Below are 41,752 nucleotides of genomic sequence, written 5' to 3'. Positions count from 1 at the left end.
GAAGGCGTCGAGCTGCTCGAAAGCCCGGATTCTTCCGGAACATTGGTGATATCTGAGTTCTCGTCACTGCAAGCAGTGAGCGACAACATTGAAAATGCAGCCATTGCCGCGATTGCAAAAACATGATTCCTTTTGAACATAAGCTCATCTCCAGCATAACGCAAAAAATAATTTACAATAAAATTAACCAATTAAACGCGCAAAAACACATTCGAACTTTTTTTGTAAGAAAAAAATTCTTACATGTCGCGACTTCTCATAAAATAAGAATCAACTCCAAACAGTGCAACATTATTTCAAAAACAAAAATGGCGTTTTTGATCAAATTTTGGCAGTTCTAAAATTCATTTAAAATTAATTTCAAAAAATAAAACAAAAACAATTTTCTATAAAACAAAGAAGCCCTGGAAGGGTTCCATCCAGAGCTAAAATTACATATCAGGAGACGGTTCGCTTCAATTATTTTCAGTGTGTGCAACATCCCATACTTGCCATTCCACCCGAAGAACAGGAATAACGATAAACCTTATTATCTACCGTTCTTTCAGCATCTTCACTACCACTACATTCCGTTCCAATCTTAGGCGCATTCAGGATTTCTTCACAAGTGCTAGCGTATGTAGGATCATACCAACGGTCAGAACCCTTATGGGTCCAGCTCTCTTCAGTATAGACATAGCAATACAAATAAATCGGGGCTCCCAACGAAAGATCTTCGACATAATCAATTGAGCAAACATCACCAATCTTCACATCGGATTGTTTGCACTCAATATCGACCTTGCTCTTCATATTCCAGGAACCTTGTTCGCATTTAAAGTATTGATTAGAGCCATACTTTGGAAGCCCTACATACCTTGTTTCAACAGCCCCTTCGCGCTCCGCATTACAAACTGGGAAAGTATAAGTAAAGCCTCCAATATTGATTTGCTCTGTATCACCAGATTCACCCGATGACAAACCAGATTCAACCGAAGGCGAAGTAACATTTTCGTCACCGCAGGCAGTGAGCGATACCATTGATAACGCAGCCATTGCTGCAATCGCAAAAAAAAGAAATTTTATTAAACATTTTTACAAATCCTCTTCCGTTTCAACAGTCCAGGAACCATTCTGACGATACCGATAATAATTTTGAGGCATGCAATAACTAGATTCATCATCATACCAACAGCTTTCTAGAAGTCCTCCAACACGGTCGCCCACCTTTGCATTCTTGGGCAAGTCAAGCACATCAAATTCCTCATCCGTCAAGCCCTCTTTTCGAGAGTCCGTATATTGGCGAGGCACAAGATCCTTTTGCAGCCATTCACCATAATCACACAAATAATATTTATCACCTTTTTTACTGTAAATCCAATTTTTATGATCGAAACTATAATAATGCATCGGGCAGTAGCCCAATTCGGGATCTACTTTTGATTCCGCCCAGAGATCTATGTCTTGAAACTCTGAATGCATAAACAAATAATGTTTTATTCCATTTTCCGACTCAAAAGAGCATGTATCGCCAACAACCGTTTTTTCCGTAGTGCAATGATAATCTTTCTCATAGATTTCAGTCCACTCGCCATTGGAACAGGCATAATATGATGTAATTACATCAGCCCCTTTGCCAACAACGAATTTTTCTTTATCACCCTCATTCTCCGCCGTACATTTCTTGGTCATTTCGAAATAGCCTTGAACATCCTTCCAAACGCCATCACCAGCATATACAAACACATATTCAGGTATTTTGAAATCTGGCATGGATGCCCGGAATGCATTCACCGTTCCAGTTTTGTGGCACAAGTCACCCACAGCCACGCCAGCGGTATCGCAAGTGAGGCTAATGCCGCCACGAACCCACAAACCTTTTTCACACCTACTATAAGTATAGCCTCCATATTTTGCGTTTCCTTCCCATACAACGTTGACTTCACCTTCATTTTTCGCAGTACATTCCACATCAACTGATTTAGAATAGACTTCATTACTTGAATAAGGAGCCCATCCGTTTTCAGTACATTTAAACGCAGAATCTTGAAAAGCCGAACTTCTACTGTCATCAATCAATAATTTTCGCATTCCAAGATTCGAAGCATCGCATTTGCCGAGACCATACTGATTTGTCCAAAATCGATTCACGTAAGTCTCAAATGCCGGAACATCGGCAATTTTCCACGATTCGATATTTTTACGAATTTCCGCAAGCTTTCCCGAACGATTCGCTTTGCAAGCAAAATCTGCAATTTTCATTTTAAGCGACGAATCATTCCAAACGCCATCCGCTGCAAAATCTTGGCCCATCAAGGCAAAACGTTCCATGAAACTAGCATCCGATTCTTCACCAAGTAAAAGAACGTTGATTGCTAGGAGCGCCGCATCGCCTTCGCCATTTCCAAAAATATTCAGGTATTCTACCTTATCATAATCAACATCGGCATAAAAAGCTGCAAAAATTTCACGATCCGCTTGTCGTTTTGTCTCTTCAATGGACATATTATTTTGTTCCATCAGAGTCTGGACTCGTTCATATTCAAGATGCGTAAGCAAGTTTATATTCACTTTCGGCTGTTTACTGACATCAGCGAGAGCCTTCATGAATATTGAACCATTTGACTTTTTCCCGGTAACCTCATTACGGTAATACCCGTTCACTTCAAGCAAAACATACGGATGATCCAAGGCCACATTTTCGATAGAAAAATCGCCTCTGTCATTTACCACTTTTCCTTTAAAGCTTTTGCCTGTTTGCGCAAACGAGTTTTCATCAAGTTCTTGCATCGTAACCGAAGAACCTTCCAAGAAAGGCCCCTTCTGAGAGACACCGTTAATCATTCCATCAAGGGCTTCATTGCCACCAGAAACATTTTCTGACGAGCACGCCCAAAAGAACGTTCCAACGAGAAGAATCAATCTAGATACAATATATTTTTTGCAATACATCATCTTAGCGCTCCTTAATAGTTGTACTAATCCGCATCTTTAACACAACGAACAGAATGTTTTTCCAACTTATCATCCAAAAGCATTCTCACGTCATATCTATCATGCTCTGCAGTATTCATGTTCACCACTTGTCCGGCCGGGACATTCTCACCCAATGAATTTACAAAGACACCCTCAGTACTTGTCCAATAAGTATTTTTTTGTCTTTTCCAAACAATTCGTAATATGGATATTCCCTCCTGTCAACATTATAATACACCACAGTCTGCAAACTATCCTCAGAAGGAACGAAAGAAGGATTATCAATGCGCGACCTGAAAATACTTATCCATTCATAAATGTTAGGCAGTCTCCATCCTTCAGGACAAACATTTTCTATAGCATCGTTCCAAGAATAGAGCGAATCGCCATTATAACGCATATTCTCAACAAGGACATAAATTCGTCGCATTTGAAGATACACCGATTCATTATCGATATATTCAAACGAAACATCAGTATAGTGATACAATTGATCATCTCGTGAATCACTCATAACGTCATATTCTTGTATAGCCGCAAGGCTATCAACATCCAAAACACAGCGAACATAAGCTAATTCAGAGGAATACGGCCTAATTTCTGCTGTAGACGAATCTATCCACAGAACATATTTCGTGCCGCTAGAATCGTCCGAAGAAATCCACATCGCTGTATTTTCGTTCACACCTTCATATTCACCATTCCCCCCTAGCAAGGCTTGAAATCCAAAAACATCACGTTCATAATCATTCATTACAAGCAGAGAATCTGCAGCATTCTTACCCGCGCCACCATAATATTGCAAAAGGCTTTCGACCTCACCATATTTAGGTAAACGGGATCCGTCCGGACACGCTTTCAAAGCAGTTCTATAATCATAGAGCGTTCCATACATTTCGCAATATCTAGGCACATCGCGATAGCATGCGTTTTTAGCATTAACGGTATCATGAAAATCGTATTTTAGATTTTCGGTCGCCCAAAAAACATCCCCAATCTCCATATCAGGAAGATTTTCGCGATTTTCTTCCACATATTTAACCGGATCCTCCGCAAGATACCATCGACATCCGTATCCATCTCCTGTGCATTTATAATAATTCTTGTAGTAGCATACAAATTCTTTATTAAAGTACTTACTATGTGGGTTAGCAACTTTTTTCATATTTCCAGAATGATTTTTATCACACGGCCCAAGTTCATATTCATTTATCCAAAATACATAAAGAAGACTATCTATATTAGGAACATGGAAGTATGACGGATCATAAGGTATATTCCACGACCCCACATTGTCTTCAATTTTTGACAACGTTGTTCTCTCTACATTTTTTGTATGTCCTTCACTTTCAATTTGATAAGCCCAATCCACGACTTCGCCCTTTTCTGGACCGTGCCACTCACCATTTTCCGCAAAAGAACGTGCTGCCAACGCAAGGCGTTCAGAAAAGTCCGCAACAGAACCATTCCCCAGCATCAGCACACTTAAAGCAAACAAAGCTTCAGAACCATCATCTCCTCTAGAAAAAACATTCATATCTTCCGGAGATTGCCAGTTTCTCGCAAAGCCGAATGACGAAAAAATTTCTGACTCAGCTTGTTTTTTAGCATCTGCAAAAGACATGCCCTGTTTCTGAACAAGATTAAGAACACGATCCGTCTCTAGATGCGTAAGAACATTCACATTTACATTGTTACGGTTCGTCAAATCCGTAAGTGCATTTAAAGAAATCATGCCTTCAGAATTTTTTCCGGTAACTTCATTACGAAAATAGCCATTTACTTCAAGCAAAGCATACTGCGAAGCAAGATTCACATTCTTGACAGCAAAATCTCCCAAATTAGTTTTTACGCTAGTCTTGAAGCTTCTACCCGTTTGAATTAAAGTTTTTCCATCGAGTTCCTGAATCGTCACCGAGGACCCCACCAAAAAAGGGCCCTTCTGCGTAACACCAGCAACTTCACGATCCTTAATCGCGACAATGCCTTCGGCTTCTTCGCTCGTGCCGCCCGCCATATTGCTTTCGGAGCAAGCCCAAAACAATGTTGCAAATGCAACTAAATACCAATACTTCATACTCACTCTCACTCGTTTAAATTCAATTTATTTTTGAGCTTCTCTTATAGAAGCACTTTTGCAAATATTTTCCGTCAGCGGGAAAAGTTGCATGTTCAAACGGCAAACTTTTTCCACATTCTTATCCTCAGAGACAATCGACACAATACGTTTACGGCACTGGACAAGCTCTTCAACAACTTTTGCATAACTTTCCGCCGTCACGCCCATGGTAATACCGCTAAAGTTTCGTTCCGAAATAGGCAATTTGTCCAAAGCCTCCAAAGCAAATTCACCCATCTGGCGCAACAACGAATGAACGGCCACCGCAACGACGTTCAAACGCCCCGTCGAGAGCGATTGATTCGCCTGGTGGTAATGTCCCTTGACATCACGCGTCAAAAGTCCAGACTTCACCAAAAAACTTAAACTTTCACTGACATCCGCTGCAGAAATCGGAGGCTTGCACATTTTGGCAATCTCGTTCGGTTTCGCCCCCGGCATCGCTACAGCAAGTTCACGGACAACAGAATGTTTCCAAGTTTCATAAAAAGAGTACATTTCGCTACCGAGAATTTTCACACGGCTAGCTTCACAGAGCGCTTTCATCTCTTCAAAGCATTTTTTCTTTTCAAGATCCGTTTTCGCACGTTCATAGCGCACCATCAGGACAAAATAATCACGTTCAAAATCGGACAAGTTCATAGCTTGCGCGGTTCTTTTCGCCCCATCTTCGCGAAGCCCAGTCTTACCATCGCAAACGAGCTTCAAGTGCGAACCAGAAGCAAACCCCGCCAATTTCGCGAATTCACGCCACGTAAACGCAGAACAGCGCTTCCGTTCGTGGTAATATTCCAACAAATATTCGCGATAATCTTTGTATTCGGTAATAGGCTTCATGATAGTAAAAATAAAAATTTGTACCGAACAACACAATAGCACTTTAAAAACAAAAATGGCGTTTTTAAGCAAATTTCAACAATTTCAAAATTCAATCTAAAAAATTTTAAAAATTTAAAACAAAAATAAGTTTTTATAAAACAAAGAAGCCCTGGAAGGGATCCCCCCATCCAGAGCTAAAATTACAAGTCTGCGCTTTTAGTTTTCACTTATCAATTCTTGCCATTTCTTCCGTTTCAACCTTAGTCCAAATTCCATTGCCCTGATACACAAAAGACACAATCTCACCCGTAGGATTCATGCCGGCCTGGAATACGTTTATCGAATTCTGCTTAACACAAGTGTCACCCACAGCCACGCCAGCGGTATCGCAAGTGAGGCTAATGTCGCCTTTAACCCAAGAGTCTTTTTGACACCTGTAATACGACATACCCCCATACTTGGCATTTCCGGCCCACAGCGATAAAACGCGACCTTCATTCTCCGCATTACAATCTTCTGCATAAACGCCATTGCCAATAATAGGAGACGGTTCGCTGCAAACATCCTTCAATACTTCACCAGATTTTTCCACCAAAAAACGCGTAACAGCACCTTTGGTCTCATAATCACACTTCAATTCAACTTGTACGCTATCACCAGATTCACCCGATGACGATGACAGTTCAATCAAAGGTGCAGAGCTACTTGAAAGTTCCAATTCACTTGATGACGACGGCTGTTCAATCAAAGGCGAAGTTGTATTTTCATCACCGCAAGCAGTGAGCGAAACCATTGACAATGCAGCCATTGCTGCGATTGCAGAAAAAGAAATTCTATTAAACATGTTCATAACCCCATTCTTTAGTCATTTAAACCAACAGATCTTTCTGCAACAACTTCCCATTTACCCAACGATTTTTCAGAATCATATTTGCATTGGTAGTCAAGCAATCGTTTTTGCCAAGGCATATCACCACTAACTATAGGACCAGCATCAACAACAACTTTTTCCCCGTCATTCGATTCATTGCAAGCTTCCGTAGGGCTTGCCAAGGTTGACCTTTTATAGCGAGCATCAACCACAACAGCGCCAGGTTTCCAACTATATTTGCATGTATTTTTATTGCAAAAATCGGTAGTTTGCACATTCTCGCACCTATAAATCAAACCATTTCCTAGTTCATATTCAGAGCCAAGATTTTCTTCGGTACACTCAACTTCCTGGAATCTGCTATCATTTTGTAAATCTTCATCCGTCTCCAAAGTCCAGGTACCATTCGAGCGATATCGGTAATGATTCTCGGCCTCACAGTAAGCAGAGGTTTTTGCGGCACCATAGCCATATACTCCACTACGAAGTATTAAGGTAACGCCATTAACGCAACGTTCCAGCGCACCTTCAGCACGGTCGCCCACCGAGGCATTTTTGGGCAAATCCAAAACATCATATTCTTCATCACTCAAGCCCTCTTTTCGAGGATCCGTAAATTGTTGAGGAACCATAACGGCAAGGAACCATTTACCCCAGACACAGTAATAATAATCCGCACCCGATTTTTTATACAGTTTACTAGAATGATACTCTGTCGGGCACAGACCAAATGTTGAATCAGCGTTAGACTCCCTCCAACCTCCATCAACATACAGATAATCCTTTAAATAGCCGTCATCATTTTTATACGAGCATTCATCACCGTCAACAGGATGAGGCTTAGTAGCACTGCACTTTACATCAGCTTCGGTCAATTCTCTATCAGAAGGATCCTCTTCTGACGACGAAGACGATTCTACCGATGACGAAGATTCAATTGCGGGCGCAGAGCTGCTAGACAGCACCAATTCACTCGAAGACGACTCTGCCTCAACAGAAGGCGTCGAGCTGCTTGAAAGTTCAGATTCTTCCGGAACATTGGTGATATCTGAATTTTCATCACCGCAAGCAGTGAGTGTAAGCATTGAGATTGCAGCCATTGCTGCTATTGCACAAACATGATTCCTTTTGAACATAAGCTCATCTCCAGCATAATGCCAAAAATAATTTATAATAAAAATAACCAATTAAAAACGCAAAAGCACATTCGAACTTTTTTTTGTAAGCAAAAAGTTCTCACATACCGCAACTTCTTATAAAATAAAAACACGCCCCAAACAACGCAACATTATTTTAAAAACAAAAATGGCGTTTTTGATCAAATTTCGGCAATTACAAAATTCAATAAAAAAAAATTCAAAAAAATAAAACAAAAACAAGTTTCTATAAAACAAAGAAGCCCTGGAAGGGTTTCATCCAGAGCTAAAATTACAATTCTGCGCGGTTAGTTTTCACTTAGCAATTCTTGCCATTTCTTCCGTTTCGACTTTAGTCCATACACCATTGCCCTTATATACAAAAGACACTATCTCACCCGTAGGATTCATGCCTGCCTGGAATATGTTTATCGAATTCTGCTTAACACAAGTATCACCCACAGCCACGCCGGCAGTATCGCAAGTGAGGCTAATGTCGCCTTTAATCCAAGAGTCTTTTTGACACTTGTAATACGACATATACCCATACTTGGGATTTCCGCTCCACAGCGACAAGACACGGCCATCATTTTCCGCATTGCAATCTTCTGCATAAACACCATCACCAATAACAGCCAGTGGTTCGCTGCAAGCATTCTTCAATCTATCGCCTTCTTTTTGCACCAAGAAACGCGTAATCGCACCTTCAGTCAAAGGCTCGCACTTCAGATTACTTTCTTCTCCAGATGAAGAAGATACCTCCGCATACGGATCCCCGTGCGCGCGTTCAGAATACGCTACAGGTTCATCTGTATTTGTAAGACTTGACTCGCTGCAAGCCGCGAGAGACACCATCGAAATTGCAGCCATCGCTGCTATTGCAGAAATTTTATTATACGTTTTCATATTTCCTTTATTCAATCCACTTTTCACATCATGTAAACGTGGTTAAAACATTTTACTTTTTTCAGCCCTATGAAAGACATAGCCAGCCAATTTGTTATTTCCAACATCTTCATCGGAATACCAAATGCATCTATAAGCCTCACCGGGTTTGCCCGGTTGTGACGGGACTTCAAAAACTGCGTCCATTCTTTCTTTAGAACATTCAGGTACTTGGAAGCGACTGTCATTTAACTGATCTTCGTCAGTCTCTAATGTCCAGGAACCATTTTCGCGATATCGATAATAATTTCGAGGTTCGCAGTCATCATAACGCTTATGCATCCAGCAGTTACTAATATAAGAATCAGCTTGTTCACTATTGCATAAAAAATAAGAAAACTCTTTGTGATAAACACAATCTTCCAGCAAGCCAGCCGCACGGTCACCCACCGAAGCATTTTGAGGCAATTCCAAGACATCATACTCTTCGTCTGTCAAGTTATCTTTTCTAGGGTCCAAATACTGCTGCGGCATCATCCCCTCAGCCAATACCCATTCTCCTAAATAACACTTATAAACCTTTTCACCCGACTTACTGAAAAGGCGATTAAAGAAATACTCAGTCGGGCACGGGCCTAATTCAGATTTAGGTTCAAACTTTTCCCATACCATTTTCTCCACATCCGTATTTGGATTATATACGCTTAAATAGTTCTGCACCCCTTCAGACGTTTCAAACGAGCATACTTCCCCAACAGGGGCCGCGCTTACAATTTCACTATCAGAATATTTTACCGCACAATAATATTCAGCCTCTTTTATCTGGAACCACTCATAAACCATGGGGTCCTCGTCGGGATGCTTCATCGCCTTGTCTTCGGAAAAACCTCCCAAGCACATATAGTACTCCGATTTTTGGAAAGATTTGTCCCCATAAGTAAGCTTCTGCTTAGAGTTTTCATTTTCAGCATTACATGGTGCTTTATGAGCAATATCATAAAATGTTTCAAAGACTCCATCGCCCATATAAACATACTCATTCTCGATGATGCCATCACCGCACGAAGCCTTGAAGCCACACACAGGATCACGTTCTTTCCTAACACAAACAGAACCAACAGTCAATTCCTTAGCATCACAATCCCGTGGTTTGGAGACTTTCGCCGATGATGACGACAGTTCACTCGAAGACGACGACCCCGGCTCAACCGAAAGCATAGAACTACTTGAAAGTTCGGATTCATCCGGAACATTGGTGATATTTAGACTCTCATCGCTGCAAGCCGCGAGAGACACCATCGAAATTGCAGCCATCGCTGCAATCGCACAAACATGATTCCTATTGAACATAAACACATCTCCAGTGTAATGTCAAAAATTAATTTGCAACAAAATACTTAATCAAGTGCGTAAAAAACATTCGTTTTTTATATGTAATAAAAAAACTCTTACACATTGCACTCATTTCTTTTCGTAATGATTAAAGATATATTCGACAGGTTCGGCATAACCAGAAACGCATTGGTAAACCGCACCGGGTTCATCATTACGCGGCAGCGAATACCTCTTTTCGCCTTCTGTTTCTGCATTACAGCCTAAGTGGTCAGAAGATAAATAGTCCTCAAATTCACTCCGCGTTTCCAAGGTCCAAGAACCATTTTCACGATAGCGGTAATAATTTCGAGACAAGCAATAATCATACACACCCCAACCAGCTATCGTATAAAGCTCTACATCATACCAGCAAGTTTCCAGCAATCCACCTACACGGTCCCCAACTTTTGCTTCTTTGGGCAAATCCAAAACATCGTATTCCATATCCGTTAAGCCTTCTTTTCGAGGATCCGTATATTGATTTGGCACAATGTTCGACTGTTTCCACTGCCCAGCTCTGCAATAGTAATTTACCCAACCGGATTCACGTAATTTGGGCTGATTATATTCGTCAACTTTACAATCAAATTCTGAACCTTCCCCACAAGAGACAAAATAAGTTTTATAAATCACCGGACAAAAACCTAATTCAGGATCATAGCCGGATTTCACCCACCCGCGATTTTCGTATTTATAGTACGCCATTTTTCCATCTATTTCAACCGAGCAAGTTCCGCCAACAGAGGCGGAATCCTCTGCACAGTAAAAAGTAGGTTCATCTATTTCAGTCCACTTATTCTCTGAACATTTGTAATAAACAGCCAAAGTATTATCATCACTACCATAAACGAGTTTTTCCTTATCACCTTCGTTCTCGGCAGTACACTCCTTGGTCATCTTGGCTAGGCCATCAAAGTCCTCCCAGACGCCGTTGCCGGCATAAATAAATACATATGACGAGTATGAATACGCCCCATTAGAATAAAAAAAGCCATTTTTGCGATCTCTTTTACAAATCGCCCCCACAGAGACTCCTGCAGTATCGCAAGTTGCAGAAATGTCCGTTTCATTCCAGGAGCCTTGCTCGCATTTATAGAAGCGATCGTAGCCATACTTGTCACCTCCAAGAAACAACTTTTCAACACGGCCTTCACTTTCAGTATTACATACAGGGAAATCAACCGTCATGACGCCGCCTGCATATGGAATTGCAACAGACACAAGCGAATCCGATTGACTGGACAAAGCTAAGCCATCGCCGGAAGCATCCGTAGGCAACCCGGGTTCTGCCAAAGAACGGGGATTACCCACCGCATCATCGCTGCAAGCAGTGAGCGAAACCAACGACAAGCAGGCAAGCACGAGCCATACACAAGAAAAATCTTTTTTGAACATGTCAGCATTTCCTATAAAAGTTCAAACCGCTATATTATCAAACTATAAAAACCCAAGTAAACTATAAATACTTAGAAAAGCCATGCAAGAATAAAATAAGCATTTAAACACGCAAAATCAGCCCAAACAGGACCACTCATTCATCAGCCGTTCCAGACACGTATTCTGAGGTTACAAAAAAGCAGGGTACAAGCGGTTTTATCCATCCCAAAAGGATAAAAAACGCCAGATTAGGGATATTTCACCCCAAAGACCTAAAGCAAGCATAAAACTTAAGGCATCAGTCCCTCTGTAAACATTTTTTTCTTTTCATTTCACCCTTAATAAAATATTTTTAAGTCGTTGAACCTCCACGTTTTATTATTATTTGACCATGCTTTTAAGAAAATCTTGCTTACTCGCGTCTCTGATCTTGGCCCTTTCCACAGGCACATTCGCTCAAAGTTCCGATGACGACGAATGGGTTTCAGTCGATTCGCCCAGCCCGGCCTCCAGTAGCGATTCCAACGGTTCATACGACGGCTCTAACGATAGCGAATTCGCAAACGACGAAGATTACGCTAGCGCATACGCAAGATACAAGACCCAGACGACATCGCGTTCCGAAATCAGCAAACAGCGAAGCGAAGGTTTTTCGCAGTCTGTTTTCCTCGGAGCTCGTGTGCAGGGCGGTTTCAACACGTTCCTCGGTTCAAACTCTGAAGGCTGGGGCGCAGGCTGGAACGCCGGTGCCGGTCTTATAATCAAGATTTCGATGTTCACAAAGAACTTCAGCCTTGTTCCAGAACTCACATTCAACTACCGCCAGTACAATTACGAAAAGGACATGGGCGTTTACACCAACAAGGGCAAGCTGAACATCATGTTGTTCGAACTCCCGATTATGTTCCGCTACACGTTCGAGCAATACGACCTTTTTGCAGCAGCTGGCTTGCATCTCGGACTTAAACTGATGGGCGATACGGAATTCAGTTCCGAAGCCAACGGCGGCGTATTCACAGGAAACTCCGAAAAAAGCACGAACACATACGTTTCAACAAATATGGAAGTGGGACTCGCCATCGAAGGCGGCTACATGCTTACAAGAAGCGTTCACTTGAACCTTCGCGTTGTGCAGAGTTTCACAAACCTCTTGAATCAGGGATTGACCGTAGAACCGTCCTTCACAAATTCAACGCTTCTGACGTTCTATACGAACGTTGGCATATCATTCCTGTTCTAATGGGTTAGTCATTAGTCCATAGTCATTGGTCAGCAGTTATTAAAAGTTAAAAGGAAGCGCCGAACGCTTCCTTTTGTTTTTATGCATCCAAATGCAACATGAAGACCTTGTCATGCCCACTTGATCCGGCATCACCATTTTATGAATAGAGAAAGCCCGCAACCCCGTCATGTTGAGTCCGCAGGGCGAAACATCCAGTGATGTTTTAAGAATGACTCGGCGCGCCGCAACGAGACGCGTATCGTATGCTCAGGATGACGAGATGCGCCGCGAGCGCGCCCTACTTTCTGCGGATTCTCGGGATTTCCTTCTGGATGAGGAGTTTCTCGATCGGGGCAAATTCTTCGTGCGGCTTGATCGCTTCCTTGTAGAGCACATCGGCGAGCGTCGGGTTATGCGCAAGGAAAGCAATCAGAATTGCGTTGCGCAAGAAGAACTCATCCATCGCAGCGACTTCGTACTTCTCGTAGAAATTCGCGACATATTCTGCAGCGAGTCTGTAATTCTTAGTGCGGGCCGCTTCCATGATGTTGAACTCATCCACAAACGATTCCGGCAACACGCCCGCATTCACGAGCTTGCGAACCTTGACATAAACCTTATTCGTGTCACGAGCTTCCATCGGGATGCCACGCATCCATTCCACATATTCCTCGCGGAACTTTTTCCAAACCGGCGAAGTTTCATCCACCTTGAATTTCGGACGAACAAGGCTATCCACTGCCGTTGCTGAATCGACAGAATTTTCCGATAATGCCGCGGAATCCGAGCCCTTTTCAGAATCATCCGCATTGGAATCGAGCATTGTCGAAATACCTTCGAAAACTTTCTTGCGCTTTTTCACTTCTTTAAGATACGCCAACAGCGCACGTTCGCGATACTTGTCCGTACCCGCCTTGAGCATCGACTGCACCTTTATCGGGCGACGCAGCACATAATCCGCCGAGTCCAAATATTCCGGCCAGCAAATTTCGCAACTATCGAACACCTGCACAATGCGAGCATTCGAATGTACAAAGCGAGCCTCTTCCGCCTTGTTGTCAACAATCGGGATAAACGTACTGTTCGGTTCCACGCCATCCAAGAGCGACTTTACCATCTTCGACGTGAACAAGAAATTCTGTTCGCCAAAGAAATCCGGTTCGCGGTGGATGCGCTTGAATTCCTTCACGAGCGTCGAATCCGTGCTGAAGCGGCCAATCGCACGCTGCATCACCGGTTCGTCACTCGCGACAATGATGATGTCCGGTTCTTCAGGAGCTTTGTACAAACTCACGTATGGGAATGCCACATCAAGTGCTTTCAAGATGTTGAGGAACAGCAAGTCATTGAATTCATACGTCTGGATCCATTGCACCCAAAGTCCGCCCGGCTTCATGTAGCGGCGCATTTTGGTATAGAATTCATGGCTGAACAAGCTTGCGACACCGCTCACCCACGGGTTACTCGGCACGCTAATCATCAAGTCGTACTTGCGACGGTTCGTGAGGAAGAACGTCTGCGCGTCATCAATGAAAATATGGATGCGCGGGTCATCGTAACCGCGAGCGTTCCACGGATAAAATCCGCGAGCGAGATTCATCATTTCTTCTTCAATTTCCACGCAGTCAAAATCGCGCACCAGCGGATCCGAGAGCAAGTAATGCGCACCCATGCCACTGCCAAAACCGACCATTGCGGCATCGTACGGTTTGTCCTTCATCGCCATCGGCATAAATGCAGTCGCCGCCTGCGTAAGCTCATCGCCTTCAATCGGGCGTTCACGATTTTTACTCATGCTCGCATCGGCCTTACCGTTCGTCTTCACGTAATAATGCACGTCGGATTCGTGGAAGCTGATTGTCGCCGTCTTACCGTCACGCACCACAATCTTTTCGTCCGGATGCAAATTCTTGTAAGCGCGGAACGCGCCCGACGTAATCATGTGCGGGTCAAAATTCACGAAGAACGAAGGCAAAATCATCACCGCCGTCATCACGTAAAAGAGTACGCTATAGCGGAACTTTTTGCGATAAATGACGAGCAAGATAAAGCCAATCATAAAGTCAAGCACAGCAGCGAGCACAAGCGAACCCTTGAGCTGCATCAGCGGCAACAGCAAAAGTCCACCGCCTGCCGAACCGAGAATCGAGCCCACCGTATTCCAGCCGTAAACCTTTCCAATCGGAGCTTCGCTCTTGAACGCACGCGTCAAAATCAGCGTAATCAGCGGAAGCGTCATACCCGCAAAGAAGCTCGTCGGCACCATCCACAAAATTGAAAGCGCATACTTGAAAATGCTCCAGCAAACATAACCGTCATTCGTCGTATTGAAAATCTGGTTCGCGACATTCATGCCTTCCCAGAACGGCTTGTAGAAATACAACGTGCAAAGCGCAAAGAATCCCATGAAAATCTGCGCGAGCGAAAGCACCACGAGCGAATCTTTCTTCAAGAGTTTTCCGCTCACGGCACTGCCAATGGCAAGGCCCAAGATAAACGCCGAAAGCATCTGGTCAAAGCTATGGCTCGAAGAGCCCATCAACAGCGAAAGCAAACGGATCCAGACAATTTCATAGACAAACGAAGTAAGTCCCGTAATCCCAGCAATCCAGAACCACATGTTCTTCGGAGGCATCGCAAGTTTGTGTTCAGCCACATAATCTTCGTTAAGCGGTTCCGGACGCGCGACATTCTCGCGAACACTCGCCACATCCCCGCCAGCCGTTGCCAGCGCTCCAGCCCCTTCTTCTTCAAGTTCTTCTTCGTGCGTCGAAGGCGCCGTATAGCCGATATAGCAGAAAATCGCCGCCAGCAAAAAGTTAATCGAAGCCGCGACGCAAAGCGTGATGTGGTTTCCAAGTTCCGGAATCAAGATGTAACTTGTGAACAAAATACCAATCGCACTGCCGAGGCTATTCGTAAAGTAAAGCATCGGGAGCGAGACTTCGGCACCGCTCTTGCGCATGAGTCCCGCCGCAATGAACGGGAACGTCATGCCCACCGCAATCGCAATCGGGAGCGTTGACCCCGTCGCCAGAACCACCTTCAGAATTTCCGCTCCGCGCGAACTCAACCCCGCCACAAAATTCGAATCGTAAAAGTAATCCGTAATCCAAATGTACATCGGATGGTAAATCAACCCGCCAATGCCAATCGCAAGCTCCACCGCCGCATACCCGAGCAGCGGCCTCTTCACGCGCTCCACAAGCTTGCCCGCGACAAAACTACCGATCGCAAGCCCGCCCATGTAAATGCAGAGCGTGAGCACCTGACCATAGCTCGAATGCCCGAGGAAAAGTTTAAGGTACCTGGCCCACGACCCCTCGTAAATGAGACCCGCAAAACCAGAGAGAGCAAAAAGCGCATAAATAACGATATTCATGAGTGCAAATCTATACTAATTAAGTAGTTATAACTTCGCTTGCACCTCATTTCCCTGTAATTTTTTGGAGATGTAGAGTTAAAAACTGGTATGAGCATATTCTGCACTCACCACAAAATATGGAAAAGTGGATAGCCCTCCCTCCATTATTATATATTTCCCTCGTCGTGTCATCCTGAGCGAAGCCCGTAAGAGCGAAGTCGAAGGATCCAGTGCAGTTACTTGCAAAAGGTTTATATGGCAAAAGTTGCAAAGGCGAAGAAATCCGTCCCCGAAAAATCTGTAAAAGCATCTCTCTGGGAGTCTGCGAGCAAGCTGCGCAGTAGCGTGGAACCCGCCAGAGCTTTTGCAAGATGCAGCAAATGAGGAATTGTTAGTGGAATTCAAAACAAGCTCTCACTCTACAATATTAAGAGAATTCCAATTGTCCTTGCCGAAAAAAAAGATATTCATTTTTTAACATTGAGATTTGAATAGGAGTTTACGGTTATGTCTAATGAAAATAAAATTTTTGGAAATAATAAACATATTGCAGATTTTTTAGACGGTTTCTTAAATGTCTCTAATAAACCGGATTATGCCGTATTGATTACTGGTGATTGGGGCTCTGGAAAGACTCATTTTATAAAAAAATATCTTGGTGGTGATAAGAAAATTGTTGAGAATTGGTTGACGGATTGTGAAAAACATATTGTTCTTTACGTCAGTCTCTTTGGAACCAAGTCTAGAGCTGATATGGATAGCAGAGTCCTTGAAAAACTCCATCCGATTTTAATGTCAAAGAAAATAAAAGTATTTACTAGCTCATTTCCTATTATCGGAATGATTGCAGGTGCTAGTTCTCCTGTTCCTGGAGGTGCGGTCGTTGGCGAACGAATCGGCAAAGATTTTCAGTGCTTTACAGAAGCATTTAGGAAATCCTTGCTCAAAGAAAAACAAGAAAAAGATTTCAAAAATCTTGTAGTTGTTTTTGACGATGTGGAACGAGCTGACATGCCATTGCCGGAATTACTCGGTTATTTAAACGAATATGTGGAACATTTACACGTTCCTTGTATTTTGCTTGCCGATGAAAATGTATGGAAAGAAATAAATGAATCTCAAAAAATCCATCAAAAGGAAATTACGGGTATTTGGGGTAAGAATGAGAAGGTGGATCTAATTGTTAAAAAATCTATAAATCAAACTTTGCATAGTCTTTCAAGTACAGAAGAAAAAGTAGTTGGCAAGAAGTTTCAAATTCAGACGTCACCGGAAGAAATCATTGAGTCTTGGTTTCCTGAGAATAAAAATGATGCAACCATATTTGGCGATGAGATTTATGAACTGCTAAAACCTCATAAGGCTTTGCTCAAATCAATTCTTGAAAAATCTCCTAAGCATAACTATCGTGCATTCAAACAGTCTATTGAGGATTTGAAAAATTTCATAGGTCCAAATTTTGAAAACATCCCCAAAAGCTTACTAACAGACAATGAATTAAATTCCTTAATTTTTGCCGATTTCTTATGCTCTGTTTACGGGGCAAAATTAGCCATGCTTCGCAATGATCCATTTGTTGTTGCGGCCCAGAAAATTCAAATGGCAAGGGCTTTTGCTCGTGGAGCGGGAAACATTGTTGATGATGAAGATGATGAAAATGTTAAAGATCCTTTTGATGATGCTTTTGGTAAAATAGAATGCATTAGCCAAATGAGTCATGCTTGTGATACTGAAAAGTGGAATGCCATCTGGGAAAAATGGCTCGAATCATCTATTATTGAAAAAGATGAAGTTACTGCTGCAATAAAAGACACTATTTGGTTTGATAGGAAAAAGCAGTATTGGACAGAACAACTATATCATTGGTATGAATTGAGTGATGCCGAAGGTCGTCTTGCTTTGGATTCGTTTTATGAATCTATTGAGTCAAAAACAATTTTTAATCCAGATACCTTAATTGCTTTGTATTATCGATTGTATTGGTATGCATCAGAAGGCGTCTTGGAGGAGTCTGCTGACGAATTTTCAGAAAGAATGAAACAATATGTCAATGACATTGCAAATGAAATGGAGTATAGCGATTTAAGTCAATGGGACGACAATTATGGCCGAGGCTATGATAGTACTTATCTTGTTTATGAAGAAAAAAATAAAGCCTTTGTAGAACACATAAGGAAAATATTAACTAATCGTAAAACAAAACAAAAAGAGAACGAAATTACGAATATTGAAAAGACTTTCGATCCCCAAAATCCTAAAAATGTTGAGATCTTGTGCGACAAAATCTCTTGTAAATTTTGTGGATTACAGGATTTTGAATTTGAAAAAATTGATCCAGATGTGATTGCTAGAATTTATGTTAGTCTGACGAATGTTGAGGATAGTAGAAAGTTTATTGATGCAATAAAACAAAGATTTCGTAAACAGTCATACAGCTTGATTGAACATGAGAATTTTTTGAAAAAATTAAAAACAAGTGCTGAAGATTTGAAGAATTCATACCCTCGACCATTGACCACAAGGCAGTTTTCCTTGTATTATCTTGCAAAAGTCGCAGAGGATTATCTAAACATCCTTCCTAAGTTAAAAGAAGAGCGGGATAGTCTGAATGCTTGGGAAAAGGATTTGAATAAACCAACCTAATTGTAAAATTTCCTTAAGTACCTTGCCACATCTGGCGATATTAGATACATTAATGCAGCACGTGGTTCTCTGCCAAATGGAGAACCGCGTTTTGCGTTTTTAGAACGCTAACGCATTCGCCTCGGCAATGAAAATAAGCAAGCTTATTTTCGCTGCACTCGGCTTAGTGCGTTTTTTTATTCTGGAATTCTAGGATAAGGGGACGCCTCTAACATCAACCTGTCGCAAAAGCGACTAATGGAGGCTATATGAAGTCTATTAAGACAAATAAGATTTCCGAAAACGACCAAATAATCATTTACCAAACCAGTGACGGCAAAACTCAGATTGACGTCCACATGGAAAACGAGACTGTTTGGCTGAATGCGGAGCAAATGGCCCTGCTTTTTGAAAGAGACAGCAAGACAATTCGTAAGCACATCGACAATGCAATAAGGGAAGAACTGGCAGGCGATGTGGTTGTCGCAAAATTTGCGACAACCACTCAGCACGGTGCAATTAAAGGCAAAACACAGACTAAGGAAGTCAATTATTACAATCTTGATGTCATTATCTCCGTCGGTTACCGCGTAAAAAGCAAACGCGGTGTGCTGTTTCGCCAGTGGGCTAACAAGGTCTTGAAGGACTACCTAGTTAAAGGCTTCGCCATCAACAACAAAGTAGCCTCTTTAAAGTATGACGAACTGTGTAAGCTAGTAAAACTGGTCGGCCGAACCGCTAGGACACAGGAAAAATTGACATCCGATGAGGCGACCTCCTTGGTTCAGGTTGTCTCTGACTATACATACGCCCTTGACACTCTTGATGATTACGATTACCAAAAATTGGGAATCCGCAAAGTAACGAAACACGCTCGTTTCAAAGCTACCTACGAAAACGCAATGGAAGCCATTCGGAGCTTGAAGAAAAAATTTGGAAGCAGCTCACTGTTTGGACACGAAAAGGACCAGTCTTTCAAAAGTAGCATCGGACAAATTTATCAGACCTTTGATGGAACCGATTTATACCCATCTGTGGAAGAAAAAGCCGCAACACTACTTTACCTGGTAATCAAGAACCATTCTTTTAGCGATGGCAACAAGCGCATTGCAGCGACTCTATTCCTTTGGTTTATGGAGAACAACGGAATTCTCTATAACAAGGACGGATCCAAACGCATTGCGGACAATACCCTCGTTGCAATAACATTGATGATAGCCGAAAGCCGACCCGAAGAAAAGGACATGATGGCCAAGGTGGTGGTGAACCTAATTAATAAGGATAATGGTTAGAAAACACGTTCTCTCGTTCACTTTCCTATATTTTCACTAGGAATATGTAATTTAGGGTATTATGGGATCATGGCTCGTGACAGCAATTCTAGCATTTTTTATTTTTATGCATAAAAACAAATATACGCATAAATTCGGATTTTAAACACGGAATTTAAAATGACTCTTCGCGAAGCGTTCGAATCAAAGATGATGCTGCTCGATGGCGGCATGGGTTCTGTTATCCAGACTTACGGGATCAAGGGCGCCAACAACGATATGCTCTCCATCGAAAAGCCCGACATCATTCTCGACATCCAGCGTCGTTACGTGGATGCAGGCGTGGATTGCCTCACCACGAACACGTTCTCGAGCCAGCGCGTGAGCCAGCACGAATACCATCAGGAACATCGCATCGCCGAGATGAACCGCGCTTCCGTGAAAATCGCGAAGCAGGCCGCCGAAGAAGGTTTCAAGAAGTACGGCCGCAAGGTCTACATTTTGGGCGACGTCGGCCCGACAAGCAAGATGCTCTCCATGAGCGAAGACGTGAACGACCCGGCAAGCCGCGCCATCACCTTTGACGAACTCGAAGATGCGTACTTGGAACAAATTTCCGTACTCATGGAAGAAGGCGTTGACGCCATCCTCATTGAAACGATTTTTGATACGCTGAACGCAAAGGCAGCACTCAGTGCTTACAGCAAGGCAAATGATGCTCGCATTGAAGCCGCCAAGGCTGCAGGCACTCCCGAAGCTGAAATCAAGCCGATCGAAGTCATGCTCTCGATGACCGTGAGCGATGCTTCCGGGCGTACACTTTCCGGCCAGACCGTTGAAGCTTTCGCCGTGAGCGTGATGCACATGCACCCGCTTTCCATCGGCTTAAACTGCGGTCTCGGTGCAGACGGCATGGTGCCATACCTCCGCCGCATGGGAGCCATCGCTCCGTGCTACCTCAGCTGCCACCCGAACGCAGGTCTTCCGAACCAGTTCGGCGGTTATGACGACACGCCCGAAGACATGGTGCGCCTGATGCGAGTTTATCTGGACGACAAGCTCGTGAACATGATTGGCGGCTGCTGCGGTACGACTCCGGAACACATCGCCGCGATGCGCAAAATGCTGGACGAACTCCCCGCCGACTACAAGCGCCGTGAACCCGCACCGAAGTATGTCACCTGCCCGCGCCTCCGCCTCGCTGGTTTGGAACCGTTGTTCAGAGAACAGGTTCGCCCGAGCAATGGTGCCGACAGCTGTAACGCCGATGATTTCGTGAAAGTCGGCGAACGCTGCAATGTCGCAGGCTCCAAGAAGTTCCTGCGTCTCATCAACGAGAAGAATTACGAAGAAGCGCTCGACATCGCCCGTAAGCAAGTCGATGACGGCGCAGACGTCATTGACGTCAACATGGACGATGGTCTCCTTGACGCTACCGCCGAAATGCGTACGTTCTTGAACTTGATCGCCTCCGACCCGGCTGTAAGCCGTGTGCCTATCATGGTTGACAGTTCCCGCTTCGAAGTTATCGAAGAAGGCCTCAAGTGCATCCAAGGCAAGAGCATCGTGAACTCCATCTCGCTCAAGATGGGCGAAAAGGCGTTTATCGAACACGCACTCACCGTGAAGCGCCTCGGTGCCGCTGTGATCGTGATGCTCTTCGACGAAGAAGGCCAGGCCACGAACTACGAGCGCCGCGTACAAATTGCGTCCCGCGCTTACGATATCATGGTGAAGCAGCTTCACTTTGATCCGTCCGATATCATTTACGACCCGAACGTTTTGACAGTCGCAACCGGCATGGCAGAGCACAACGCCTACGCCATTGACTTTATCCGTGCTGTCCGCTGGATTATGGACAACCTCCCCGGCGTCCGCATCTCGGGCGGTCTTTCAAACCTCTCGTTTGCATTCCGCGGCAACAACTACTTGCGCGAATCCATGCACACAACATTCTTGCATTACGCCATCCCGAACGGCATGGGCATGGCCATCATGAATCCGAGTGCGATAGTCGAATACAAGACGATTCCGCTTGAACTCCGCATGGCGATTACCGAAGTCATCTTCAACACGGAACCGGAAGCAAGCGAAGAACTCATCGAAATTGCAAGCCGCATGACGGCTGCAGCCGCAGCTGCCAAGGAAGCGGGCACCAAGTACGATCCGAAGGCGATTTTCGCCGTGAGCACAGGCGCAAGCACATCTTCTGACGAAGGCAATGCAGCCGCCGACGCCAAACCCACCACGCCCGAAGAACGTTTGCAAGAAGCTCTCCTCAAGGGAACTTCTACAACACTCCAGCCCGATTTGATGGAACTCATCAACCGTGGCGATAGCCCCGTCGGAATCATTTCCGGTCCGCTCATGGATGGCATGAACGAAGTCGGCCGCCTCTTCGGTGAAGGCAAGATGTTCCTCCCGCAAGTCGTGAAGACCGCACGTACCATGAAAAAGGCTGTGGAAATTTTGCAGCCCTACATCGAAGCCGGCAAAGACGCGAACGCTTCGAGCCGCGGTAAAATCGTCATCGCCACCGTCAAGGGCGACGTGCACGATATCGGCAAGAACATCGTCTCCGTGATTATGGCCTGTAACGGCTACGACATGGTAGACCTCGGCGTGATGGTTCCCGAAGATGTCATCGTCAAGGCCGCGATTGAAAACAAAGCAGATATATTAAGCCTTTCCGGACTTATTACGCCGTCTCTCGAAGAAATGTGCACTGTCGCAAAGGCCATGCAAGAAGCAGGCCAGCGCATTCCAATTATCGTCGGTGGCGCAACGACCTCGCCCACGCATACCGCCGTGAAAATTGCCCCATGCTATGACGGCCCAGTTTTCCACGTGCGCGACGCCGCCAGCAATCCGGGCCTCGCCCAAAAATTGCTCGACCCCGCCACCCGAGAACAAACGATTCAAGAAAACCGCGAAGAGCAACAGCGCATCCGCGACAAGCAAAACGGCATCAAGACCGAAGCCGCTAACGCCATGGCCGCAGCAGCCTCCACGCCGGAAGAACGCCGCTTCCAGTACGACTGGAGCAAATACCAGCCTGTACAGCCACCGTTCATGGGCGAAAGCAAACTCCCGCCGATTCCTATCGAAAAGATTATTCCGCTCATCAGCTGGGAATACTTCTTCTTCACTTGGAAAATCAAGCCGGACGAAGAAGAAGCCAAGAAGCTCAAGGCCGACGCCGAAGCGCTCATCAAGTCGCTCACAAAGCCCGAATACGCGCTCCGCGCCGTTCAGGCATTCTACCCTGCCGCAGGCTCTGAAAAATCCATTATTTTCAACACATGCCGCACAGGCACAGACGAAGACCTCATCGAAGTCTCGACAGCGCGCCAGCAGAATCCCGAAGGCACTTGCCTTGCGCTCTGCGACTACGTCGCTCCGGCAAACGCAAATACCGCAAGCGTTTTCGCATCCCCCGCAGGCAAGGACGTTTTCCGCGACATCGTCGGTGCATTCGCAGTGACCATGAGCGACACATTCGTCAAGCGCTTGGAAAAGCTGAAAGCCGAACAGGGCGGCAGCGATTATGACGTGCTCCTCATGCAAACCGTTGCCGACCGCCTCGCCGAAGCAGGCGCCGAATACTTGAGCCAGGAGCTCGAACACAACAACGGTTGGAAGGGCATCCGCCCGGCCGTCGGCTACCCCGTACTCCCGAACATCAAGGAAATCTTCAACGTCGCAAAACTCATCGATTTCAATAGCGTCGGCATCAGCCTCACCGAAAACGGAGCCATGTACCCGCAGGCATCCGTAAGTGGCCTCTATATCAGCCACCCCGAAATCGATTACTTCCAGGTAAAGTTATAATGCAAATCAGAACCGCAACCATCAGTGATTTAGACGCAGTCGCAAACGTCGAAGCCGAATGCTTCCCGCCTGCCGAAGCCGCCACCCGTGAATCTTTCGCCGAAAGACTTAAGTGTTACGGCAATCACTTTTGGCTGATGTTCGATGGAGATAAGTTAATTTCGTTCGTTGACGGATTCGTCACTGATGAACCCGACTTGACTGACGCGATGTACGAAGACGCCGCCATGCACAACGAAAACGGCAAGTGGCAAATGATCTTTGGCGTGAACACAATTCCCTCGTACCGCAAGCACGGCTACGCCGGAGAACTAATCCAAAAGCTCATTGACGATTCCAAGGCGCAAGGCCGCAAAGGCGTTGTTCTAACTTGCAAAGACAAGCTCGTCAACTACTACGCTAAATTCGGATTTGTAAATGAAGGCGTCAGCAATTCCGTCCACGGCGGAGTCGTCTGGTACCAAATGCGCCTTACGTTTTAGCTTCGGCCTTCCACGGCGTAAGCCCAACGACATTATCCACCGGGAGCGCAAACGCAATTCCCTGTCCCATCGTATTGAGGCCCGCTTTTTCGTAAAGTGAATGGAGCACCGCGTCCTTCACGTTCAGCGGCACGAGAATCATCACGACTTCCTTTTCAGGCTGGATAGCGATATGGAAAAACGCTTCCGCTTCTTTATTTGCCGTACCACGGGCATTCAAGACCGTGCCACCACGGGCACCCGCCTCTTTAGCGGCTTCCATCACAGTATCGGAGAATCCGTTATTCACAATGCAGATAATTAATTCATGCGTATTCGGTTTCATAATTACCCTCTCCCTACCTGAGATCGGTTGTCGCTCAAAAAGTTAAATACCGACTTGCCAATAACGCTTGACATCGGGATCGTATAAGCAATGCCCTTGCCGTTCACAATCGTCCTGAATTTTTCTTCCAGACATTCCAAGACTGCAGGCACATGGTCTTCGCCAATGATGCTGATAATCACCGCGCGTTCAGAGTCCGCAAGTCCAAGTGCCGCCATGATTTCGCGCGGAGCCGTGCCGTGACCGTAAAACACGAACTGCATATTCGCGCCAAACGACTGGATGTAGTCCATGTAGAAATCCGCCTTTGAACGGTTCACCGTCGTCACGAGAATCTTGAGGCGATTCATCGAGACTTTTGAATGAACCTTTTGAGGCACCGCCCGTTTCAAAACATTCTTTACTGTTTCAACCATCGTAGCCTCTACACAAAGTCAATAATCTGTTCGTCATCGGCATCCTGCAAGCGACGCATCATAATCCTGTTGCGCCAGAGCCTTGCCACAATCGCCTTGAAACCAAGCACCTGGATTGTAATGAGCGGAGTCATCGCAACCATTGCCACAATGCCAAACGCATAATTCAAAATTGAATCGCCGCCATCGTGAATCACGGAGCAAGCGCCAATCGCCAAAGGCAGAATAAAGCTCGAAGTCAACGGACCGCTCGCCACGCCACCGGAGTCAAACGCAATCGCCGTATAAAGCTTCGGCACAAAGAACGAAAGCCCCAGTGAAATAAAGTAGCCCGGCAAGAGGTAATAAATAATCGGGAACCCGATAATAATGCGAAGCATCGAAAGGCCAATCGAAATGCCAACGCCCACCGAGAGAGCAATCAGCATCGAGCGTTTGGTCACAAGGCCACCCGTCACTTCTTCGACCTGCTTATTGAGCACATGCACCGCCGGTTCTGCAAGCACCACCACCATGCCGATGATAAACCCAGCCGCCACAAGCGCATGCGGGCGTTTTGCAAGTTCACACCCGATTTCAAAACCGATCGGCAAGAACCCGACAGTCACCGCCGTCAAGAAAATCACAAGCCCGACAAACGTGTAAAGGATGCCAACCCCCACTTGCACAAGCTTCACCATCGGGAGCTTGAGCACGGTCCACTGCAGCGCACCGAAAAATACGACAATCAGCGCAAGCGCAATAAAAACTTCTTTTGCAACAGTCAACACCACCGGCAAAAAGTGTTCACCAAGACTAGCCTCCACCGAGTAGGCCGCCGTCGAAAGTTCATACGTCAAGTCGCCTTTCGAAAAAACCACCAAGCCCATCAACGCCAAAATCGGGCCAACCGAGCAAAGCGCAATCAGGCCGAAACTATTTTCCGAAGCGTTCTTACCACCAATCGCACCCGCAACGCCAACGCCAAGCGCCATGATGAACGGCACCGTAATCGGCCCCGTCGTCACGCCACCCGAATCAAACGCCAGCGGCACAAAAGCGTTACGCCCGACGGACACCATGAGCATCCCGAGCATGAACAGAACCATGTAAAAGAAAATGATAATCAGCGAAAGGTCTTTCTTGAATACGATCTTCAAAATCGCAAGCAGCAAGAAAATCCCGACACCCACGCCAATCGTCGAAATCAGGAGAATCGGCCGCACCGCATTTTTCACCTGTTCCGCAAGCACAGACAAATCCGGTTCCGCAACCGTAATGAGAACCCCCATCACAAAGCACACCGAAACAAGCAACAAAAGTCTGCGTGACTTGGTTAAGCCCGACCCCACATACGCCCCCATCGGCGTCATCGCAAGGTCTGCCCCCAGATTAAAAAGCCCTATTCCAATAATCAAAAAAATCGCACTAACCGTAAAAACAATCTGCTCTTTTACGGAAAAAGTCACTAGCGGAGTATGCGACACCACCAGCACAATAAGCGTAATGGGCAAAACGGAGGCAAAAGCCTCTTTCAATTTTTCAAAAAGAATTTTTTGCATCACTCTAAAATATATTTTATTTCTTACACATCTTGTCATGCCCGCCACTGAGCAGGCACCTCCTTTTCAAAAAAAATTGCATTCTCCATGCAACCAACCCCCATCCCCACGCATCAAAAGTAACGAAATGGACGAAAAAGTCATCATAAAGAAGATTCAACAAGGATGTCGTGAAGCGCTTGGAGTGCTGTGGAAAAGTCATAGCACAAACGTGCTGAACCTTGCGTTCAGAATGCTCAAGAATCGCGACGAAGCTGAAGACGTCTTGATGGACATTTTCGTCTCCGTTCCAGGGAAAATCAAGAAGTTCCGCGGCGATAGCGCACTCAACACCTGGCTGTACCGCCTCACCGTGAACGAATGCCTCATGCGGCTGCGCTCCAAGAAGCGCCATGCCGAACTTGAAGAAGAGCACATCGATCTTGTGACCGTTTCCGCTCTCGGAAGCAAGCACGAGGAACAAGCCGATTACGACCCGGAACTCTTGGAATTTGGACTGTCAAAGCTCTCCGCCGAAACGCGAAGCATGCTCTGGCTCAAGGACGCCGAAGATCTTGGCATCAAGGACCTGTCCGAGATCTACAACATGCCCGAGGGCACCATCAAGGCAAGGCTCAGCCGAGCAAGAACAGTCGTCAAGAACTATTTACAGGAGAACCTGAACTATGCATGATAAAATCGATTTTTCAAGACTCGAAAGAATCGAACCCAGGAAAGGCTCCTGGGAAACCGTCTGCGCCAGACTCGATTCTTCTGAAAAAAGAAAGGTTCTTAACTTCATCCAGACACGCACCAAGTACGTGCTCGCCGCAAGCTTTATCGTTGCCGCATTTTTCACCACCTTCATGACGATTACGTCTAATACAATCAATTCCGAGGGTGTTCTCATGACAAATGTCGCCTCTAGCGAGCTTGCATCGTGGTACGGGAACCTCGGCGAAAAGAGCGACGACGAACTCGAGAATTTGGATACCTACACATCCATCAGCTATTTATTACAGGAGACTAAATAATGAACGCATCCACAAAAACTTTCTTCGCAAGCATCATCATTCTTGCTTGCTCTCTCGGATTTGCCATTGGAGCCTTCTGCTTTGCAGACCGAAGCTTTGGCGCATCTTGCTGCTCCAGGCAGTCAACATGCATTCCATCGCATAACCAATGCACCTGCGGCTGCGAAAACCACGGCGATTGCGACAAGAACGACTGCGCCTGCAGCTGCTGCAAGCGCGGCGGCATGCATCACGGCAAGCACCACGGTGAATTCCATGGAGAACGCTTCCATGACAGAGATTTCCGCGATGGCCGCCCTGAAGGTCCGCGCGAACACTTCAAAGAAGGCAAGCATTTCGACAAGAAGTTCGACTTCAAGAAAGGCCCCGGCCCAGAATTCATGGATTCCATTCTCCAGGTCACGCACGAACAAAGAGCCGCCCTCGACCAGCAGCGCATTGTAATGGACTCTACATTCAAAGCCCTCCGCAAGCAGAAGAAAGATGCAGAAAAGGCTTTGCACGAAGCGCTCGACAGCAATGACGAAAAGAAGATTGCCGCAGCTAAGGCCGGCATTCTCAAGGCTCAGGAAGCATTGCTCGACCACAGAATTAATGGCGTAAAGAATTTCAACAAGATCCTTACCAAGGAACAGCTCGAAAAATTCAAGAGCTTCCACAAGGATCACCGCAATAAGCCCTAGAATTTTATTTTCATGATTCCTTGATAAACAAGCCTCCGGTCACCCGACCGGAGACTTTCTGTTTTTACAAACGATTCATAATCAACCGCATTTGTCTTTTCACGTCATTCTGAGGGGCCTGCCCCGAAGATACGAGAGCAAGGCGAATGAAGCAAGTTGCTTGCAAACCTATTTGACGCTTTGCGTCACATCTTGAACTCAGAAATAGTCAAATAAATTTGACTGCTTCATTCGTTTTTCGATGTTTTCTGAGCCGAAGCCTCGGACGCAAAGCGTCAATCCAGTAATATCTTGTAATACTAAAAATTGACTGGATCCTTCACTTCGTTCAGGATGACGAAAGAATACCATCTACATCTTCCCACATATTTTCATCGCGCGAGGCATCCAGATGCTGTTCCGCAGTCTCGGCGATTTTTTCATTGTGGCCGCGCAGCGCCGCAAACGGACTGAAAATTTTTGCACGATTCGCAATGGACATTCTTGGATGTTTCATCAAGAAGTTCCAGTCATCCCGCGGGTACGGCAAATCAATTATGTCTTTATAGTTATCAGTCATAATACAGAAGTTAGTGGTTAGTAAAAAGTATGCAGTGGTTAGGATTGTTTTAGACGAGAGACGAGTGACGAAAGACGAGAGAAAAATAGTCAGGCATCATCGCCTCTAAAACATTCTTTAGTCTCTGGACAAGTCCCAAATGCTGGGCTCAGTTATAGGTCTGTAAGCAGCCCTGCAACAATCGCCCTTTGCATTTGTCGTCTGTAGGCTCGTAGAGCCGTTCTTTCGTCTAATATCATGCCTTATGTCCTCCGATTTGCTGGTTGCGCTCGCGGGTGGTCGCACCCTCCTGCATGTCCATCCCCTTGAAAATAGCGTTCTTGCCAAAGCGCTTCTTGATAGCAATTTGCGCCTGCATCATCTTCTTTTCGCGTTCAATCTTCTTCACATCCGTGAAGAGATCGTAGCTCTCTTGCGTTGCTTCCAAAACGTTATTCGCCGTGAGGTTCAAGCGCTTCACCGTAAGCGACGGATTCATGATGCGGTCCGCAAGTTTCATCACCGCTTCCGCAATTGTCGATGCCGACGAAGTGTAATTCATGAGCGGGGCAGTCCCATGCGCTGGTTTCGGGATTTCTCGCCCGTAATTATCGATAACCGTTTCGCCGTGATAAATTCCCTTGTCCACATTTTCGCGGTCATAGCCCACATGGAGCGTAAGGCCGTTCGTGACCAAGCCTTTCTCGACAAGGTCGAGCGCAAGCGTATCCACCATTTCGCGGATAACAATTTTTGCTTTAGCGCAATCGTACGCACAACTTAACACCTGTCCACCGCCAATGCTATGCGTCTTGGATTTATACCGCTTGATTTCTGCAATACCGCACGGTTCATAGCCCCACGCATGGTCAATCAGGATTTCAGCATTCACGCCAAACATCTTGTACAGCGCATCGGGATGCTTGACGCTTGCACGAGCGAGATCGCCCATCGTAAAAACACCACGCCCGTTATTCAAGTAACAATGAGCAAGGCGCTCCGCAATGCCACGCCCCAGCTGCCAAAAGCTCGTAATCGGCCGATGGCCCCATAGTTCCTTGCGGTACGTCATCTCGTCGAGTTCAGCAATGCGTACACCATCTGCATCAGGAGCCACATGCTTTGCCATCACATCCATCGCGATTTTGCAAAGGTAAAGGTTCGTCCCGATGCCCGCCGTCGCCGTGATGCCCGTCGTTTCAAGCACATCGCGAATCATGTCTTTTGCAAGTTCCCGCGCCGACTTCTTGTACATCGAAAGATAATGCGTCAAGTCGATAAAGCATTCGTCAATAGAATAGACATGGATATCGTCAGCACTCACGTATTTCAGATAAACGTTAAAAACGCGGGTGGAATATTCTACATACTTCGCCATTTGCGGAGGTGCCACAATGTACTCTACATCCTTGCCCGTTTGGCGCTTGACTTCACGCACTTTCTGGATAACTTCGAACAAGCGTGCTCGCCCAGGAATCCCGTAAGCCTTAAGGCTTGGACTCACCGCAAGGCAAATCGTCTTTTCGGTACGGCTCGCATCCGCCACCACAAGATTCGTCGAAAGCGGGTCAAGCCCGCGGAGTACGCACTCCACAGATGCAAAAAACGACTTCAAGTCGATGGCAACATAAGTACGTGTTTCGCGCGGCAATCTCATACGTCAAAATATAGAAATTACTGCACAAAAAGACACTCTACCGATATTTCAATTCCGGGTGAGCTTCGTAGTATCCGTTCTTAAAGGCATACATGCGTTCGTCAGCAAGGCGCATGGCCTTGCGAATATCCTTCTTGCCATAGCACACGCCAATCGAGAAGCGGACATTTTCCGTCTTGCCCGACAAGAAATGCACACGGGCCACACGGTCCTGCACTTCATCTTCGCTAATCTCGTTCACGAGAATCATAAACTCGTCACCGCCCGCGCGGTACACCACACCATCCTGGAATACGCTCTGCAAAATTGAAGCCGCCGCGCGAAGCATCTTGTCACCAGCGGCATGACCTTGTTCGTCATTCACGCGCTTAAGCCCGTTCAAGTCCGCAAAAAGCACCGCCTGCGGCACAGGCTCCTTGCCCTCCACAATGCAGTCCACGCGGTTATTCATCTCGTTACGGTTCCTGACTCCCGTCAAAGAATCGATCGTACTCAGAATTTCAAGACGGTTCAAAAGCAGATAGTTCGCAATCTCTGAAGCCAAAAAGAACGTCGTGAGTTCAAGCATTTCCTTTATTTTTAGCACATTCGAGACATCGAAATTCAGCACCCACATATAGCCCAGAAGATCCTTGCCATGACGAAGCGGGAAAAGCACAAGGCTCGAAATATTCGCTTCATCAAGCGAAGCCCCCCAAACAGGATTCCGCTTGCGCAAATTTTCCATATCATGTTCATCTTTTACGATGATGCAAGTGCTGCCGTCCAACATTTCTGACCATGTTTCCGTTATTTCATAGAAGCCTTCAAGATAGTGATCCATCGGCACGGCATCGGCCCCTTCACGGAGCGCATCAGAAAACACAGTGCAACTGCGCTTTTCCTCATCGGTCAACAAAATGCAGCAATGCCCGGAACCGCAAATATCACAAATGTCTTCTGCGACCTCCTGGAACGCCTTCTTAACATCATCCGAGCCGCGCAACTTGATACAAGCCTTGAGCACATCGGCAGCGATATCCGCAGAGATATCCGCCATTGCCGAAGAATCCGCCTTGGGCGCCACTTCATAACAATAAAGGCAATACCCAACATTTTCCTGGTCGGAATCCAACGGAAGGAGGAACATGTTGAGCCAGAGGTCCATCATGTAAAGGTCCACGTAAGCATGCAGAGGCTTCCCATCATGTACGCAGCGGTAACAATGATCTTCAAAATTCGGGTTCTTCGGGAAGCACGCCTCATACGGGCATCCAGGCTCAAACGGATGATTCAGCCCTGCCATGTCGTCGCAATGCGCCTTGTTGCCTGCAACCACACGAATATTCCCATATGTTCCATCTGGGAAAAATTCAACAGAAACAACGCAAGCCTTTGCCTTATAGTGCGACAAAAGATTATCAAAATCCATTTTTTAACTCCCCACGTTTTTTAGGCAGGTTATATCAATATATATCTTTTTTGCCGAAAATGGATAAAAAAAGGCACTTTATACACCTCAAAAACGAGCTTTATGCATAAAAAACTCATTCCACACACAACATCAGGCTTTCCTCCGAGAACTTTTCACCCATAAAGTAACAACAGAAAATATTATATTCCGTGCATGAAATTTTTGGTCGCCATAATTTTGAGTATTTCGCTATTGACCGCAGAGAGCTTTGCGACGGTCTCATTACACCCGCCAATGGTTTATGCCGAAAAAGAAGACCGATCAATGGCCGCTACCGAAGAAGTCGTAGAATCGACCGACGGGATGATTTATTTGGCACGTTTCTTTTCGGTCCAGCTTTTTCTTAGCGGAATAGTGGTCTCAGCTTTTGCAACAGCAATCCTTGGAACTGACGATGAATCCGGCTACGACAAATCTGGAGCCAGAATCGGCCTTGCCGCTGGTATCGGGTTGACAGTCTTGGGCGGTTTCTGCATTTACTGGTCTTTCTAGCAAGCCTTACCAATCCTTAGCCGGACGGACTTGGCCGCGGATGGGTTTCCAGGGCTTGCGTTCGCCGTTCTGTTCGTCAAAATCCTTGAGGAGCTGGGCGGCCTCTTCGGGAGACATTTCACCAGGTTGAAGCGGCTGTTGTTCTGGTTCACCGCCGTTACTGTCGCTGGAATTGCCTTCGGACTGTTCAGGCTGTTGCTGCTCTCCGGCACCGCCATTGCTATCGGAACTGTTAGCACCCTGGCTGCTGCTAGACTGACCGTTCTGACCTTGATTCTGTTGATCCTGGTTCTGGTCATTCTGGGCACTAGAAGAACTCTGGTCGCCATTCTGATTCTGGTTCTGATCCTGGTTCTGCTGATCTTTATTCTGGTCTTGGTTCTGCTTGTCCTGATTCTGATCCTGATTATTTTGGTCTTGATTCTGGTCGTTCTTAGGATCGTTCTTCTTATTTTCGTTCTTTTGCTCGTCCTTCGCCTCGTGAATGCGGTCGAGGAGCATCTGCAATTTCTGATCGTTCGGGTAGTATTGCAAGCCTTCGTTGCAAGTGATTTCTGCAGTCGGCAAGCGGTTTTCAATGTACTGGAACGCAGCATCGCCATAGTAGGCAGAAGCCGATTTCGGAGCCGCGAATGCTGAAATTGCACAAACCAATACAAAACCCAAAGCTACAGAGATCCTTCGACTCCGCCTAACGGCTCCGCTCAGGATGACACCATTCTCTCGTCTCTCGTCAAGGTTGGTGAGCCTGTCGAACCACGTCTTTCGTCTCAGCATAGCCATTAGATCACCTCCAGGTCGTTGTCGGTGTTGCTGGCGTCAATCTTCGTCTTGGGCTTACGGCCGGCCTTGATTTCGATGACGTCGTCAATGCGCTGCACGTGACCGCTCAACTGGCTTGCGGTTTCATCTTCGGCAATCAGGTTCTCGAGCATCTGTTTGCCTTCGGCGTACTTGCCATCCTTGCAGAGCTGGAGCGCACGAGCCAGGACCTGCTTTGCTTTATCGCTCAGCGGAGGTTGTTTCTGGTCGTTCTGATCCTGGTTCTGGTCCTTGTTTTCTTTTTGCTTGTCGAGTTCTTCTTTCAGCTTGCGCTGGACAATTTCGACGTTTTTCTTGGCGTTTTCGAAATCGTTATCGAGGTCAATCGCCTTTTTCAGATAAGCGACCGATTCACGCCAGGCCGCAATGCGGGCACTCGGCTCTTGAGCCTTCTCGCCCACGCGGAAATGCGTATTTGCCAAGTTGTACGCCGCCTTCGCGGCCATATTCTTGTCCGGCATGCGCACGGCGCTTTCGAGTTCCTTCTTGGCTTCTTCAAAATTGCCAAGCTTGTACTGGCATGTTCCAATGTTGTAGAACAAAAGCGGATTTGCGGGTTCCGCTTCGCGGGCCTTCATGTACATTTCGAGCGCACCGGCATAATCGCCAGCGGCAAAGAGCTTATTGCCATCGTTGATGGGCCGCGCCCAAAGCGATACAGAAAAAATCAGGAAAGCAGTCCAAAAAAATCGCATTTCACGCCTTCATTACAGGTATTACGCCATAAAAATTCAATCAACGCAAAGAATATACAAAAAGAACCGATAAAAAGGCAACGGGCTTATCTCAATTTGATATATCCGTTCAGCCAGTCCGTATGGTCGCAGCTATTGGAGCCATCCGGGTCGGTTTCGAGTTCAAGCTTGGAGGCGCCTTGCAAGGGAATTTGCACAAGCGCAACGTCGCCACGTCCACGCATAAGGCCGCTTCGCCATACTTCTTTTTCATCCACGTTGATAATAAATATAGCGCTACCATCATCACGGCATTCCGCATCGATTCCTGCGCCCACGAACAACGTATCCGCATTCTCGGGAAGTTCCATAAGAATTTTTGACGCAGCATGGGCCCCAATACCGAACTTGTAGATTCTGTTTCCAGCAACAAGGTCATGAAAATCCACGGATTTATTTATTTGCGGACTCTTATAGCTCTGTTCCGTCTTAATCCAGTTCAAGCTCGTCAAGAGGACAATATTATCGCCTTTGGGCGGAAGAACCGGGCGGCTGCGATAAGCAAGGATTCCACCTTCAATCAGAACAACAACCGACAGCATTACATAAGGCAGCCAGGACGGCAAGGAAACCCGGCTAGCAGCATTCACAACTGCATTTGCCCATTTCGGAGCCGCAATTACCAAAAGCGAAATGACCAAAGCCGCACACGCCATTACAGAAATGATCATCCAAACATCCGATCCCCGGAACGAATTGATCATGTTCACATTCAGCGCAGAGACAAGCGAAATGAGCAAGCACGGAATTCCACCACGGCGCAAGTCAAGTACAAACCAGCAAAGAGCCATCGGAACCGCATAGGTCAGATAGCGTTCATGCATGCCCGGGAGCAGCACAAAGAACGCAAGGCCATTCAAAGCGGCAAGGGCAAACGCTGTTCGCAAATTCTTGCACAGGATTGACTTGACCAAAGTAAAAACAGAAATAATGACAAAAAGGATTTTTCCTAAAACAATCGGTTTCAACAAGAAGCCAAGGCCATCGGCACTGACGCCCCAGATCGGAACATTATCGGGCGCAACATTTCCAACGAGGAGAAACCACATATTCGCAGCATTGTAAGTGGCGTATGCATACTGGCTCATCGTCTGGATATAGGCCCTAGAAAGCATCGGCTGCAAGTTTCCGCCGACAACAAAAGGCAAGAGCACCAAGGCGGCCCCAGCAACAGCAAGCGGGAGGCCCTTCCAGGAAGTTTTCCAGTTGCGAATAAACAAGCCACCGAAAATCGGCAAGAACGCAATCATCTGGAACTTTGACAACAGCGCAAGCACATACAGCATCGAAGCAAGGAAGATATAGCGCGGACGGTACACGCAATAGATCGCAAGAGCAGCGATTAGCACCGGGAACAGATCCACCTGACCCCAGACAGGCCCATCCAGCAGCAATGCCGGATTCAGCGCCACAAAGGCAATCAGCAGGTGTTTTTTCCATTGCGGATAGTTAAACCTACCCACAAGGCGGCAAAGCCAATCGACAAGGAAAAGGTGTGCAAAGAAAACCGGCCAAAGGCAAATGAACTTCAAGAAAAATGTCTTACCGACAGCAACTCCAAACAAGGAATGGACTTTTGCAACAACCCAAAGCCACAGGACATAAAGCGGCGGATAGTTTCCAGAAAAACCGCCAAAGCCACGGTCCATCAGCTGCTGCACCCAGCCAGCCCAGTAGCCCTGATCCCCATCATAGGCCGAACCGGCAGTACAGACCATATTCGCAAGCAAACAAATGATTCCCCAAAAGAGGAATAGCTTCAAGTTGTTTCGGTATTTGTACATGAACATGCTATAAACTCATCATTAAAATGGAACTGCAAACAACAAAAACCAAAGTAACCATCCAGCCACACACTTTCAATTTGCGCGAGACGCCATCACCACAAAAGCCATAACCCACCCAAGGCAGGCAGCTCAAAAGAACCGGCACAATGTAGCGGAAATCATTGCTACAAGAGAACGGATATTTCAGGCGAAGGGCAATCATCGCGGCAAAGAAAAGGAACGCCTGTGCAGCGATAACCACCTGCACCTTGTCCCATCTGGATTTCCAGAATCCGCGAAGGCCAAAGCCCAGAAGGGCCACAAAGCATGCGCTTACGATCGATGCAAGCCAAAGGCCCTTTGGCGATTCGAGCAACTTGAATTCGCCAAACAGGGACGTCTTTGCAAGGTAATTCCAGAAAAACTGGCGTCCAAGTTCATCGTGCCACGGGTCCGTATAAGGCTGCGTCAAGAATGTGCGCAAATCAAAGAACAGGAAGTTCCCGGGATTGTTGCGAACAAGTACCGAATTGTCATTACCGCCAGCATTCCCCACGACATCGTGCGTCAACGCCACACATGCCACCGCAACAGAAGCCGCAACAAAGAGACCTGCGGCAACACGTTCCGAGCGGCTCCACGTACGCGGATTCTTGAAAAGCTGAAGCAAGGCCGTAATCCCAAGAACCCCAAAAGTCACGACTGCAGTCGATTTCGTCCAATACGCAATAAAGGAAGCGGCGACAGCGACGATGAAATACTTTCCGAATCCCGTGCGAATATACTTAAGGCAGCCCCACAAGGCAACAGCATGCATCGCATAAAAGAGTATATCGTTTCCAAGCCTCGGCGAAGCAAGAATAAAGCTTGGCCACGCGCTCCACAACAGAGCCGCAGCAAAAAGAGGCGCCCCTTCCAGTATATTCCTGAGGCAGGCAAGTCCAAATCCAAGTGCCACAAGCGATATGAGCAAGTCAAACCACTTGACGGCATTTTGCGGGGCACATTGCACCAGGTTCGCCATCTTCCAGACGCCAGCGCTCAAGACAAAATACACCGGCGGATGATAGCAGGTCCAGCATTCATTCGACGAAGGGATTCGATTCTGCTCCGCGATAATCTTCATATAATGCACATGCCCGCCAACATCGTGACCGCGCTGGTCATAAAATGTCTCTTGACCATAACCCACGCGCAGCAGAAGCCCGATAAAGAAAATTACAAGCAAGCTGCGCTTGATGTTGAAACGCGATCCCACCGAGAAAATCAAGGTTCCAAGCAGCACAAAGAACATTACCGTGAAAAATCCAAGCATGAACCCGCCGCCATTGATGACCGCCGTAAGGCCGCCCAGGCCGCCGCCATTCCGCAAAGACATCCTGACATGGAAATAAGAAACGTCCTTGCCAAGGTTCTTCACTATTTCAGCCTTGTCGAGCACAAATCCCCGATTCCAGCTGCAATAGCCAGGATAACTTTCAACCGGGAATTTAACGCCGTTGACGACAAGTTCTATAACGCAGTCATCTGGATGGATGTTCAAGTAAAAGTCACTTGCAAAGCCTGCGGAAACATCCATGTCAATGGAAAAATTCTCCCCTGACGCCATCGGAATGCTGACCGGCAAGGCGGTTTCCAAATCGGTCCCGTTCCTATGCAGTACAACATTCTTGATTTCGGGATTGAACGCATACGACATGAGGACAAAAAGCGCCATCCCCAAAATCAGGGGCAGATCCCGTCTAACGAATTTCCGCATTACTTTTTACCTTCGTGGTATTCTTCTTCGCTGTTCACATTCCAAAGGGCAGTCTTGTCGGTACTATTCTCACGAATGCATTTCACAACTTCCATGGCGGCAAGCATGCTATGGTCCATGTTGTTGTACTTGTGCATGCCATTGCGCCCCATGAGGAACAAGTTTTCGATCGGGTCCACGTAGTCACGCACCTTGCCGAATTCACCGTAAGTCCCAAAGTAAGCGGGGTAAGCCTTCTTGATGTGAAATACAACAGAATCGCGCACAGATTCAGGTTTTGCAACGTCAATCTTATCCAGTTCCGCAATGGCGAACTTGATGAAGTCTGCATCGGGCATGCGCCACATTTCATCACCTTCGGTCGCAAAATATTCAAGGCCAATCCAGACCTTTTCGGGGTCTGCGACCAGGTACGGGCTCCAGTTGTTGAAAATCTGGATGCGGCCAAGCTTCACGTCGGATTCCTGCACGTAAATCCAGTTGTCGGCAACGAACTTGAGCTTGCTTTCAGGTGTGCCAGGCTTCGCCGGATTCTTGATTTCAAGCTTATCCAGAAGCAGGCCGACAGTAATAAAATCACGGTACACCAGGCCATCGGAAACGCGGCGAACTTCCGCAGGCACAGGATTCTTTTCGCTGTCCATTGCGGCAACAAGTTCCTTCACCGGCATGGTCGAGAGGAAATAATCGCAAGGAACGGATTCCGTCACGATATCGCCACCTGCGTTACGGCTTTCGACAACGACGCTTTCAACAGTCTTGCCCTGGGCATCGCGATTCACGCCTACGACTTTGGAGTTCATGCGGATTTCGCCACCGAGTTCCAGGACCTTTTCGGCGACCGTTTCCCAAAGCTGTCCCGGGCCAAATTTCGGGTAAAGAAACTGACCGATGAGGCTAGTCTCCGTATCCTTCTGGCGTATATCGGCACCGTTGGCATCCCCAGATTCGGCCTTTTTCTTGCCTGCAAAAATCTGCTTCACCGCATGAATTACAGTCTTCGTAATCGAAAGGCCCTTGATGCGCTGACCGCCCCAGTCCGGGCTAATCTTGCTGCACGGTACGCCCCACACCTTCTCGGTATAGTCGCGGAAGAACGTGCGGTAAAGTTCCACGCCAAAGCGGTTGATCATAAAATCTTCGAGACTTTTTTCTTTGCGCGCAGGCAGTAGCTGCACCTTGAGGTAGCTGAGGCCGATTTTCATCATGCGCCAGAGTCCGAGATTGCGGATCGTGTCGCCATTCAGGCTTACCGGATAATCAAACAACTTGCGCAAGAAAAGAATTCGGGAAAGGCGGCTGCGGCAAAGCATCACGTAGTCCGTCTGCTCAGGATCAGGGCCACCCTCTACAAGCGGAACCGAACGACCAATCGCTATATCATCCTTGCTCGCAGATCCTTGCAGCGGGAGAATCCCCTGCCACCAGTCCATTACTGTATCGCTCTTGCTAAAAAAGCGGTGGCCACCAATATCCATACGGTTGCCGTTGTAACGCGCCGTCCGCGAAATACCGCCAACAACATCTTCCGCTTCAAAAATCACAGGTTTTACATCTGTCGTACGCAAAAGTTCAAGCGCCGCAGTCAAACCCGCAGGGCCAGCACCAGCAATTACAGCAATTTTCGTAAAATTACGTTCTGTCATTATTTTATCCTTCCTACAATCCTAAAACTTTTAAACGGCTTTCCGTTCTCGGAAAAGCACCATCTTTCGGGCTCCAAAATTCCACACCAAAACCAAGATGGCTGCTACAATTTTCGATTTCATCTCATTTGCATCCAGCATCCCCACCATCAAGAGCATCAGCAATTCATTGATTCCAACTCCAATAATTCCAACTATCGCAAATACACCAAATTCAACAGTTTTTCGGTCTTCAAGAACACGTTTGCATTCCGAAAAGACCCAAGCCACGCTCATGACGTAATTGATGACAAGCCCAGCAACCAGTCCAACCAAATTTGCGACCAAGTAATGCCAATTCAGCTCGTAAAGGCAAAAAGCATATAGCAAGAAATCGACCACAAAGGCAAACCCGCCCGTCACCAAGTATCGCACGAACTGTCCAATCAAGGACGAACGCGGCATTTTTTTCCAGAGTTGTTCAATAAATGTTTCGTTTTGCATGGGTGCAATAATAACAATTGTTCTAAAACAAAGTTTCTAAGTCGCATTTGAAAGGCTGCAATACAGTACTTTCATCAATCAACAGAGCAAGATCTTAATTATTCAGGCTCAATTTTTTAGAGTACCTCCCTCGCTCATGTTTATTTTTATTTACATATAAATCAAGCAACAATCACAAACAAGTTCTTACACGTAAAGTATCATTTTACACAAATAATTAAAGCATTTAAGATAATTTGTTATTAAATTTATAAACACAGCAAAACAACATGAAAACATTCAGACTTTTGCATCAAAAGAGGCAAAAACAACCAAGTCTTTAAATTCTATCAAAAATGTCCCAGGACATTGATTTGAAAGATCAGCAACTTACAAACTCCACACTCAATGCCAGGACATTCCGTCTTGGCATTTCCGTTGATATACGCGGAAACAATCAAACGGATTCATGCATTTCTCGGGAAAAGTCTATATTTTCACAAGTTACCTCTACAAAGATCCGCCATGAAGCCCAAAAGAATTGAATACATCGATGTCGCAAAATTTTTAGCCATGATCTTGGTCGTATTCGCGCATGGGACCAAAGAAAGTAACTTTGTCGCGTTTGCATTCGCGTTCCACCTGCCGGTGTTCTTTATCCTGAACGGAATGACGCTGAGGATTGAAAATCAGAAATTTGGCGATTTTCTCACGACAAAGCTTAGGCGTTACATCATCCCGATGTTCGGACTTGGAATTTTGTGCGTCCTAGCGGATCTGTTCGTCAAATGGTTTCTGAACAACCCCATCCCGGACCATTTTTTGCTTATCGGCATCGCAAATGTCATCAATCAAATTCGATTGTTCGCCATCTGGTTCTTGCCGGCATTGTTTTTCACGGATATCATACTTTTCGGTTTTCACCACCTAGCCAAAGGCAAGCTTGCAATCATGGGAGTCTTGTCGCTTTTGCTTCTTGGCGTCGGGATTTTATTCAACCAGTTTCACAATGTCCCTTTAGTCTGGAATTTTGACGCTGCACTTTTCGGAACGGTTTTCACATACCTAGGATTTGCGTTCCGCCACCAGAAACTTTCAGGGCTGTATAATTTCTTGACAAAGGTGCGGCTGCGGGCACTGATCATAGGAGTCGCGTTAATGACAGCGACTTACTTTATCAGCCAGTACAGTTACGGGTTAAGCCACAGGCATCTCGAAATGTTCCATCGCGTGTACATTCCGTATTACATCACGCTTCCAAACGCAATTATCGGTTCTTTAGGATTTATTCTCATCTGCCGAGGAATCACAAATCCGATTTTGGCAAAACCGGTCGAGATGAATCTCGCACTCCTGGCATTCCACCAGATACTTGCATTCCCCATCTTTAGGGTCAAGATCTGTCCAGAATGGTGGGCAAGCGTTAGCAAGCTGCCCGCAAACGACCTGAAATACACTCTGTTCACCAGCGCGTTGACTTTGTTCTCTGTAGCGCTGATCGCAGTCATTTACCTAGCCATAAAGTATTCCCCGCTAAGCGCCATTGTAAACCAGCCATTAGCGGGGTTCTACCGCAGAAAAGTTAGCGGTAAAGAGTTTCCACAAGCTTAATCATGTCAGCATGGTCGTTTGCGGCCATCATCTCGCGAATGCTGTGCATGCTGAGCATAGGTTCGCCGATATCGACCGTCGGGATTCCGAGACTTGCAGAAACCGTCGGACCGACTGTACTGCCGCATGGCATGTCGTTTCGCATGATGAACACCTGAAGCGGGATTCCCGCATGCTCACAAAGCAGGCGAAGTTGCGCTGAACTCATCAAATCGCTTGCGTAGCGTTTTTGTGAGTTTGTCTTAAGTACAACGCCCTTGCCCAACAGCGGCGCGTGATTCGGCTCGTGTTTTTCCGTGTGGTTTGGGTGCTCGGCATGTGCCATGTCGATGGAGAGAGCGATACTAGACGAGAGACGAGAGGCGAGAGACGAGTGCGACTCGTCATTCTGAGCGGAGCGGAGCGAAGTCAAAGAATCCAACACGCACTTCAAGAAGTTGCCGGCGGCACCTTCGCGAGTGGTAGAGCCAACCTCTTCGTTATTGAAGAAACAGGCGACAAGGCAA

At 46.4% G+C, this 41,752-nt stretch carries 34 protein-coding genes (1 of these 34 only partly in view); 11 read left to right on the top strand and 23 right to left on the bottom strand.

Annotation, left to right across the window (positions count from 1 at the left end):
• Positions 1–465: 465 nt before the first annotated feature.
• The 9 genes from B7990_RS12905 to B7990_RS12865 form a co-directional block, all read right to left on the bottom strand.
• A complete protein-coding gene (locus B7990_RS12905; protein WP_141099290.1) occupies positions 466–1,035 on the bottom strand; it encodes a hypothetical protein in 570 nt (189 codons plus the stop codon).
• A gap of 39 nt (positions 1,036–1,074) precedes the next feature.
• The gene (locus tag B7990_RS12900; protein ID WP_088641327.1) at positions 1,075–2,934 is read right to left on the bottom strand and encodes a hypothetical protein; all 1,860 of its coding nucleotides are present in this window, start codon (positions 2,932–2,934) and stop codon (positions 1,075–1,077) included.
• Positions 2,935–3,094: 160 nt separating this feature from the next.
• Positions 3,095–5,032, bottom strand: a complete 1,938-nt coding sequence (locus tag B7990_RS12895) for an FISUMP domain-containing protein (protein WP_088641326.1) — start codon at positions 5,030–5,032, stop codon at positions 3,095–3,097.
• Between the two features lie 27 nt (positions 5,033–5,059).
• Entirely contained in the window at positions 5,060–5,911 is an 852-nt protein-coding gene (locus B7990_RS12890; RefSeq protein ID WP_254917531.1) for a TIGR02147 family protein, read from the bottom strand.
• A 205-nt stretch (positions 5,912–6,116) separates the two neighbouring features.
• Positions 6,117–6,737, bottom strand: a complete 621-nt coding sequence (locus B7990_RS12885) for a hypothetical protein (protein WP_141099289.1) — start codon at positions 6,735–6,737, stop codon at positions 6,117–6,119.
• A gap of 17 nt (positions 6,738–6,754) precedes the next feature.
• Entirely contained in the window at positions 6,755–7,951 is a 1,197-nt protein-coding gene (locus B7990_RS12880) for a hypothetical protein (protein ID WP_176407330.1), read from the bottom strand.
• 264 nt (positions 7,952–8,215) lie between these two features.
• Complete coding sequence (locus B7990_RS12875) at positions 8,216–8,806, bottom strand: hypothetical protein (protein ID WP_088641323.1); 591 nt, start codon at positions 8,804–8,806, stop codon at positions 8,216–8,218.
• A 42-nt stretch (positions 8,807–8,848) separates the two neighbouring features.
• The gene (locus B7990_RS12870) at positions 8,849–10,135 is read right to left on the bottom strand and encodes a hypothetical protein (protein WP_088641322.1); all 1,287 of its coding nucleotides are present in this window, start codon (positions 10,133–10,135) and stop codon (positions 8,849–8,851) included.
• 111 nt (positions 10,136–10,246) lie between these two features.
• On the bottom strand, positions 10,247–11,554 hold the full coding sequence (locus tag B7990_RS12865) for a hypothetical protein (RefSeq protein ID WP_088641321.1): 1,308 nt from the start codon (positions 11,552–11,554) through the stop codon (positions 10,247–10,249).
• 373 nt (positions 11,555–11,927) lie between these two features.
• Between B7990_RS12865 and B7990_RS12860 the strand changes: the two genes are divergently transcribed.
• Positions 11,928–12,776: an outer membrane beta-barrel protein gene (locus B7990_RS12860; RefSeq protein ID WP_141099288.1), complete on the top strand. Its 849-nt coding sequence runs from the start codon at positions 11,928–11,930 to the stop codon at positions 12,774–12,776.
• Between the two features lie 280 nt (positions 12,777–13,056).
• On the opposite strand, the gene B7990_RS12855 is transcribed toward B7990_RS12860, so the two are convergent.
• A complete protein-coding gene (locus B7990_RS12855) occupies positions 13,057–16,140 on the bottom strand; it encodes a spermine synthase (protein WP_088641319.1) in 3,084 nt (1,027 codons plus the stop codon).
• Positions 16,141–16,377: 237 nt separating this feature from the next.
• Between B7990_RS12855 and B7990_RS15155 the strand changes: the two genes are divergently transcribed.
• The 5 genes from B7990_RS15155 to B7990_RS12835 all read left to right on the top strand — a co-directional run bounded on the left by B7990_RS15155 (position 16,378) and on the right by B7990_RS12835 (position 24,328).
• Positions 16,378–16,506 (top strand): hypothetical protein, encoded by a 129-nt coding sequence (locus B7990_RS15155; RefSeq protein ID WP_254917530.1) that lies wholly within the window; start codon positions 16,378–16,380, stop codon positions 16,504–16,506.
• 123 nt (positions 16,507–16,629) lie between these two features.
• The gene (locus B7990_RS12850) at positions 16,630–18,765 is read left to right on the top strand and encodes a P-loop NTPase fold protein (RefSeq protein WP_088641318.1); all 2,136 of its coding nucleotides are present in this window, start codon (positions 16,630–16,632) and stop codon (positions 18,763–18,765) included.
• A 248-nt stretch (positions 18,766–19,013) separates the two neighbouring features.
• Positions 19,014–20,036, top strand: coding sequence for a virulence protein RhuM/Fic/DOC family protein (gene rhuM / locus B7990_RS12845; RefSeq protein WP_088641317.1), 1,023 nt, complete (start codon positions 19,014–19,016; stop codon positions 20,034–20,036).
• A 159-nt stretch (positions 20,037–20,195) separates the two neighbouring features.
• Entirely contained in the window at positions 20,196–23,846 is a 3,651-nt protein-coding gene (metH, locus tag B7990_RS12840) for a methionine synthase (RefSeq protein WP_088641316.1), read from the top strand.
• Positions 23,846–24,328 (top strand): GNAT family N-acetyltransferase, encoded by a 483-nt coding sequence (locus B7990_RS12835; RefSeq protein WP_088641315.1) that lies wholly within the window; start codon positions 23,846–23,848, stop codon positions 24,326–24,328. The genes metH and B7990_RS12835 overlap by 1 nt, the downstream gene beginning before the upstream one ends.
• Here B7990_RS12835 and B7990_RS12830 read toward each other — a convergent pair.
• Genes B7990_RS12830 through B7990_RS12820 form a run of 3 tightly spaced genes read right to left on the bottom strand, consistent with a single transcriptional unit; the run spans position 24,318 to position 26,610 of the window.
• Entirely contained in the window at positions 24,318–24,653 is a 336-nt protein-coding gene (locus B7990_RS12830; RefSeq protein WP_088641314.1) for a P-II family nitrogen regulator, read from the bottom strand. The two genes, B7990_RS12835 and B7990_RS12830, sit on opposite strands and share 11 nt — an antisense overlap.
• A gap of 2 nt (positions 24,654–24,655) precedes the next feature.
• Positions 24,656–25,069, bottom strand: a complete 414-nt coding sequence (locus tag B7990_RS12825; RefSeq protein ID WP_088641313.1) for a hypothetical protein — start codon at positions 25,067–25,069, stop codon at positions 24,656–24,658.
• Between the two features lie 8 nt (positions 25,070–25,077).
• Positions 25,078–26,610, bottom strand: coding sequence for a DUF1538 domain-containing protein (locus tag B7990_RS12820; protein ID WP_088641312.1), 1,533 nt, complete (start codon positions 26,608–26,610; stop codon positions 25,078–25,080).
• 127 nt (positions 26,611–26,737) lie between these two features.
• On the opposite strand from B7990_RS12820, the gene B7990_RS12815 reads away from it, so the two are divergent.
• The 3 genes from B7990_RS12815 to B7990_RS12805 are packed head-to-tail and all read left to right on the top strand — an operon-like array spanning position 26,738 to position 28,306.
• On the top strand, positions 26,738–27,283 hold the full coding sequence (locus B7990_RS12815) for an RNA polymerase sigma factor (RefSeq protein ID WP_088641311.1): 546 nt from the start codon (positions 26,738–26,740) through the stop codon (positions 27,281–27,283).
• Positions 27,276–27,623, top strand: a complete 348-nt coding sequence (locus B7990_RS12810; protein ID WP_088641310.1) for a hypothetical protein — start codon at positions 27,276–27,278, stop codon at positions 27,621–27,623. The genes B7990_RS12815 and B7990_RS12810 overlap by 8 nt, the downstream gene beginning before the upstream one ends.
• Positions 27,623–28,306 (top strand): Spy/CpxP family protein refolding chaperone, encoded by a 684-nt coding sequence (locus tag B7990_RS12805; protein WP_088641309.1) that lies wholly within the window; start codon positions 27,623–27,625, stop codon positions 28,304–28,306. The genes B7990_RS12810 and B7990_RS12805 overlap by 1 nt, the downstream gene beginning before the upstream one ends.
• Positions 28,307–28,634: 328 nt before the next feature.
• Here the strand turns inward: B7990_RS12805 and B7990_RS12800 are convergent, their stop codons facing one another.
• The 3 genes from B7990_RS12800 to B7990_RS12790 all read right to left on the bottom strand — a co-directional run bounded on the left by B7990_RS12800 (position 28,635) and on the right by B7990_RS12790 (position 31,912).
• On the bottom strand, positions 28,635–28,865 hold the full coding sequence (locus B7990_RS12800) for a hypothetical protein (RefSeq protein WP_088641308.1): 231 nt from the start codon (positions 28,863–28,865) through the stop codon (positions 28,635–28,637).
• Between the two features lie 235 nt (positions 28,866–29,100).
• On the bottom strand, positions 29,101–30,501 hold the full coding sequence (locus B7990_RS12795) for a DNA methylase (RefSeq protein WP_088641307.1): 1,401 nt from the start codon (positions 30,499–30,501) through the stop codon (positions 29,101–29,103).
• Positions 30,502–30,538: 37 nt separating this feature from the next.
• A complete protein-coding gene (locus tag B7990_RS12790; protein WP_088641306.1) occupies positions 30,539–31,912 on the bottom strand; it encodes a diguanylate cyclase in 1,374 nt (457 codons plus the stop codon).
• Between the two features lie 195 nt (positions 31,913–32,107).
• On the opposite strand from B7990_RS12790, the gene B7990_RS12785 reads away from it, so the two are divergent.
• A complete protein-coding gene (locus tag B7990_RS12785) occupies positions 32,108–32,446 on the top strand; it encodes a hypothetical protein (RefSeq protein WP_141099287.1) in 339 nt (112 codons plus the stop codon).
• A 6-nt stretch (positions 32,447–32,452) separates the two neighbouring features.
• On the opposite strand, the gene B7990_RS12780 is transcribed toward B7990_RS12785, so the two are convergent.
• The 6 genes from B7990_RS12780 to B7990_RS12755 form a co-directional block, all read right to left on the bottom strand.
• Positions 32,453–33,229 carry a hypothetical protein gene (locus B7990_RS12780; protein WP_141099286.1) on the bottom strand — a complete coding sequence of 259 codons (777 nt, stop codon included), beginning with the start codon at positions 33,227–33,229 and terminating at the stop codon, positions 32,453–32,455.
• Entirely contained in the window at positions 33,229–33,963 is a 735-nt protein-coding gene (locus B7990_RS12775) for a tetratricopeptide repeat protein (protein WP_088641303.1), read from the bottom strand. The genes B7990_RS12780 and B7990_RS12775 overlap by 1 nt, the downstream gene beginning before the upstream one ends.
• A gap of 86 nt (positions 33,964–34,049) precedes the next feature.
• Positions 34,050–35,792, bottom strand: coding sequence for an NPCBM/NEW2 domain-containing protein (locus B7990_RS12770; RefSeq protein ID WP_088641302.1), 1,743 nt, complete (start codon positions 35,790–35,792; stop codon positions 34,050–34,052).
• A gap of 1 nt (position 35,793) precedes the next feature.
• Positions 35,794–37,485: a glycosyltransferase family 39 protein gene (locus B7990_RS12765; RefSeq protein WP_088641301.1), complete on the bottom strand. Its 1,692-nt coding sequence runs from the start codon at positions 37,483–37,485 to the stop codon at positions 35,794–35,796.
• A gap of 41 nt (positions 37,486–37,526) precedes the next feature.
• A complete protein-coding gene (locus tag B7990_RS12760; RefSeq protein WP_088641300.1) occupies positions 37,527–39,173 on the bottom strand; it encodes an NAD(P)/FAD-dependent oxidoreductase in 1,647 nt (548 codons plus the stop codon).
• 30 nt (positions 39,174–39,203) lie between these two features.
• Positions 39,204–39,656, bottom strand: a complete 453-nt coding sequence (locus B7990_RS12755) for a GtrA family protein (protein ID WP_254917529.1) — start codon at positions 39,654–39,656, stop codon at positions 39,204–39,206.
• 504 nt (positions 39,657–40,160) lie between these two features.
• Here B7990_RS12755 and B7990_RS12750 point away from each other — a divergent pair.
• Entirely contained in the window at positions 40,161–41,246 is a 1,086-nt protein-coding gene (locus B7990_RS12750) for an acyltransferase (RefSeq protein ID WP_176407328.1), read from the top strand.
• Here B7990_RS12750 and B7990_RS12745 read toward each other — a convergent pair.
• Positions 41,218–41,752, bottom strand: partial view of a M18 family aminopeptidase gene (locus B7990_RS12745; RefSeq protein WP_088641298.1) — the 3' portion only. The gene runs 749 nt beyond the window's last position; 535 of the gene's 1,284 nt are visible here — the last part of the coding sequence; the start codon falls outside the window, past its right edge; the stop codon is at positions 41,218–41,220. The two genes, B7990_RS12750 and B7990_RS12745, sit on opposite strands and share 29 nt — an antisense overlap.

It is taken from the genome of Fibrobacter sp. UWB4, from assembly GCF_002210345.1.
Taxonomy (GTDB): domain Bacteria; phylum Fibrobacterota; class Fibrobacteria; order Fibrobacterales; family Fibrobacteraceae; genus Fibrobacter.
This window is presented reverse-complemented; position numbering and strand designations above follow the sequence as displayed.

Excerpts from the sequence above, each read along its gene's own strand:
- B7990_RS12905 (WP_141099290.1), bottom strand. The coding sequence starts at position 1,035 with ATGGCTGCGTTATCAATGGTATCGCTCACTGCCTGCGGTGACGAAAAT.
- B7990_RS12900 (WP_088641327.1), bottom strand. The coding sequence starts at position 2,934 with ATGATGTATTGCAAAAAATATATTGTATCTAGATTGATTCTTCTCGTT.
- B7990_RS12895 (WP_088641326.1), bottom strand. The coding sequence starts at position 5,032 with ATGAAGTATTGGTATTTAGTTGCATTTGCAACATTGTTTTGGGCTTGC.
- B7990_RS12890 (WP_254917531.1), bottom strand. The coding sequence starts at position 5,911 with ATGAAGCCTATTACCGAATACAAAGATTATCGCGAATATTTGTTGGAA.
- B7990_RS12885 (WP_141099289.1), bottom strand. The coding sequence starts at position 6,737 with ATGTTTAATAGAATTTCTTTTTCTGCAATCGCAGCAATGGCTGCATTG.
- B7990_RS12875 (WP_088641323.1), bottom strand. The coding sequence starts at position 8,806 with ATGAAAACGTATAATAAAATTTCTGCAATAGCAGCGATGGCTGCAATT.
- B7990_RS12870 (WP_088641322.1), bottom strand. The coding sequence starts at position 10,135 with ATGTTCAATAGGAATCATGTTTGTGCGATTGCAGCGATGGCTGCAATT.
- B7990_RS12865 (WP_088641321.1), bottom strand. The coding sequence starts at position 11,554 with ATGTTCAAAAAAGATTTTTCTTGTGTATGGCTCGTGCTTGCCTGCTTG.
- B7990_RS12860 (WP_141099288.1), top strand. The coding sequence starts at position 11,928 with ATGCTTTTAAGAAAATCTTGCTTACTCGCGTCTCTGATCTTGGCCCTT.
- B7990_RS12855 (WP_088641319.1), bottom strand. The coding sequence starts at position 16,140 with ATGAATATCGTTATTTATGCGCTTTTTGCTCTCTCTGGTTTTGCGGGT.
- B7990_RS15155 (WP_254917530.1), top strand. The coding sequence starts at position 16,378 with ATGGCAAAAGTTGCAAAGGCGAAGAAATCCGTCCCCGAAAAATCTGTA.
- B7990_RS12850 (WP_088641318.1), top strand. The coding sequence starts at position 16,630 with ATGTCTAATGAAAATAAAATTTTTGGAAATAATAAACATATTGCAGAT.
- rhuM (WP_088641317.1), top strand. The coding sequence starts at position 19,014 with ATGAAGTCTATTAAGACAAATAAGATTTCCGAAAACGACCAAATAATC.
- metH (WP_088641316.1), top strand. The coding sequence starts at position 20,196 with ATGACTCTTCGCGAAGCGTTCGAATCAAAGATGATGCTGCTCGATGGC.
- B7990_RS12835 (WP_088641315.1), top strand. The coding sequence starts at position 23,846 with ATGCAAATCAGAACCGCAACCATCAGTGATTTAGACGCAGTCGCAAAC.
- B7990_RS12830 (WP_088641314.1), bottom strand. The coding sequence starts at position 24,653 with ATGAAACCGAATACGCATGAATTAATTATCTGCATTGTGAATAACGGA.
- B7990_RS12825 (WP_088641313.1), bottom strand. The coding sequence starts at position 25,069 with ATGGTTGAAACAGTAAAGAATGTTTTGAAACGGGCGGTGCCTCAAAAG.
- B7990_RS12820 (WP_088641312.1), bottom strand. The coding sequence starts at position 26,610 with ATGCAAAAAATTCTTTTTGAAAAATTGAAAGAGGCTTTTGCCTCCGTT.
- B7990_RS12815 (WP_088641311.1), top strand. The coding sequence starts at position 26,738 with ATGGACGAAAAAGTCATCATAAAGAAGATTCAACAAGGATGTCGTGAA.
- B7990_RS12810 (WP_088641310.1), top strand. The coding sequence starts at position 27,276 with ATGCATGATAAAATCGATTTTTCAAGACTCGAAAGAATCGAACCCAGG.
- B7990_RS12805 (WP_088641309.1), top strand. The coding sequence starts at position 27,623 with ATGAACGCATCCACAAAAACTTTCTTCGCAAGCATCATCATTCTTGCT.
- B7990_RS12800 (WP_088641308.1), bottom strand. The coding sequence starts at position 28,865 with ATGACTGATAACTATAAAGACATAATTGATTTGCCGTACCCGCGGGAT.
- B7990_RS12795 (WP_088641307.1), bottom strand. The coding sequence starts at position 30,501 with ATGAGATTGCCGCGCGAAACACGTACTTATGTTGCCATCGACTTGAAG.
- B7990_RS12790 (WP_088641306.1), bottom strand. The coding sequence starts at position 31,912 with ATGGATTTTGATAATCTTTTGTCGCACTATAAGGCAAAGGCTTGCGTT.
- B7990_RS12785 (WP_141099287.1), top strand. The coding sequence starts at position 32,108 with ATGAAATTTTTGGTCGCCATAATTTTGAGTATTTCGCTATTGACCGCA.
- B7990_RS12780 (WP_141099286.1), bottom strand. The coding sequence starts at position 33,229 with ATGGCTATGCTGAGACGAAAGACGTGGTTCGACAGGCTCACCAACCTT.
- B7990_RS12775 (WP_088641303.1), bottom strand. The coding sequence starts at position 33,963 with ATGCGATTTTTTTGGACTGCTTTCCTGATTTTTTCTGTATCGCTTTGG.
- B7990_RS12770 (WP_088641302.1), bottom strand. The coding sequence starts at position 35,792 with ATGTTCATGTACAAATACCGAAACAACTTGAAGCTATTCCTCTTTTGG.
- B7990_RS12765 (WP_088641301.1), bottom strand. The coding sequence starts at position 37,485 with ATGGCGCTTTTTGTCCTCATGTCGTATGCGTTCAATCCCGAAATCAAG.
- B7990_RS12760 (WP_088641300.1), bottom strand. The coding sequence starts at position 39,173 with ATGACAGAACGTAATTTTACGAAAATTGCTGTAATTGCTGGTGCTGGC.
- B7990_RS12755 (WP_254917529.1), bottom strand. The coding sequence starts at position 39,656 with ATGCAAAACGAAACATTTATTGAACAACTCTGGAAAAAAATGCCGCGT.
- B7990_RS12750 (WP_176407328.1), top strand. The coding sequence starts at position 40,161 with ATGAAGCCCAAAAGAATTGAATACATCGATGTCGCAAAATTTTTAGCC.